The following is a 49,137-nucleotide window of genomic DNA, read 5'->3' on the forward strand; positions in this document are numbered from 1 at the left end:
GCTGTTGGCTTGCGCCGTGGTGACTTTGTTATGGGCTCGTTATTTGAAGCTGAAGTTGGGCGGTTATACTGGCGATGCGCTTGGGGCTCAACAGCAGCTGAGTGAACTGTTCATCTATTTGAGCGCTTTAGCCATGTTAAACACTGGAGTCTTAGCAGGATGAGTCGGGTTATATTTATCCGCCATAGCCAGCCTGATATTGCAGATAACTGCTGTTATGGGCAGTTAGACATGGCTGCAGAAGCTACGCAATTAGCGCTGGCGGTGGAAAGACTCGCCCCGTTATTAACCGCCTATCAAGTTGAAAAGATCCTCTCTAGTCCTTTGTTGCGCTGCCGCCAGTTGGCTGAAGCGCTTTATCCAGATGCGACTATTCACTTTTATCCAGAGCTGAAAGAAATCGATTTTGGCTGGTGGGAAGGTTGTAGTTGGCAGCAGATCCCTAGAGCAGAACTTGATGCTTGGGCGAGTGCCTTTCTCAATTACCGCCTAGGTGCGGTAGGCGAAACGGTTGCCGAATTTAATCAGCGAGTGACTGACTTTTGGCAGACTCTGCAACAACAGCTTAATGCCTCTGGCCAGCCGCAAACCTTGCTTTGTTTCACTCATGCAGGGGTTATTCGCTGTATTTTGGGCCACATACAAGCCTTAGATTTAGCAGAGTCGAGCCAGCTGCCGCTTAGCATGGGGTCGATAACGAGTATCAAACTTGCCACAGAGGGAGCTCAAATTGAATTTGTTAACCGTTAAGTCTTTTGCTCACTGCCGTTGGCTTATATTACTTGGCACTTATGGACTGATGAGTTTTCATGCTAGTGCGGCTGCGCAGGAACCTAGCAATGTATGCTGGCAGCAGGCTAACAGAGCTGAGCTTAACCGCTGCTTAGAGCTACAGTTGGCAGAACTTGAGCAACAGCAGCAAGCGCTACTGTTGCAACTAAAGCAACAAGCAGCAGAGTTGGAAACCATCAGTGAAGGGGCAGCAGATCTGGGCTTGGCTTTAACACAAGCCAGCGATGATTTTGTTCGCTTTCGCCAGAGTCAGTGCAACTGGGAGATGAAGATGATGGCCAGTGGTAGCGGGGCTGGTAGCCAATACTTGCTATGCAAAATTAAACTTACTGAAAACAGCTTAAGCCGTTTGCAACAATGGCTTAAGCCCTCCCATTAAACCGAGGCCGCCGCGGCTTATTGCTTAGGCCTGTGCGTATGCTTGCTGACAGCCTTTAATGGCCGGAGCTAGTATTTCTAAAGCTGTTTTATCACAAGGGTTTAGCTCTGCATTACTGTTTTGCAGTGGTGTTACTCGTTGCCCCCAACGAAGCACTGCAGCACCCCAAGTTAAGCCGGCACCAAAGGCCGCTAATAACACGTTGTCGCCAGGTTTAATACGGCCTTGTTCTAAGGCTTCACAAAGTGCTACTGGAACGGTAGCCGCTGAAGTATTGCCGTATTTTTCAATGTTGATCATGATGTTTTCGTATGGGGCTTCGATGCGTTTAGCCAGTGCATCAATGATCCGCAGGTTGGCCTGATGAGGCACAATGAAGTTAAGCTGTGAAGGGTTTACCTCTGCCTGCATTAATACATTGCTAGCGGCTTCACCCATGCCTTTCACCGCTCGTTTGAAGATTTCAGGCCCTTCAAATTGAAAGCTATACAGGGTATCTACACCGCAGAAGCGAGGGCGATCGGTGCCGAAATCGGCAATCGATAGGATCTCGCGTTTTTCGCTGTCGCAGCCCAACTTCGCGGCTAAGAATCCGACTTTTTCGGCATCGCTATTGGCTTCTAGAATCACCGCGCCAGCGCCATCACCAAACAAAACTGCGGTATCGCGTTTGGTCCAATCCAGTACTTGACTTAAGCGCTCTGCGCCGATCAACAAAATGCGTTTCATGGCGCCGCTTTGAATTAGCGCTGCCGCAGTTTGTATACCGTAAACAAAGCCACTGCAGGCGGCGTTCATATCAAATACCGCAGCTTGTTTGGCCTTTAATAGTTGTTGCACTCGGCTAGCTGTACTAGGCACTGTGGTACCGGGCGTACAAGTACACAAAATAATGGCATCCAATTGTTCTGCTTTTAGGCCTGCAGCGGCGAGAGCATGTAAACTCGCATTAGCAGCTAAATCGGCAAGATCAACATGGGAAATACAGCGCTCTTTAATGCCGGTGCGGCTACTAATCCACTCATCGGATGTGTCGAGAAAAGTGCTTAAATCATGGTTAGAGAGGCGGGCTGGGGGCATACATTTGCCCCAGCCGGTAATTTCGGCATTATACATAGGGTATCTTTTTCTCTGGCTCATGGTGCAATGTTTTGGATTATGCCTGATGCATCACAAATAGCAAAACAAGACGAAAAACTAGTCTTAAACTTGTGATTATTGTGGCTTTATTGAAGAAACTTTAATTAGCTGGTGTTTTAAAGGTTAACTTGTGTGATAATTAACCTTATTTGATGGACTAGACCTGAGAATAATGAGGTCGATTTATGTAACAGGGATGCGTAGTTTTTCTCTGGTTTACGTAAGCGAGGTCTATTATGACTAGTGATGTTCCCCATTTAGGCCCGTGCCTAGCAACGATAAATAAAACAAAAACGTTCAGTTTTACTGATAATACACGTTTTTTCGAACTAACCGTTGATTTATATGCAGATCCTTTAACTATGCTGGCTTTTGGTGGCGAGGTTGTCGGCGATATTGCGCCTAAAAAATATGTAGCAGTCAATGGAAAGGTTGACGATGTTAGCGGTTTTTTTAAGGACCAGTTTATTTGGAGCTTTGCCGATATTTGTGAGCTTAGCGGCTTAGAAGCAGCATCGCTAGATGAATGGTTGGTATTGGATGTCAATTAGCCGGTAGAGTCAAAAGGGACAAGGCCAAACACCTTGCCCCATGTCTTACAAATAGCGAGAGCGTAAGTGCTGTTGGAAATACGCTGGATTTAAGCTTTCACCGGTGGCTCTTTCGACTAGCTCATCTGTTTCATACAGGCTTGCCTGAGACCAAATATGTTGTTTTAGCCAAGCAAACACGCCACTGTAGTCACCTTTAGCCACCGCATCTGGCGTATCGGGTTTCGCTTTTACCAGCGCCGCATGGAACTGGGCAGCGTACATTGCTCCTAATGAATAGGAAGGGAAATAGCCAATTAAACCTGCTGGCCAATGTACATCTTGCATGCAGCCATTCTTATCATCACCTTTAGTCGATAGCCCCAAGTATTGCTGCATCTTTTGGTCCCATAACTCAGGAATGTCGGCGACTTTAATCTCTTGATTGATCAGGTCTCGCTCTAGTTGATAACGCAACATGATATGGGCTGGATAGGTCAGCTCGTCGGCATCTACCCGTATGTAGCCGGGCTTAACGCTAAGGTAATGCTGCTGCAGTTCGCTTAACGGCATGTGCTTAGCCTGTGTTAAGTGTTGTTTAATTAAGGGATGCAGCTGTTCAACAAAGGCTTGGCTGCGTCCGAGTTGCATTTCAAAGAACAAGCTTTGGCTTTCGTGGATCCCCATCGAGCGGGCTTGGCCCACCGGTAAATCAACTAAGTCGAGAGGCAGGTTTTGTTCATAACGGGCATGACCGGTTTCGTGAACTATTCCCATTAGTGAACGAGTAAAATCTTCTTCTTCATAGCGGGTGGTAATTCGAACATCGCTGGGCACGCCACCACAGAAGGGATGGGCGCTCACATCTAAGCGACCATGGTTGAAATCAAACTGTAGCTTTTGCATCACCGCTAGGCCCAGCTGTTTCTGTTGTTCGCTGAGGAAGTTCCCGTATTGGCTTAGTTTTGGCCAAGAGGCTTGTTTATCAACAACGTCTTGAATTAACTGCGGTAGCCAAGTTTGTAGTTCACCAAACACTAGGTCTAAGCGTTGCATTTGCATGCCCGGCTCGTAGAGATCCAGCATCGCATCGTAGCGACTTAAGCCACTTATATCGGCGCGGATTTGCGCTTCTTCTATGGCTAATTGCATCACTGCTTGTAAGTTCACTTGAAAGGCTTGCCAGTTATTGGCTTTACGCTGTTCTCGCCAGGCGTGCTCGCAGCGCGCCGTTGCTAGCGACTTGGCCTTGACCAAATCGGCGGGTAGGGCGGTGCTATTGCGCCAGCTGCGTTCCATTTCACGTAATGAGGCTTGTTGAACTGAGGTTAAGTTTTGCGATTTAGCTTGCTCTAGCCATTCTTCAAGCTGAGGCTGAGTTGATTTTTCATGGATGATCACCGCCAGTTCGGCCAGTGCTTCGGCACGTGCCTGATTGCCGCCATCGGGCATCATGGTGGCCTGATCCCAGCTAGTAATGGCATTTAAGTGGGACAGTTTTGCAAGCTGCTGAAAATGTTGGCTAAGTTGTTGATAAGCATTGGGCTTATTCATAATGGTTCCTTTTGCTGCTTAGTTTAGGCTAAGCGGCGAGCGTGGCGCTCGCGATTATCGAGTTTTTGCTGCTCATTTTTTTTAAGCAAAATATAGATGGCTCCGCTTCCGCCATGCATGGTTTGTGCACTGTGAATGGCTAGCACCGCATCTATTTGTGGTAACCATTGACTCACGTAGCTTTTTAATAACGCTGGTGGAGCACTATTATGGCCTTTGCCGGGAATAATCAAGGCACTGCGAATGTTGAGTTTCTGGCATTGCTTAATAAAGTTAACAATTTCATTTCTAGCCTGTTCTAGGCGAAACTTATGCAAATCTAGAGTGGCTTGAATGGGGTACTTACCTAAGCGTAGCTTCTTAAATACGCCTTGTTGTAAACCGGTCTTTTTAAATGACACGATGTCATCAGGATGAAGCAGTTTGACCTGATCGAGTGAGAGGTAATCTTGAGACGTAGCGCGATGTTGTTCTGCGGCTTGTTGTCTGGCCTGTTTGGCGGCCTCGTTTAGCGCTACATTAGCCGACATTACGGCGTCTTGTTTTAGCGGTTTTATTCCGGCAACTTCTTGCTGAAACAGATCAAATTCATCAGACATAAAAGAACTCCTGAACATCGAAGTTCCTTCTTTATAGATGACTGGCGCCAGCGGTGCAACCGCTGAAATAGCTTATTTGTGTGAGTCGTCGCTTTGACGGATTTTTTTAATAAAGTAGTAGCTGTAAAAAATCATAAGGGCGATGGTGCAAGTGATCACCCCAATCGACATTAAACCGATGCTGTTGCCAAATAGTAAATCTAACCAAAGGTCCATAATAGCTGCTCCGCTGTATGCCTTAGTTGAGCATAAAACCACCAGCAGAAAACGAATTGATATGGCTCAAAGATGTGTTGGATCGACTTCACGAATTACATAACCCAGCTGTGTAAGCTCGTTGAGTAAGCCTTTTTTGCCATAGAGGTGCATTGCTCCAACAACAACAAAACTGGTGCCGTCTAGTTGTGTGAGCTGGTTGATCCAGTGGCGATTGCGCCGGTATAACAGCGCTTCAGATAACCATTCTGCATCTTGTTGGAACATCGGATCATCTTTTAGCAGCGCAATCAGTTGTTGATTTTGACCTTCATTCCAATAACTCACCAACTGTTCGAATACTCGGGGAATATGTTCAAAGTCATCGATGGTTTGTTCAAGGAGAGGCGTTTGAATAGTGGCTAGCTGCTTGAGTGTGGTTAATTGCTCGGCGAAGCTTTCTAGCTGATAAATAGGGGTGTTGTTATGTTTGGCTTGGTCAATGAAATGCAAGTCTACACCAAGTTCAGTTTGATAACCTAAGGCCTGCATTTGCAGTTGGCTAAGCATGATTGCCACATACCAAGCCTGCAGGTTGTCAAACATGCTAGAGGAGAGCCCCAACTGTTGGCTGATTTTCGCCAGTTTTTGTTGGTAGTCAGGGCCCATGTCGTCAGCGAGTGAGCGGCCTGTTGGCTGCTGAGTGCTTTTTTGTAATAGCTTGCGGTCACTGGCGCTTAGGCTGCTAACATCGGTTTCGATCACTAATCGTTGGCTGCGTTCGAAAGCTTGAATAAAAGTGTCTGGGAGAGGGTAAAACTGCTCACTGCCGATATGAATAGAGCCAAATAAATAGAGTTGTTGTTGGTTTTTAGTCGCTAGCCAGAGTGAGGGTTCGGCGGCTAACTGACCGCTTGATAATACTAGCAGCAATGAGCTAAGACGGCGCATCCAAGGTTTCATAGTTAATCCATTGAGCAAGTTTATCATGCAACTTTACCATGTGAGCTCGATTCAACCAGCTTAAATTGTTAGTACCATATGGGAGTTTTGCTAAGTGCGATGCTTAGAATCTGAAACGCGCTATTTTTAGTTGCATATCATTCATCACGCTGGCGAGTTTGGCACCCGTGTCTGCCAGCTGTTGCACTCTTGAGGTATTGTCTTCAGAGACTTGGTTGATATTGTCCATGTTCTGGTCTATCTCGTTGGCTACGGCACCTAGTTGCTCAGAGGCGCTGGCAATCTGTTCGTTCATACTGGTGATGGTACTGACCGCCCGTTTTACACCCGATAGTGCTTCATCTACCAAGCTAATTTGGCCAACACTGTTTTGTGCGAAGCCAGCTGTTTCGCCTATTACCTTAACCGCATGATGGGAACCTTGTTGCAAGCCTGAAATTATCTCGGTGATTTGTTGGGTTGATTGTTGGGTGCGCTGAGCAAGCGAGCGGACTTCATCCGCTACCACAGCAAAACCGCGACCTTGTTCTCCTGCTCGGGCGGCCTCAATAGCTGCATTTAATGCCAATAGATTGGTTTGCTCGGCAATGCTGCCAATGACTTCAACCACGGTGCCAACTTGTTCACTGCGCTCACTCAAGGAGTCGATGACCTCCGTAACCTTGGTCACCTCATTGGCTAGTTTTTCAATTGTGTTAACCGCTTGCTGCACGGTATCGCGACCATTTTCGGCTAACTCATTGGCTTGTTCTGCAGCATTGGCGGCTTGCTGAGCATTTTCTGCTACCGAATTCAGCGTTGTAGACATTTCAGTAATGGCGGTGGCGGCTTGGGTGGTTTCTGTTTGCTGTTGTTCTACACCATGCTTGGTTTGATTAGATACCTCGATAATACTGGTGACGGCTTGTTGCGCTTGCGAGTTAGACAAGGAAACGTCGCTAATCAGCGTTTTTAATTGCCCGTTCATGTTATGCAAAGCGCCGCTGAGTAGACCTATTTCATCTTTGCTCTGACTCTGGATGGTTTGGCTTAGATCGCCTTGAGCAATAGCGCGTGAAAAACTTAGCGCGGTGTTAAGTTGGGTGATCATTTTTGACGACAGCCACAGAGCGAGGAGAATGCTGGTGATGACTGAAATGGCAATTAAAATGGAAAGGTTGATAATGGCTCGGTTTCTCTGTTGATTAATTTGTTGCATTGCCTGTTGCATGGACTGCTGCACTGTTGTTTCGGCGTTGTCGGCTTGGCTGATAAAGTGGCTAAAGGCTTGGTCAAATTGTTGGATTAATTGCTGAGTTTGCTGGGCTTGCCCTAGGTAGGTATCGAGCCGGTGTTGCGAGGTGGCAATGAAGGTTTTTAGCTGATTTAGCAGTTTGGCTTTGTCGACGGAGGGGCTGGCGCTGGCATTTGTGATAGCCTGTTCGGCTTGGTGAAAATTAGCCAATATACTTTCTGGAGTATTTTCATCATCACCTGACAACCGTTCTTCTAAAAACAGATGACCATTTGCCAGCAGGTAGCGCGCATCGCCGAGAAAATTAACATTTTTCAATAAGAACTGTTGCTTCGATTGCTCTTTCCAATCGACTAAGGTGGTTTGTAGCTGTTGGTAAAGTTGATCAAATTGTTGGTCTTCACTACTGCCAGCAGATGTGGAGTTGGAATAAGTCTGGTAACGCTGCTGCGCCACTTGAGTAAAGACCTCAATATCTTTGATGACTTCCTGCATCGCTTGTCTCACCTGAGCGTCGTCACTGGCGATGAAGTCACCTTCGTCGTTAGCTCCTCCTTCTAACAGCGCCTTCGCATACCAGTCCGCTTGTTCTAGAAGCGACCATACCTGTTCAACGTTTTTATCACTTTCGCCATTAATAATATCCTTGAACAGAAGGTGGGCTTCGGTGGCTAACAGTTTTATTTCCATTGTGGCATCGACTTGTGGGGCGAAAGTAATACCTGCATTTTTCCCTGACTCACCCACTTGGTTAATGTATTTAAGGCCAATCGCGCCACAACTAAGGATCAGCAAGGTGAGTAACAGCGAGAAGAACAGAAATTTGCCACGTAAGGATTGATGAGCCGCTACTTTTTCTGTGGCGGACTCAGTGGAGGGCATCGTCATAGTCATTCCTCATCTCTGCCTTAGCTTATATGGCAAACCTATTAGCAATTAAAGCCTTATTTTTTATCAGGTTATTGACTTAATTGCAGGACCGAAGGGGGTTTTTATAGTGTAGTATAAATGTTGCGAATATGTTGCGATAAGGCTGGCGTGATGAGTATTGGCTAGTGAGCTATATATCCCTAGCCATACTGGTTTAACTCTTCTTTAAAATGCCATCTAATAATGAGACAGGTAATACGCGGCGTAAATAGGCAAACAAATAAGTAGGAAAAGTCACATAGTAACGTGCTTTGGGGCGAGGTGACTCGATGGCGTGTAAAAGCGCTTTATAGACGGCGCTTGGAGGCAGTGTAAAACGGGTGCTGGGGCCTTCCTTATCCAAACGTTGTAAGGTTTTTTGGTAAGTACTATGGTGGCGAGACTGCTCGACCTTAATATGCTTTAAAAATGCCGCTTTGGCGTTTTTTCTAAAGGCGCTGGTAATGGGGCCGGGCTCGATTAGTGACACCTGTATTGGAGTATCGGCCAACTCTAAACGGAGTGTATCGGTATAGCCTTCAATAGCAAATTTGCTGGCGTTATAAGCGCCGCGATACTTCATTGCGACCAAACCCAATACTGAACTGTTTTGAATAATCCTTCCCTGTTGCTGCTGCAGCATATGTGCGAGGGCGATACGGCTTAAATGATGCCAGCCAAAAAAATTGCTGTCGAACTGTTGTCGTAGCGCTTGGGTAGGCAGATCTTCTAAAGCGCCGGGCTGACCATAGGCACCATTATTGAATAATACATCGATTTTCCCTTCAGCCAGCTTTAAGGCTTGTTGCCAGCCTTGTTCAATTGAACTCTCAGAGGCTAAATCCAGCTGAATCGCTGGCAGTCCAGTTTGTTGCAGTCTTTCTACATCGCTTAGTTGGCGACAAGAAGCGATTACTCGGTGGCCTCGTTGCTGCAGTTGGCAAGCACAATAGAGTCCAATACCGCTGCTACAGCCGGTAATCAGGATGGTTTTAAAGGAAGGGTTCAAGCGATGTCCTGTATTGTTTGTCAAAGGGCTTATTAAGCCCTTGATTTTCAATTTGTCTTAATAAGTGACTAATGTTGAATGAACTAGCGACCTAGTGCAAATTGATTACGCCTATTGGCTGTTTTTTATCTGGCTGCGAGGGTTACCGCCTTGTCTTGTTTTGGAAAGCGAGTTGCTAGTCGCGGTTTTTTGTCGTTAAGCAAAGCGATATTGAGTTGACTGGCGGCTTTGGGAACAAATTTACAGCCCAGGTTGGGAGAGAGCTTTTCGACGCCTTTTGGTATGCGTTTGGCGTTTAGCAGAAGAGCGACCAGTTGACTGATTATGCTTGAGTCTAAACTTAAAAATCGATTAGCGGGCATCAACATGATTAGTGAAAGCGGGCGCTCACTTCTGAGCTTTCATTATTCATGGATGCTCGCTTTGGCGCTAAGGCCTGGTAAGAGGTAGCTAATGTCATCTTTTGAGCTATTTTTGCCAAAAAGACTTAGCTGCTTCATGTTGCGCTTCTGCGCGTGTTACTCCAATGTCTTTTAATAGGTAGTCGGGCAAGCTGGCTAGAGTGCGCCGCGTTTTCCGTCTTATTATCAGTTCATCTAACTTATTTATTAGTTTGATTAACTTTAGTTGAATTAACTTGAAGGTAGTTGGTTTACATTGGCTTGTTTTTTCACAGATAGTATTCATGGCTGTTCTCCTTGTTGTGGCTTAAAAATTAACCCGTCTTGAGCTAGACTGACAAACGATGAAAATTGACATTGAGTTAAGGAAAACTTAAGTGAGCGAGCGCATGCCACCCTTACAAGGGCTTTACTATTTTTACATGGCTGCCGAATTGGGCAGTTTTAAAGCGGCTGCGGCTCGCTTGTATGTGAGTGCTGCGGCTATGAGCCAACAAATTCGCCAGTTGGAAGAGCGCATGGAGCTGCGCCTGTTTGAGCGGCAACATCGAAAAGTCGTTCTCACTGCCGAAGGTCAAATTCTTTATCACTACACTCAGCAGGGGTTTCGTCAGCTACAGGATGGCGTTCGCCAGCTTAGCCAAGATCCCGAGCCCAATAGTTTGTCTTTGTCGGTATTGCCATCTTTTGCGCAACATTGGCTAGTGCCGCGTTTGGGGGAGTTTAGTCAGCAGCACCCAGAGCTATCGGTGATGTTAATGCCTAAAGATAGCTTGGTTGATTTTCGCCAAGAGCGAGTTGACCTGTGTGTGCGCTACGGTAAAGGGCAGTACCCAGATTTACAGTCGATAAAGCTGATGGACGATCACCTTTATCCGGTGTGTCACCCACTTTACTTACAACAGCATCCTAGCTTGTCCTTGAATGACTTGAGTTCACATACCCTCATTGAAGATACAAGGCCTGACATGGATTGGCAGTATTGGTTGGAATTGGCCGGTTTTGACCATCGTAAGGCGAAAGCCAGCTTGAAATATCAGGGTACACATATGGTGATTGAGGGCGCTCTGGCAGTACAAGGTATCGCTTTGGTTCGCCACAGTTTGGCTTGGAGATATATTCAGCAAGGTTTGTTGATTAAATTGTCGAAGGTCGAGGTAAAACCACCATACAGTTACTATTTAGTGGCACCAGAGCCGTATTTTAACCGTGAGAAAATTAAACAGTTTAACGCTTGGATAAGCCAACAAGCGCTAGAGTTTTGGGCTGAAAGCGAATCGCAGCGCCAGCAAAGCCTGATTGTGAATGCGGGGCAACAGGTTGGTTGTGGCCCCAATTAAGGTGAACTTTGGGCCAGTTTATGCTCAGCAGTGATGTCGATGCGGGTCGCTTCCAAGCTTGCCCAAGTACTGCCATTGCGCACAATTTCAGCTTTAATTAATTGGTAATCTAGTTCGGGGGCAAGCCATAACCAAGTGCGTCGATTCTCGCCTTTTTTCTGTTCAACCTTTAGGGCGTCAAAGGTGCCCAAGCTGGTAGTAATTGCCTCTTCGGCAATTACATGAAAGCGATAGTTATCCACTTCATCAAGCATATTGTAATAGTAGTGGAGATCGGTAAGTCCTTTTTTTAAATCGTTTTGTAGTTGCACCGAAAAGCCCGCGGCATCGAGCAACTGGTGAACATTTTCTGGCGCCTCAAAATGGTGGTGTTGGCCGTCAACCTGAACCACCAAACCACCCTGTCTGTCGGGGTGGCCAACGGCGCTTAAACTGCTAAATAAGCTCTCTTGTTTATGCACAAACCCCAAGCTTTTTACGTTGTCCTGATAATAGGTAAAGCGCGAGGTATCATCGTATTTTAGCCCGCCAGCAAGCGCCGTAGCGGTACTTCTAATTTGATATATATCGTTACCTAAATCTAATAGTTGCCGATAGCCCTTTGCTAGCGGAACTCCTTTAAAATCAGCTTTGTACTCGGCTTCAAAAGGGAGGACTTTGGCGTAGCTAAGAGCGCTGAAGCCTAGACAAAAAATGGTAACAATTTTTAATAAGCGCATAAGACAGACTCATTTGATGACTATAAGATTATAGTCGTTAGCGGGGAAGGCCATGAAACAGTGTAGCGTTTCCAAGTGATAGCGTGCAAGTGAAGTCGTTGCTGGAAAGATTAGCTAAGGCCAACGCTTGTTTAGAAGGCGATATTTACATTAAGTGCTTTTATTTACTGATGTTTACTCCAATTCGGATTATTATTAGTAGCAATGAGCGTTAGCTTAAATGGATTTAATCGCAGAGGTTTTTTATGAAATGGAAGTTGCATTCGTTAGCTATTTTGCTCGGTCTTGTCCTTACGGCCTGCAGCGATAATGATTCATCCCTTGAATTTACTCCTGATCCACCACCTGAAGTTCCTGGTGAAGAAACTATTGAGTTTCGTGCTGGTGGGGTAGATGTACTCGCCCTTAAACAAGAGATAGCAGTAACCGCACTAGATGACTTGAACACTTCTCGCGCAATTGAGGTGATTAAGGGCATTCCCTATGCTTATGCCGAGCGCTTTGAGCATAGTCAACTGTTACCTATGACTAGCCTAGCAGCGCTAAACCAACCAGTTGATGCCACTAAGTTTGGTGATGTTTGTCCGCAGCTCGAAACCGAGCTGCCAAACTCTGAAGCCTGTTTAAATTTAAATATATGGCGTCCTGCAGGGACGTCTGCGTCTGATAACTTACCGGTTTATGTTTATATCCATGGCGGGTCGTTTGAGGCTGGCTCGGGTCAGGCCGCTGATATTATTCCCGATGTGGTGGTGGCCCAAAGTATTTTAGATACCAATAGAGGCGAGCGTAGCAGTCCTTTTATTGCCGTAACCTTTAACTATCGTCTTGGTTTGTTGGGAAGTTTATGGGTTGACGATAACGGCGATACCAAAGGAGGTAATTTTGGTATTGGCGATCAAAAACGCGCCCTACAATGGGTTAATCAGTACATTAAATTCTTTGGTGGTAACCCTGAAAATGTAACGGTATTTGGCCAAGGCGCTGGCGCTACCTCTATTAGTGTATTACAGCAAACACCCGATCCGGCTCTAGACACCTTAGGTGTGGACAACGTAGCAGGCGTTTACTTTCACAAAGCGATAATGCAGAGCTTGCCATTTGGCCTACCGTTTCGTAGTTACGAATTGGCCGAAAATAGCTCGGTTAGCGTGGAAGATGCTATTACTGAACTCTTCCCAGACAGAGAGCTTGCGCAGCTAACTATCGCTGAGCTGTTAGAGGTGCAGTCAAAAGTTAAATCAGAGTTTACCGGTCGTTTATTTGGCTTGCCAGATGGCTTGATTGAAGAGCTGGTAAGCGATGTGTTAGACGGCCTTGACGCTGGTGACGACTTGGCGGTGATAGGGGCGCGTTTGGCCCTGAAATATGGTGCCGACATCGCAAGCATTGAGCCACGAGCTAAAATGCTGGCGTTTGCTCCTTATCTCGAAAGCCATCGTGAGTGTATTCGTGAGGGTATTTTAGGTTGTAGAGAGTATGCTGACTACTTGGGTTACCATGTCAGCGAACAAGCTATTGATAGCGACTTAAAGGTGCCAGCAGTGGTAGGCTTTAATAGTGATGATTCTAATTCTTACACTGCTGCTTTTAAAATCCCCTTTGTGATTAACCTCGAAATCGCGGGCGTTAACTTACTGGATATTATTATGTCTTTACTGGATAGCGCGGTATTACCGGCTGGTATCGACAACTTCATTCCGTATAGTGACCAAAGCGTTAACATTCCGGTGTATGCGATTTTGTCGTCGATTATCCACTTGGATCATATTTCAGCCTTAGCGTTACAAGATTTTGCGCCGGTAGATGATGATACCAATCTAGCCGGCGTTACCGAGAATATGAGTAAGTTCAATGCATTAAATAATCAGTTGTTGTTTAAGTGTGCCGCTAGGGACTACGTGCAACGCAACGCTGCTAATGGTTTAGCGACGCTCTATCATTTTGACTACAAAGCGAGCTTTAATACCAACGTATTGGATGATTCGTTTTTTGGTACTTTAGGTAATTTAAGTTGTTTTGGTGGTAAACCATGTAACAAGGCTGAAGTGCCCTTTATTTTTAACCGCCTTTACAATGAGCGCGGCACCGAGATTGTGCCAAAGCAAAAAGATAAAGACTTAATGAAAACAGTATCTAGATTGTGGTTCAGTGAAGCCCTTTTCCAGAATTACAACTACAGCCAAACCACGGACAACGTATTAATGGTGCGTAATGTGACTGTAAATGGCGAAGAGCAAGGAGAAGTGGTTTCAGTTGATGACTGGGAAAGCATCGTGAACGTTGGAGAAGATCCCGAAGCCATGGCTGGGATTTGTGAAGCGATTTATTAGCCCTTGCTAGGGGCTGTGCTTACAGCTTAAAAATGCGTTTTTGAGTTTTATTTAAATAATTAGGCTGATGTTTAACAATTAGCAGGCAAATTTATCCATGGAGGATATATGGTGTTGTCATCATATTTACGAAAAAAAATGAACTTGGCGATGATGGCCAAAACGGTGGCAATTTGCCTGACGATGATGGCTTTATTGATGGCTGCACCGTTGAGGGCAGAACAAGATACTGAGGATGACACAAGCGCCGATATCTTTAAGCAATATGGTATTCCTAAGGAATTACCCAAATTTGGCTTAAGCTCTTTAAGCCAAGGTGACCATATTGTTGAACATGTGATGAAAGAAGTCACGGTGGGCGAAGACGTATCGACGTCCAGCTTCTTTTTAGTACAAAGTACTGATGGCAAAGGTAACATTGACTTAAGAATTAAGTATTTTGAGCGTGATATTGATGGCGAAGGGGATGAGCCAACGTTAAACGAAAGTAATTCTCTGGATTCCATCGAAAACTTAACCAAGACTGAGTATAAGCTACGTCAGTATGCCGAGAGTTTTGACCGTTCAACGGTGAAAGTTACCGAGGTTGATGAGCACATTGCTTTGGTGTCTTTTCAATACTCTAAATACGCCTTACCACAAGATATTGCCTACTTCCGCTTCATGCATGTGCAAATTAAGGTAGTTGATGGCTCACCAACCACCATGACTGTTACCAACACCGAGCCTTTTGAATATGGAAAGTACTTCGTAGATCATTATAAACAAGATCTTGTGTTTGATTATCTGGCCGATGGCCGAATTATCGTAGAAAGCAAAGCCATTACCGCTGTGGGGAGTTATAAAAATCAACCCGCTAAGTTAAATGTGGTGGTTACGCCGGTGGCTTTTTACGACGATGTTCTGGGGACCGTGGTACAGGACGAAGATAAACTAAATTATGTCTCTGACCCGCGTATTTTGGAAAAACGCGTTAAAGTTGACAGACTATTTCCTTTGATGGGGGATTTAGTGCGCCGCCAAGGTATTGACTTACCATTGCCTTACGGCATTTCCGTGGCTTATCGTAACCAGCAGATGAATTTTGGTTTTTCATCCTTTGATTTAGGTTTAGGCTCGCTGGGCATGGTGAATCTGGACAAAGATTTTGACCCCGATAAAAGCTTTGCTGATGTCAGCGCTGAAAGCGTAAGTTTGCGTGGTGATGTTTACATATTGCCCTTTTGGAACGTGTATGGCTTTCTAGGCAAAATTAATGTTACCGCAGAGATAGATGCCGATTACACCGCTAATACGATGAATGAGGTAAAGGATACCCTAAATAGCCGAGTGCCTGGTTTGGGTACCGGAGTATGTAATACTCTGGCAGAAAATGGTCTACCGTTTTGTGACCCGGGCCGCTTAAGAGTGCCATTGAACTTAGATTACGATGTTGTGGGCTTAGGCACCACTCTAGCCGTTGGTTATCGCGAGTATTTTGCTTCGGTGAATATGAGCTTTGCTAAAACTCGTTTAGAAGGTTTGAATGATTGGGGCGATACTTTGTTTGTGGCACAGCCGATGTTGGGTTATCAGTTTGTCGATTATCGCGCCCAGCTCTTAATTGGCGCCGAGTATCAAGCACTCGATTCAAAGATGACTGGCAGCTTAGGTAACGTAGATGCCTTGGATGGTGAATTTCTTTATGACATAGGGGTTAAACTTAATTCTTGGGCTTATTTAATCGGCTTTAATAAGCAACTTGGCAAGCACTACAATGTGACGGCGATTTATAACAAAGGCCCAACCCGTGATGCTTTCACACTTAACTTTGGTTACCGTTTTTAGGTCGGTAATTTAGCTTGAGAAGGGAGCGAGTCGCTCCCTTTTTTTGTTTAATGCGGTTATTTTTATTTCCTCTTTCTTATTTCATCCTCTCCCTTTAGCGTGTTCTACCTAAGCTAAGCCTTTGTTGGGCTGGTGGGCTAAGCATGTGTTCCGCTGTAGCATAAGGCTATTTAACTCGCTCCTAGCATCAAATTGTTTAGCATTAAGGATTAGGTGCTAAGTGTATTCAGCAACCGTTTAAAGCGCGGCTATTCAAATACCTTATTTACTCATTTACAGAGTGTTGTGGTGGCTAAATAGAGCAGAGCGGCGTATAGCGTCAGCCATAGAAGCCACTGTTATCTTGCAGTGGTGAATTTATATGAGCCGCTAGTTGAAGGGGCATAAAACTAATGCTGATGTAGAGGGGGGCTTTGAGGAAGTGTTAAGGGAAGGCTTAAAGCATTAACAAGGTAAGTGATAAAGCGGCTTAGCGAGTTTGATGTAAGCATAAAAAAACCGAAGCCCACAGAGACTTCGGTTTTTTAAGCTTGCTAGGTAATGGTTTTACCTAGCGAGTCTAGCGCTTAAGCTTTAGACTTTGTTGCTTTTTTAATAGCAGGTTTTTTAGCTACTTCTTTAGCTAGTGCGTCAGCACTGTCTGGACCTTCGGTGTAAGGGCGACCGTAGTAAGAATCAAGTAGAACTTGTTTAAGTTCGCTGATTAATGGGTAACGTGGGTTAGCACCAGTACATTGGTCGTCGAACGCGTCTACCGCTAATTCGTCAACTTTCGCTAGGAAGTCAGCTTCGTTTACGCCAGCATCTTTAATAGATAGTGGAATATTCAATGCTACTTTCAACTCTTCCAACCAAGTTAGTAGGGCATTTAGCTTCGCTTCAGTGTTACCTTCGCGGAAACCTAAGTGCTCAGCTACTTCCGCGTAACGAGCACGTGCTTTAGGACGGTCGTATTGAGAGAACGCAGTTTGTTTAGTTGGCGTGTTAGTTGCGTTGTAACGAATCACGTTGGTCAGTAACAAGGCGTTCGCTAGACCGTGTGGTACGTGGAACTCAGCACCTAGTTTGTGAGCCATTGAGTGACAAACACCTAGGAAAGAGTTGGCAAACGCTATACCAGCGATAGTTGCAGCATTGTGTACTTTTTCACGAGCAATTGGGTCAGCTTTACCATTCTCGTAAGAGCTTGGTAGGTACTCTTTTAGCATCTTAAGTGCTTGTAGAGCTTGACCGTCTGAGTATTCGTTAGCTAGTACAGAAACGTAAGCTTCCATAGCGTGAGTAACCGCATCGTAACCACCGAAAGCACATAGTGACTTAGGCATATCCATTACTAGGTTAGCATCAACAACAGCCATGTTTGGCGTTAGTTCGTAATCCGCTAGTGGGTATTTTTGACCAGTTTTGTCGTCAGTTACAACCGCGAAAGGCGTTACTTCAGAACCAGTACCAGAAGTAGTAGTAATACATACTAATTCAGCTTTTGAACCCATTTTAGGGAATTTGTAAATACGTTTACGGATGTCCATAAAGCGCATTGATAGGTCAGCGAAGTCAGTTTCTGGGTGCTCGTACATTACCCACATGATTTTCGCTGCATCCATTGGTGAACCACCACCAACCGCTAGAATTACGTCTGGCTGGTAGCTGTGACACGCTGCTGCACCTTTTTCTACGATAGAAAGAGTTGGGTCAGCTGCAACGTCATGGAATACTTCTACTTCCATGCCTTTGTCTTTAAGGATGGCGCGTAGGTCATCGATGTAACCGTTGTTGAACAAGAAGCTGTCGGTTACGATCATTGCACGTTTCTTGCCATCTAAGTCGTCCATTGCTACTGGAAGTGAGCCACGACGGAAGTAGATAGATTTTGGTAGTTTATGCCACAACATATTTTCAGCTCGCTTAGCAACAATTTTCTTATTGATTAGGTGCTTAGGACCTACGTTTTCAGAAATCGCGTTACCACCCCAAGAACCACAACCTAGAGTTAATGAAGGTGCTAATTCGAAGTTGTAAAGGTCACCAATACCACCGTGTGAAGAAGGCGTATTAATAAGAATACGAGCGGTCTTCATTTTGTCACCGAAGTAAGCAATGCGGTCTGCATTTGCATCTTGGTCAGTGTAAAGTACAGATGTGTGACCTACACCACCGATATCTAATACGATACCCGCTTGACGAACTGCGTCTTTAAAGTCTTTGGCTTTGTAAACACCTAGGGTTGGAGATAGTTTCTCGTGAGAGAACTCATCATCGTAAGAAGCTTCTAGACCTTCACCGATAAGGATCTTAGTGGCTTTAGGTACAGTTACGCCAGCAAGCTCAGCGATTTTGTATGCAGGTTGACCAACGATTTTTGCGTTTAGCGCGCCGTCAATCATTAGTACTTTACGTACTTTGTCTGCGTCAGCTTTGCTTAGTACCGCTGCGCCGTATTTAGCGAAGCGAGCGATAACTTCATCGTACTTAGACTCAACGATGATGGCGGCTTGCTCAGAAGCACAGATAACGCCGTTATCGAAGGTTTTAGACATAAGAATTGAAGAAACAGCACGTTTAACGTCAGCAGTTTCGTCGATAACTACAGGTGTATTACCCGCACCAACACCAATCGCAGGCTTACCAGAAGAGTAAGCAGCTTTAACCATGCCTGGACCACCAGTTGCAAGAATAAGAGCGATGTCGTCGTGCTTCATTAGTGCGTTTGATAGTTCTACAGAAGGTTGGTCAATCCAACCAATGATGTCTTTTGGTGCACCCGCAGCAACAGCCGCATCCAATACTAATTTAGCCGCGAAGTTAGTGGCGTTTTTAGCACGTGGGTGTGGAGAGAAAATACAACCGTTACGCGTTTTCAAGCTGATAAGCGCTTTAAAGATAGCAGTAGAAGTTGGGTTGGTGGTGGGTACGATAGCACAAACGATACCTACTGGTTCAGCGATAGTAATAGTACCGCCTTCGTCGTTGCGCTCGATAACGCCACAAGTCAAAGTATCTTTATATTTGTTGTAAATGAACTCAGAAGCGAAGTGGTTTTTGATCACTTTGTCTTCCATAATGCCCATGCCAGACTCTTCAGCCGCCATACGAGCTAGTTCAATACGTGCTGTAGAAGCAGCGAGTGACGCAGCGCGGAAAATTTTGTCCACTTGCTCTTGGCTGTATGAAGCAAATTCAGCTTGCGCTGCCTTTACTCGTGCAACCATTGCGTTTAACTCATCAATATTACCTACAGGCATCCTGTTCTCCTCATTTAAACTAAAACTAATTAGTAAACCTACACTGATTGTTCAACTGCCAAAGTATAGACTGCAAATCACCGAGCGACTGGTTTAGTAATTAACTTTCGCTGGCAATTATAGGTAGCCCTTTAGAGGTACAGCTTGATCCAGATCATGTGTTGCTAAGTTACAAATGTAAATAAATCACTAAAAAATATTACAACAATTTCTGTTATTCAGGGTGTCTCAGCAAAAACTGTAAATTATTTACTGAAAGTCTATATTGATTGTAAAATCAACACTGGTGATTCTGTGTAAAATATAACCATTTCTTTTGATGAAAATTTCACATCCTAGCTTAACCTAGTGAATTAACAATAAAAACCCGTTTTTTCGCAAGTATAAATGAGAACGAGATCTGATAAATAGCAACGGATTATTTGTTGTTTATTTGATTCAGGTGTAGCATCTTGCGCTGGAGTGTGCTTTTTTAGAATAATGTACTGATTTAATATTCATGTAAAGTGAATGGAAATTTCGTTGCTGTTGGTTTTTTGAGCAGCACGTTAATATGGAGATGAAAATGAAAACTGCTAAATCTTTAGCCGTCAGCCTTATCAGCGCAGCTGTACTAAGTTCTTTGGCTACCACTGCGTTTGCTGCCGACGTTCCAGCCGGAGTAAAACTTGCTGCTGTACAGGAGTTGGTGCGTGGTAATGGCGCAGAACCGGCCTCTTTAGACCCTCATAAAACTGAAGGTGTGCCAGAGTCAAACGTAATTCGTGAGTTACTAGAAGGTTTAGTCAACCAAGATGGCGATGGCAATTTAGTACCTGGTGTTGCTGAGTCATGGGAAACTAAAGACAACAAGACTTTTGTTTTTCACTTACGCAAAAATGCTAAGTGGTCAAATGGTGATCCTGTTACAGCCCACGATTTTGAATATAGCTTTAAACGCGCGGTTGACCCTAAAACTGCAGCCCCATATTCGTGGTACTTAGAAATGACCACCATGGTTAACGCCGCCGACATTATTGACGGAAAAAAACCAGCCTCAGAACTAGCGGTAACTGCGCTAGATGACTACACCCTCGAGATTAAATTAGAACAAGCGCTGCCTTATTTCGTGGCGATGACTTCACATACCACTTTAAAACCAGTGCACCGCGCTACTGTAGAAGAGTTTGGTGATAAGTGGACACTGCCAGAGCACTTTGTTGGTAATGGCGCGTATAAAGTGGCCGAGTGGGTTGTGAACGAAAAAATTGTGATGGAGCGTAACGAGCACTACTGGGATAACGCGCACACCGTTATTAACAAAGTAACTTACCTGCCCATCGAAAACCAAGTGACTGACATGAACCGTTTCTTGGCTGGCGAAATTGACATGACTTACGAAATGGCCAATGAGCACTTTAAGCGTATGCAAAATGAGCAGCCTGAGTCGTTAAAAGTGACGCCGTACTTATGTTCTTACTACTACGGTTTTAACAATAAAAAAGCGCCATTTGATGATGTTCGAGTGCGCAAAGCACTGTCTTACGCGATTGATCGTGATGCTGTGGCTAAGTACATCGTAGGTAAAGGTGAGCTACCCGCTTATAACTTCGCTCATCAGAAAGTCGCGGGCTTGCACTTTGATACACCTGAATACGCGACTTGGACGCAGAAAGAGCGCAACGCCAAAGCGGCTGAGTTGCTCGCCGAAGTGGGTTACGGCAAAGACAAACCTTTAGAATTCACTTTGCTTTACAATACCAGTGAAAACCACAAGAAAATCGCTATTGCGGTGGCATCAATGTGGAAAAAAACATTGGGTGTTAAAGTTAACTTAGAAAACCAAGAGTGGAAAACCTTCCTCGATAATCGCCGTAATGGTAATTACGATGTGACCCGCGCCGGTTGGTGTGGTGATTACAACGAAGCGTCTACCTTCTTGTCGTTGATGCAAAGCAACAACGGTAATAACGACCAATTCTACAATAGTCCAAAATACGATGGCTTCATGAATGCAGCGATGGCTGCGGTGGATGACGCGGTACGCGCTGACAATTATCGTCAAGCCGAAGCTCAGCTCGCTCAAGACATGCCGTTGGCTCCAATTTATCACTATGTGAATGCGCGTTTGGTTAAACCTACCGTAGGTGGTTATCCAATGAATAACGCCGAAGATAAAGTTTACTCTAAAGACCTTTACATCATCGCTGAATAGTTGATGGGTATTTGATAGGGCACCTTGCATGCAGGGTGCCTTATTTTGTTGTTGCTAAAATGTTTGCGTAACAACAATACAAAAGCTGGAAAATCGTATGATTAAGTTCATCTTAAAACGAATGTTAGAAGCCATACCAACGCTGTTGGTATTGATTACTATCACCTTTTTTATGATGCGTTTTGCCCCGGGAAGCCCTTTCTCTGGTGAGCGCTCACTACCGCCTGAAGTATTGGCTAATATTGAAGCCAAGTACGGTTTAGATAAGCCAGTCTTAGAGCAGTATTTCTCTTACTTGGGCAATTTGGTTCAAGGCGATCTAGGACCATCATTTAAATATAAAGATTACAGTGTGAATGAGTTGGTTGCTCAGGCCTTGCCGGTGTCTGCCAAAATTGGCTCGATCGCTTTCATCTTTACCATATTAATGGGGGTGTCGGTGGGGACATTGGCAGCCTTAAAACAAAATACTTGGATGGACTTTACCATTATGTCCACGGCCATGGCCGGGGTGGTGATGCCTTCCTTTGTGCTCGCGCCGACCTTGGTATTTATTTTTGCGATTAAGTTGCAATGGCTGCCAGCGGGCGGCTGGAACGGTGGGCATTGGCAATACATCATTTTGCCCATGTTGGGTATGTCGTTGTTATATGTTGCCTCATTTGCTCGGATTATGCGTGGCAGCATGATTGAAGTGCTTAGCTCCAATTTTATTCGCACCGCCAAAGCCAAAGGTCTTCCTTACCGCTATATCATTCTGCGCCATGCTTTACGTCCGGCCTTGTTGCCCGTGGTGTCGTATATGGGGCCAGCCTTTGTGGGCATTATTACTGGTTCGGTGGTGATTGAAACCATTTTTGGCTTACCTGGTTTTGGTAAGTTGTTTGTTAATGGTGCGCTTAACCGTGATTATTCTTTAGTACTGGGATTAACTATTTTGATCGGTACTTTCACTATTGTATTTAACGCGATCGTCGACATTCTCTATGCCTTCATCGATCCGAAAATCCGCTACTAGGAGGCTGCCATGTTAGATAATAAACAGAACAGCGAAGCCATTAGTGAATTCGCCGATAAATTAGAGATTGAAGGCCGTAGCTTGTGGCAGGACGCGCGTATGCGCTTTATGCGTAACCGTGCCGCGATGGTGAGCTTGGGCATTTTATTGGTCATTACCCTGTTAGTGGTTTTTGGTTCTCACTTAAGCGAATTTGCTTTTGACGATACCGACTGGGGTGCCATGCATCAGGGGCCTTCGATAGAAAGTGGCCACTACTTTGGCACTGACTCGCTAGGTCGCGATATGTTTGTTCGTACTTTATTAGGTGGGCAAATCTCGCTGATGGTCGGGGTGATGGGCGCTTTTGTAGCAGTACTAATTGGTACGCTTTACGGTGCAACCTCCGGATTTTTAGGCGGAACTGTTGACCGAGTGATGATGCGTTTGCTGGAGATTCTTTACGGCATTCCCTTTATGTTTTTCGTGATTTTGTTGGTCACTTTCTTTGGTCGCAATATTTTCTTGGTATTTGTCGCGATTGGTGCGGTGTCATGGTTAGACATGGCGCGGATTGTACGTGGTCAAACCTTGAGTTTGAAAAACAAAGAGTTCATTGAAGCGGCCGAAGTGTGTGGGGTATCTAAGTGGAAGATTATTACTCGCCACATCGTACCTAATGTACTGGGTATTGTGGCGGTTTATGCCACCTTGCTGATACCGCAAATGATCCTCACCGAATCGTTTTTAAGCTTCTTAGGCTTGGGTGTACAAGAGCCAATGACCTCTTGGGGCGCCTTACTTCAAGACGGTTCGCAAACTATGGAAATCGCCATTTGGCAGTTGCTTTATCCTGCGGCCTTCATGGTGGTGACCTTGTTTAGTTTTAACTATGTGGGCGACGGTTTACGTGATGCCTTAGATCCTAAAGATCGCTAGGCCAGGGGAAGAGTAATGAGTTTATTGAATGTTAAAGACCTTCGAGTGGAGTTTTCTACCCCAGAAGGCAGTGTTACCGCAGTCAATGATTTAACCTTCTCTCTGGAGGCAGGACAAACCCTCGGCATTGTAGGGGAGTCTGGCTCGGGTAAAAGTCAAACCGCCTTTGCGTTAATGGGCTTATTGGCTAAAAACGGCACCATTAGTGGTGAAGCCTTGTTTAATGGCCAACAGGTGTTAAACCTACCAGAGCAGCAACTCAATGCGATTCGTGCTGAAAAAATTGCGATGATTTTTCAGGACCCGATGACCTCACTCAACCCCTATATGAAAGTAGGGGAGCAGCTTAAAGAGGTATTGCGTCTACACAAAGGCATGAGCAATCAGCAAGCCCATATTGAGGCGGTAAAAATGCTGGATGCGGTGAAGATGCCTGAGGCTGAAAAACGCATGGCGATGTACCCTCACGAGTTTTCTGGTGGCATGCGCCAGCGGGTGATGATTGCTATGGCACTGTTGTGTCGCCCACAATTGTTGATTGCCGACGAACCCACTACCGCTTTAGATGTGACGGTTCAAGCTCAGATCATGGAGTTATTAAACGAACTTAAACGCGAATTTAATACCGCCATTATTATGATTACTCACGACTTAGGTGTGGTAGCGGGCTTATGTGACAAGGTATTAGTCATGTATGCCGGGCGTACCATGGAATATGGCACCGCCAAAGAAGTGTTTTATCAACCTAGCCATCCCTATACCGAGGGCTTGTTAAAAGCGATTCCTCGTTTAGATACAGAAGGCGAAATCTTACCGACTATTCCGGGTAATCCACCTAACTTGTTGAAGCTTCCTCAGGGTTGTCCTTTCCAAGACCGCTGCCACCGAGTTAGTGAGCGTTGCCGCCAAGAAACGCCAGCGCTTACTCAGTTTGCTGGGCAAAGGCAACGGGCTTGCCATGACAATTTCCATTTAGAAGGAGGCTTATAAGATGAGTGATAAAGCCTTATTACTAGACGTGGTGGACTTAAAGGTTCATTTTAAAATAAAAAATGCCAAGGCCTTGCCTTGGACTTCTCCCGCCACGCTAAAGGCGGTAGATGGTGTATCTCTGAAATTATATGAAGGAGAAACCCTTGGTGTAGTGGGCGAGTCAGGTTGTGGTAAATCTACCTTTGCCCGAGCTGTGATTGGTTTAGTGCCAGCCGAAGCCGGAAAGGTGGTTTGGTTAGGCCAGGATCTTACCGAATTAGACCAAAAGCAGTTGCGTGAAAAGCGCAAAGAAATCCAAATGATTTTCCAAGATCCTTTGGCTTCGCTGAACCCGAGAATGACCATTGGTGACATCATCGCTGAACCATTGCGCACCTTTTACCCCAAGCTAAGCAAAGTTGAAGTGAAACAAAAAGTGCAGAAAATGATGATGCGAGTGGGCTTATTACCCAACGTGATCAACCGTTATCCGCATGAGTTTTCAGGTGGTCAGTGTCAGCGTATCGGGATTGCCCGAGCACTGATTCTTGAGCCTAAGATGATCATCTGTGATGAGCCGGTATCGGCCTTAGATGTATCGATTCAGGCGCAGGTGGTTAACTTGCTTAAAGAGCTGCAAAGAGAAATGGGCTTGAGCCTGATTTTTATCGCTCATGATCTATCGGTGGTGAAGCATATTTCTGATCGCGTATTGGTGATGTATTTGGGGAACTCGGTGGAGCTGGGCACGGCCAAAGCCTTGTTTGACCAGCCCACCCATCCTTATACTAAGGCCTTGATGTCTGCAGTGCCAATTCCAGATCCCGATTTGGAACGCAATAAAACCATCGAACTATTGGAAGGGGATTTACCCTCGCCAATTAATCCTCCTTCTGGTTGTGTATTCCGCACGCGCTGCCCAATCGCCACCGAACAGTGTGCTAAAACCAAGCCGCAGTTGCTCGGTGATGAGCAGCATTCGGTGAGTTGTATCCATCGCAGTGTTGGCTAAGTCGCCCTCCCAGCTATCAAAGCCAGCGTTAATGCTGGCTTTTTTTTGAGTTTTTACTGTAGCTGGCCGCTTGTGGCTAGCATGCCTTTGTTGAAATCTCTGCATGACGGTGGGGCGTGGAGTCACTACTGCTTATAGCGACGATACTCAGTCTACAAACACTCTGGCGTGTTAACATTTCAGTAGCTTGTAGCTAACTTAAGTTTAAATTTTCTGATGTATATCAGTAACCTTGGGCCGCGTTATTGTGAGCTAGATTGGATTTGAAAAGCTTATCTATAAAAGCTTATTAAATTGTGAAATCAACAGCATAAAACAGGAGTATTCGGCGAGACACTAGGCTTAACAACCGTAATTAAAGGACTAGTCCATGCTTTATCTTGAGTTCATGTTTCTGTTACTGATGCTCTACATCGGTTCTCGCTTTGGCGGGATCGGCCTAGGGGTGGTGTCCGGTATTGGCCTCTGTGTTGAAGTATTTATCTTTAAGATGCCACCCACTTCGCCGCCCATTACCGTGATGTTAATTATTTTGGCCGTGGTGACCTGTGCTTCGATACTTGAGGCTGCCGGTGGCTTGAAATACATGTTACAAGTTGCCGAACGTTTACTGAGGAAAAACCCTAAACGCGTCACGCTGATTGGCCCTTTGGTTACTTATACCATGACCTTCATGTTGGGTACTGGCCATGCAGTTTACTCCATCATGCCAATTATTGGTGACGTGGCGCTGAAAAATGGCATTCGCCCCGAACGCCCCATGGCTGCCGCATCAGTGGCTTCGCAGGTGGGGATTACTGCCTCGCCCATTTCCGCCGCGGTGGTCTATTACCTTGCGCAAATTTCAGAGATTCGTCCCGATATTACTCTGTTATCGATTCTCATGGTGACGGTGCCCGCGACCTTATTTGGTACTTTACTGATGTCGCTTTATAGCATGCGTCGCGGTAAAGAGCTGGATGATGACCCGGAATACCAAGCGCGTTTGCAAGACCCGGTATCTCGCAAAAAAATCGAAAGCACCACCGCTACTTCCTTGGATGAAGTGTTACCCGCCAAAGCGCGTAATGCGGTATTGCTGTTTATTGGCGCGATTGTAAGTATTGTGATTATTGCCATGGTGCCGGAAATTCGCACCATTAGCGAAGGGGATAAACCTATCTCCATGGCCGTGATTATTCAAATGATGATGTTGGCCTTTGGCGGGATCATCTTACTGGCGACCAAAACCGAGCCGCGCTCTGTGCCTGAAGGGGTGGTATTTAAATCCGGCATGGTGGCGGCGATTGCTATTTTCGGTATTGCTTGGATGTCGGATACCTATTTTAAATATGCCATGCCGCAGTTTCGTAGTGGCATTGTAGAAATGGTAAATAACTATCCTTGGAGCTTTGCTTTCGCCTTGTTTATTGTGTCGGTGGTAGTGAACTCTCAGGCCGCCACGGCACGGATGATGTTGCCCGTGGGTTTGGGCTTGGGTTTAGAGCCAGCCTTATTAATTGGCCTTATGCCAGCAGTATACGGCTATTTCTTTATTCCTAATTATCCTTCAGATATTGCCACGGTTAACTTTGATACCTCAGGAACCACTAAAATTGGTAAGTGGTATTTTAACCACTCCTTTATGTCGGTGGGCTTAATCGCGGTGATTGGCGGTTGCTGTATGGGCTACATTCTGGGACAAATCATTATTGGCTAAGGCTGATCAGCCCCTGTGTTATTTAAGGCCAGCATTGCGCTGGCCTTGTTGTTTGTTGCGCCTTAACTGCGTTCGCAGTTAGTTACATAAAGTAAACCTTTACTTACGCTCAGGATGCTCTATTTGTTGGTGTTGGTTTAGCTGACTAAGCGGTGGCCTCTCCTTCATTTTGCAGTGCTTGAGTTAAGGCTTTTAGCGCTTATGGTGAAAGGGCTTGTTGTTGCAGCTGGGGCTCAGCAAGCCAGCTAAGGGGGTTAAACGCTGGCAAACTGGCTGACTCTTTGAATTTATTGATAGCCTATCGCGGGTTTGGTTAAGGCTTAGTGGTATGTTGTTATTGAAAAAATATAGAATCACATGAATATATAAAGGTTACTTATGAAGATAAAAGAAAAATTACACAGTCAGAAAGTCTACATCTGTAATGACGATAGTTTGTATATCGAGCAGAGTAAATATTTAGACATACTGTATGACTTTAATCACTCGCGTCCCTCTGAATATGAAAAACGTCAGCAGATAATGAAAGCCCTGTTTGCTGAAGTGGGCGAGAAGTGCTATATCGAACCTCCGCTACAGGCCAACTGGGGCATACACACCCACCTTGGCAATAATGTCTATGCCAATTTCAATTTAACTCTGGTAGACGATACACATATCTATATTGGTGACGATGTGATGATTGGTCCCAATGTGACTTTGGCTACGGCGGGGCATCCCATCGACCCAGAGCTAAGGAAAAAAAACGCTCAATTTAATATTCCGATAACGATTGGTAATAACGTATGGATTGGTGCTAATACAGTGGTTTTACCGGGGGTGACGATTGGTGATAATACGGTTATTGGAGCGGGCAGTGTCGTGACTAAAGACATACCTAGCAATGTGGTGGCCTTGGGTAATCCCTGTCGAATACGGCGGGAAATTAACCAGCGTGACAAGGAATTTTATTTTAGAAATAAACGTTTCTGAGTCAATACCACCCAAGCTTCGGCTGGTTTTCGGTGCTAAATTTGGCTTAAAGACCTTGGTTTTATTTTAGCTGTATTTAAGTCCGCTTAGGTCTAGCCATCATTTAATTTAAATATGAACGATTTTGAATATTCACCATGACTGGTTGGGGAATTCTTGGTGCTTTTGTCTAACAAATCCAATCAATTCGGACTCGTTGTGTGAGCTCTATAGCATCGTAAAATTGACAGATAACGTAATATTGATAAGTTGAATTTTGCCGAGGAGGGCAAGGGGTAATGCCCAAAGTAGATGCGTTTTCAAAACGCATATTAATTGACTGGCAAAGAAGCCAGACCAACTCAGCTAGTTTTAGTTTTTATCAGTGCGCAGAAGCTGAGCATTTAGTCAGTTGTGCCAGTGATTTTGCACAGCAGCAAGGTGTTCCCCTCTATCATATTAACTTTAATGATTTAAGCGCTTACTCTCCTTATCGCGCATTTTTTGCTTTGTTGGCTCACCAATTTACGCTTTCTGATTACAGCGCCGAAGAAATGGCCGCTTTGGCTAGTGACTTCGTTCCTCTGCAAAAAAACTTACAAGCCATGTTAGAGGGTAAGTCATACCAGCGCAGTGAATTAGTATTGGTAGACGACCTCTATTTCGAACAACAGGCTATTAAACAGGCCTTATTAAAATTAGTTGAATTGTTGTTTAACCAGCCAATGGTATTGGTGCTAACTAATTGGCAGTTTGCCTCGGTTTCCGCAATTAAAATGCTTAAAGCCTTGGTTGAAGATAACCTTGCGGTGCCTTTGTTAGTATTGGTAGCGGTGGATACTCAGCAGGCCTTAGTGAATCGCCAAGACGATGAAGCATGGGAAAGCTTTTTAGATTGGCTGGACGATACCACTTTGTTACATAAGGTGCCTCGTTGTCGCTCTTTGCCCAAGTTGGCTTGGCACTACCGCGACTGTGTGAGTTGTGCCGATACACTGGTGGCCGAAAATATTGCCTTCATGGCTTGGCCTGAGGCAGAACACGCCGCAAGGTTAATGCTTGAAAATAGTAATCTCAATAAAGACTTGAAAGTGAGTCTGCAATTGTCTTTGGCTGAGGCCTTATTGTATCAAGGTAAACTGAATGCGGCCTTGAGTGAGCTTGAGTTGCTGCAGGTTTTTCAAGCTACTTTAAATGATGTTTCAGCGAAGATCCGTCTATTAAATTTGTTTAGTTTCGTTTTGGTTCAACAGCAAAGTTTTGAAGAAGCGATGCAGTCCGCTCAGGCGGCGCTAGAGCTTGCCGAGGAAGCCGGTGACGGGCATTTATTGGCGCAGTCTTTTTTCGCCAATTTTTACGCCCACGACAAATCTTCTACACCGCTACAGTTAGACGAGTTTGCCCATTTAGATCAGATTTTACAGCAATACCAAATGAACTGTTCGCGTGTATATGCGCTGCGTAATTACTATACCTATTTGCGTTTTTACGAAGAATTAGACGCTGGAACCGCCTTAGATTTTACTCAAAAGGCAATTAATCTTTCGCGTGCGATTGGCCATCGCCAAGGGATTGCCGCCAGTTATCATAGTAAGGGCATTATTTACTCTTATGTGAGCCGTTATCATGCCACCTTCCGCTGTTTTGGTATAAGTTCAAGGATCCGCGAAGAGTTGGGTGAAGCCAACGAGCGGCTGAGAATGTATAACGGCACTGGCTATTTTAATACCCTATTAGAAGAGTACCCACAGGCTCAGCAACAATATTTGGCTGCCTATGAAATAGCCCGTCATACTGGAGACTACTCTGAATTAGTGGTTACCTTGTATAACTTTGCCTGGTTGTATTTTTGTACTCGCGATTACCAACAGGTGTGCGACATACTTGAACAGTTGGTGAGAATCTGCCGGATTAGGCAAATGACCCATTTTCCCTTCAGAAACCTTTACGACGTGTACAGCTTAAAGGGCTTTTGTCATAGTAAATTAGGTGAGCGGGCGAGGGCGCAGCAGTGTTGGGAGCGTATGCAAGGCCTGCCTTTTAACCCCTCTGCTACAGGTCAGTTTTTAAAAGCCTTACTGCAAGGCTCTCTGGCTGTTGCCGATGGCCAGTTGGCCGAGGCCGAAAGCATCTTTAAAGATGCCCCGGCTTTGTTAGGTGAGGTGGTGGATATGGATAGCCGACTACTGCCGCAGTGCAATACCGAGTTGTTAGAGGTATATAGCCGCCGTAAAAAGTGGCAGGCCTGTGAAAGCTTGTTAGATAATAGCTTACGTATCTGTGAAGCACTGCGTTTACCGCGTTTTATTGAGATTTTTAAACAGATCCAAACCCTTATCGAACAACGTCGCCCATTTTACGCTAAAGACATCGAACCTTATCCCTTGCATGCGATCCAGCTTAATTTAAATGAGCTGGTTCGCAGCGCTAAGCAAGACATTCAATTACGCCAATTGCAGCAACGCCTGCGTGAAATGCAGCTAATCAGTCGCATGCAGTCGTTGCCGGAGCGCTTTAACTCTACCCAAGAGCTAGCCGCAGAAAGCCTTAATTTAGTGTGTGCCAACTTTACTGTTCAAGTTGGTATGCTGCATCATTACACCGCTGATGGCTGGCAAGAATGGGCCTGTGTGGGAAAAACACTGCCTCAGCAGCAGATAGATGGCTATCTTGCTCACCTAAAAAGCAATCACAGTTTGTGGGTGGATAATACCTTTTGCTCTAAGGGAGAAGACGGTAAACGAGCTACCTATAATGCGGTGGTGAGCATTCCTATTTTTGTGGACGAACATCTTTATGGGGCTTTAACGCTATGCAGTTTTAACTGCAATCGCTATTTCGACCGCCAAGCGCAAGATACGCTTAATCTGATTTGCTCGCAGTTGGGTAGTCAGCTTCAGCAGTTGCAGCATCGTGAAAATTTATTGAAAATGTCGACGACTGACTCCTTAACTGGCTTGTTTAATCGCCAAGCTCTGTTGGCGCGCTTGGAGCAAGAGTTAGTTACCTATGAACAGCAAAGTGGTGGCTATCATTGCTCTTTGGCTTATATAGACTTAGACAACTTTAAAATTGTTAATGACCTGTTAGGACATGATGTTGGCGATAAAGTACTAGAGCACTTTGCCGCACTGCTGCAACAAACCATGCGTGCTGGCGACATTGTTGCGCGTTGGGGCGGCGATGAGTTTGTGGTGGTGTTCCCTAATACCAGTCATGGTCAAGCTAAAATTACCGCTGAACGTTTGCTAGAGCACTTGCAACACAAGCATTTTTTCAAACCGGAATTACGGCGTTGGGCTGAAAAGCCTGAGTTGGTAGACAGCCTGCCAGATCTTAGTTGCTCCATCGGCATAACCGATTGTGGTGGTGTGGCTTATAGCGAGCTCAACGAAGACTGGTTATTAAAACAAGCCGATCGTGCGCTATACCGCGCCAAAGCCGAAGGCAAAGGTAGAGTGAGTGTGATGAGCCTAAGTAAAGAATGTGAGCTGGACGAGTAAAGTTAAACTTGGTTTGATTTGCCTTCTTATAAGCTTTTGAAAAAAATGACTTTTTATTTTTTTTGAAGTGAGCGGTAAAAATACTGTCGTTTATTTTGTCCGTTTATTGCTGGGTGCTCATTGATGGCCAAGATAGATAATCTACACCTTGCTCAAGCCAGTCTTTGGCTCTTGGTTCCTGCTTATCAATTAGCTGGAGCAGTTCAATTAAACCTTTATGTGCACGTTCCACATTGAGTGTCCCATTGGCGACCTTAGTTAAGGTATGTTGCAAAAGAGTATCTAGATCAGCTGCTGCCTGTTGGTCATCCAATAGTTTGTTCATCATACCGCCTATTGTTTAGCTTAAAGCTACTTCTATTAGCAGCTGAGTATGAAGATGAAGTTCAGTCTTTTTGCAATAGTTAAACTAGGTGTTTTATGTTTGCTGATTCATCGCCTTAATTTTTAACGACTGCTCTCGCACTTTTGCTCCCATTTGCCAGGCTTTTTTATCACTATCGGAAACAAGCTCTAACTCAGGCACCGCTACCGGTTTGTTATCGGCATCTAGGGCTATGAACACCAAGTGGGCACTGGTACAGGTTTCATCTACGTAGGTCTCTCGGTTATAACGTTGCACAATCACTCGAATCACCATCGAGCTGTGGCCGGTGTAAACTACTTGGCTAACAAACTTTAAAATATCGCCGATATGAACCGGCAGGTTAAACTGGACCGTTTCTACCGAAGCTGTTACACAATGGTGGGCGTTGGTCGCATATCTTTTGGAGCAGATCCCGGCGATAGCATCCATGTGTTCCATAATCCGCCCCCCAAACATGTTTCCTGAAGGATTGGCATCGTTAGGATATACCTGCACGTAGCTCTCGATGGTTTCAGCCTTTTTTTTACTCATAATTTGCCCTTGTTGATTAAGGTTTGCTCTTGAAATGAGCCACTGTTACCAGCTTATTGAGGTTTTCTGTTATTGGTAAGCATCACCAATAATAATCGGAGTGCATTAATACAAGCTAGTCCTAACAATATAGAGTCAACTTGCATTTATTGTCGCGTTGCAGGCTTTTTTATTACCGATCTGGTTTATGCTAATTCCGCCGTGAATCGTTAGTTTTAGTGGCTTGTATGGCAATGTTGAGTTTATGTGGCACTATATAGTGGGTTTGGCTTTATGTTTGAATAATTATTGTGATATTTTGGGTATGGGTAATGCGTGTTGTTATCAAATGTAGGGCGTAATTATTCGATAATGAAGCAGCTCCCCAACTAGGGCTAGCGGTGTTTTGTTGTTGCCTTGCTTAGCTGAATAAGGTGTTTAGCCTATCTTAATTTAATGGAGAAATAATGAAGCGTTTTAGGTTTTGTAGGTTAATGACTTTGCTAGTGATTTTACCTGCATTATCAAAGGCCAGTGAAACCATAGTATGGTACTCCTTAGATTTTTCTCCGGCATTTATTGTTGAAGGCCAATACCAACATCAAGGATATTTAGACCTTGTCCAGAAAGAAATAGTGAAGGACTTACCTACTTACCATCATGTTTATAAACAGGGTAATTTCGCTAGAATCATCAAAGAAATGCAAACTAACGACAACGTATGTAGTGTTTCTTTGTTAAAAACCCCCGAACGTGAACAGTTCATTGCCTATTCCATCGCCCATAGCCTAATTTTGGCGAATAGCTTAATCGTTAAAAAAGCCAGTGTTGAAAAACTAATACCTTACCTTACTAGCAATAATACGGTTGACCTTGATTCACTGTTAGGTTCAAGAACTTTTGTTTTAGGTCTAGCTAAAGGGCGAAAATATGGAGCAGAGTTAGACGCCATCCTAAATAAGCATCGTGATAACGGGCTTATCTATCAGCGAGCTTCAGGAGAGCAGTCTAAGGGACTGATCAGAATGCTGCTTAGTGACAAAAGAGACATTGAAGGCATCTTAGGCTACCCAGATGAAGCACAATATGTTTTAAAACAATCTTACTTTGGTAACGAACAAGTGGTTTCTTATTTAGTTGAAGGGAGTCCGGCTTACATTTTGGGGTACGCGGGATGTTCTAAGAGTTCGCTGGGACAAACTGTGATAGGCCAAATAGAGTCTCTTATTAGAGAGAATAGGATGGGTAAATTTGCGGCTTTTTATCAACAGTGGCAAGCCCAAGCTAACAAGAGTGCTCACCAACAATTGCTGCAACACGTTTTTATCGACACGCCTGACGAAAGTTATCAGTAAAGGCTTAGTTTGAGTTTTGCGTCATTCGCTAAGGTGCGGCTCTAAGACTTTTTTGTCGGGTGGGTTTTAGCATCACAGATTGTTATTGTTCACTTGTCTTTATCAACACCACGTTTGTTCACAATAATGCTTAAGACCTAATCAAAATGATTGCCTGTGTTGTGGCTGCTTGTTAAGCTTTTACTTCTGAATGAGCAAGGATGAGCACAATGGAACTTAAGGGGCTCACTCACGGACAGCGCAGTCGTTTGGCATTTATTGATTTTAGCTTGGAGTATTTTGGCGAGGTGAGTCGGGCTGATTTAATCAGTCGATTTCAAACGGGTTTAGCGGCGGCCACCCGCGATTTAGCCTCATATAAGCAACTGGCACCCAATAATGCCTTGTTAGATCATAAAGCGCGCCGTTATTTACGCCGTGACCAATTTTCCCCGCTGTTTTCGCACAACCCAGAAGCGATTCTTACCGGGCTTTCGCAAGGCTTTGGTGATGGTTTGTCGTTTCCCATGGAGCCTAGCGAAAGCTGTTTTGATGCGGTGCGTTTAATTCATCCCAAGGCCGAGTATATAGCGGCGATCATGCGGGCTATTCATCACCGAGTAGCACTGCTGTGTCGTTACGTGTCGATTTCTTCGGGTGAAAGCCAGCGCGAGATAGTGCCGCATAGCCTAGTGAATAATGGCCACCGTTGGCACGTACGTGCTTATGACCGTGAAAGCGCCAGTTTTCGTGATTTTGTGGTCACCCGTTTCATCCATGTGGCGATACTCGATCAGCCAATCAATACCTTGGAGGCGCGCCAATATGACAAGCAATGGAATCACATTGTCGAGCTAAGCTTAATTGCTCATCCGGCTTTGGCTTATCCGCAAGCCATCGAGTTGGATTACGCCATGCAAGAAGGTCAATTGAAGTTAGAAGTGCGGGCTGCTTTGGCGGGCTATTTGTTGCGCCAATGGAATGTAGATTGTTCGCCCCAGCATCAACTTAATGGCGGAGAATATCAGCTGGCCTTGAGTAACGCTCAGGTACTAGAAGGAATCGAAGGTTTAGCCATTGCCCCTGGTTGGCAGAGTGTGGTCTAAGGAATTAGTTTGTTAGCTTGGCGCAAGTGGACTTGCGCCAAGGCCGTAGCGGCCTAGTTACTGTAGCAACTGTCCCAATCACCGTAGTTGGCATCTCCGGCCAATACTTGTATTTCTACCTTGCCTAAGCAAGCTTCAATGGTGGCTTGTGCTTGTTGTAGCACCTCATCTAGCTCTGCTTGCTCGCTTAAGTAGTTAATCGCTACATGGTATTGCTGGTTGAAGTAGGCAATAAACAGCTCCCAAGATTGTTGCTGTTGGCTACTGGCCAGCGCGGAATCCAGTTCATCAAACTTTTCTATGTCGGCGGAAAAGCGCAGTTCAGCGCAGCTTTGAGCATAGCGGCCAATCGCCATTTTTTTCAAATGACGGGCTTTATGATGGCGTTTAACTTCGGGTTTTGCCAAGTCTGGAACGGTAATTATTTGCATCGATTTGCCTTATCAGTAGGGCGGGCGGAAAAACTGCCGCACAATTAGGTTGGCGAGCTTATGTCAGCTTAAGCAAGGGCGCAAGAGAAACTGGTGTTGCCAGGCTTAAGCGTTGAAATATTCATCTGTATAGTATTGGTTACAGCGCTTGGGCGCCTATTCCCTCTGCTTGGGGAAAATTGCTATATGATAAAAAGGTACTGGCAAAGTAGCCTTTGTTAGTTGTAGTTGCTAGTACAGAACGACTTAACTGTAGCTAAGCGGAGCCCAGACCTCACTTCCCTTCTGGGTTTCGCTTTGTTTAGCATAGAGTAGTCGTGCTTTTGCTTCATAGTTTGAATTAAGCATTCACGTTCTCGCGTGACTCCAACCTAAGGCTAAGGCCTTAGGTTTTTTTTAGCCTTGGCTTAATCTTCGTGGTCAAACTGTTTAATCAATACCGAGGTATCGGCGCGCGAATAGCCGCGTTGTTGTAATTTAGCGTATTGCGCATCAACCTGCTTGGCCAGTGGCAGCTCTACGCCCAGTTTGTCGGCTTCATTAAAACAAATCGCCAAATCTTTTCTCATCCAATCGATGGCGAAGCCAAAATCAAACTGGTTATTGGCCATGGTTTTGGCGCGGTTATTAAGCTGCCAGCTTCCCGCAGCACCGTGTTGTAGTACTTCAATTACCTTGTCGATATCTAAATTAGCAGCCTTAGCTAAGCTAATACCTTCCGACAGACCTTGCAGTATGCCGGCTATACACAATTGGTTTACCATTTTGCAGCTTTGCCCATACCCCACCGGACCAAGTAGATTAATGGCCTTAGCGTAACATTGTAAAATAGGCTCAACCTTGTCTAAATCGCTTTGCTCTCCGCCTACCATTACTGTTAAACAGCCATTGACCGCGCCAGCTTCGCCTCCTGAAACGGGGGCATCTAAAAAGTGTAATTGGGCTTGTGCAGCGGCGCTGGCTAACTCGGTGGCTACCCCTGCCGAGGCAGTGGTATGGTCAACTAAAATACTGCCTGTTTTGGCGCCGGCAATAATGCCGTTGTCTCCTAGATAAACTTGTTTTAAGTCTTGATCGTTGCCCACACAACTAAGTATCACTTGAGCCTGAGCCGCGGCTTCCGCTGGAGTGGCTGCGCTGCTCCCGGCATATTGCTGTAACCAACGCTCGGCTACGGCTTGGGTACGGTTATATACCACCACTTGGTAACCCTGTTGGCTTAAGTGTCCTGCCATTGGAAAGCCCATGGTGCCTAAGCCTATAAATGCGACCACTGGAGATGTTGAAGCCATGCTGAATGTCCTTGTTATTTTGAGACGGCAATCTTGCCTGATTAGTCGTTTGATAGTTGCACCTAACTGGCTCTATTTCAACACCTTGACTTAATCCTCCAGAGTTTTTCGAGTACCGTTCATCGATATGCTGTGGGCTTACGTATTTAATTGGAGTAGCTGTCGTAACGATTAGTAATGATGGGAATAAGCCTTAAATGAATATCTTTGTATTGGATGAAAATATTGAACATTGCGCCCACTATCACTGTGATCAGCATGTGGTAAAGATGATCCTAGAGAGCGTACAAATGCTTTGCACTGCGCTGAACAAAAAGGGTTTTATTACCCCTTACAAATCTACGCACTTAAAGCATCCCTGTGTGCTGTGGGTAGAGCAATCTTATGATAATTTTTTATGGTTGCAGCAACTATGTGTAGCGCTAAATCAGGAATACCGTTACCGCTATGCCAAGTCGAGCGACCATAAGTCGATGGCGGTATTAGCCCAATTGAGCGGCATGCACTATCCGGCGCTTGGCTTAACTGAATTTGCCCAAGCCATGCCAGAACAATACAAACAAGCGGGGCAGCCAGTACAGGCCTACCGAGATTTCTATCGCGCCGAAAAAATGGCCTTTGCTCGCTGGACTAAGCGCCCTATGCCCGAGTGGTTATAGTTAGGTGCAGCTTATTTTGCGCTTCAAGCACATAATTAAGCGATAAGGAGCTTAACTGTTTGGCCAGCTGCTTGGGCGATAATTGTACCGGCGATTGGCTTAAGCGTTCAGCTACGCCCGAAGGGTTATAGTTAGGCGACAAAGTATTGGCCGCCCAACTGAAAGTGGAGGGGGCGGCGCATTAGCTCTTACGTGGCCAAATATCGCCGTGGGCCGCTTGGTATTTCGCGCCCCAGGCGCACAATAAATCGAGGGCAGAGTTTAACTGTTCGGCCAGTTCGGTTGGCGTATACTCGACTCGCGGTGGCACTTCTGCATAAACGGTACGTTCTATCAATTTGTCTTTCTCTAAATCACGCAGTTGTTGAGTGAGGGTTTTTTGAGTGATTTTGGGGATCAAGCGTTTTAACTCACCAAAACGCAGGGTTTTACCGCGCAGCTGATACAAGATGATCACCTTCCATTTACCCCCAATCACTTCAATAGCGGTGGAGACGGGGCAGTCTTGATTAATCGGTTTAGTAGAAAGTTCACAATTATTTTCTAGGCTTGAAGCCGCTAAATTCGCCATTAGGCACCTCAGGGAAACTAAATATCTTGGGAGTGCCGTACTTGTAGTTAGGCACGAGCATACTTATAGTTTACAAAAGATACTATGTTTCGTTTGGATACAGAAGTTAAACTTCAATCTCATTGGTATTTTATTACGCCGAAGCAACATTGCTCGCGATTTGGTGTGGTGAATCAGTGCGATTGAGTATATGTAATTTTGTTACTAGCTATAGTGGTGATTAGGCCGTTTAGGCTGAATCGCCATATATAAGATTTATAAAATAAGGATAAACACATGTCGCTACCTAAACTGTTTTCGCCAATCAACTTAGGTGATATCGCATTAAAGCATCGCGTGGTAATGGCGCCGCTAACGCGTTCTCGTTCGGCTCAACCCGGTGATATTCCGCAAGCGCTAAACGTTGAATATTATCAACAGCGCGCCAGTGCTGGTTTGATCATCACCGAAGCGACTCAAATATCTCCGCAGGCTAAGGGGTATGCCTATACACCGGGAATTTATAGCGAACCGCAAATTGCCGGCTGGAAAGCGATTACTGAGGCCGTGCATGCTAAAGGCTCTAAAATAGTGGCGCAGTTATGGCACGTGGGTCGCATTTCCCATCGTGAGATACAGCAAAATGGCGAATTGCCAGTGGCGCCTTCGGCGATAGCCCCTGAAGGACAAGCCTTTACTGAAAAAGGCTTTTTAGACTTTGAGGCGCCGCGCGCTCTGAGCAGTGAAGAAATTCCGCAAATTGTTGAGCAATATCGTCAAGCAGCTAAAAATGCCAAGTTAGCCGGTTTTGACGGTGTTGAAGTGCATGCGGCCAATGGCTATTTGCTTGACCAGTTCTTAAAAGATGGCAGCAACCAGCGTGATGATAACTACGGTGGTTCTATTGAAAATCGTGCTCGGCTAACCTTAGAAGTGACTGCTGCGGTAGCCGAAGAGCTGGGTAGTGGCCGAGTGGGGATCCGTATCTCGCCTACCGGAACCTTTAACTCTATGTCAGAGAGCAATCCGCAGACGCTATTTAATTATTTAGCCGATAAGTTAAGTGAGATGAATTTGGCTTATTTGCATGTAGTGGAAAACTTTGGTGGAGCTTCGAGCGACCAAGACTTTAGCTTTACAGAGCTACGTAGTCACTATAAAGGCGCTTATATGGCCAACGGTGGTTACACTGCTGAAACTGCCGAGCAGGCCATCGCCGAAGGTAAAGCCGACGTGGTGTCATTTGGTTCGGCCTTTATTGCTAACCCGGATTTGCCTGAGCGCTTTCAACAAGGGGCAGCTTTAAATGAGCTGGATCAGAATACCTTGTATGGCGGTGGTGCACAGGGTTATACCGATTACCCTAGTTTGGCAGCAGAATAACTGAAAGTGTTATTTTTGCGTCATTCGCAAAAATAAAGCTGTGCTTATCACATTCCCTGTGATGTTTGGCCTCGCGTGCGAGGCCTTTTTTATGCTCACAGCAAAGTCGCTTAGCTTAAGGTAGGGCCATGTTGGTTCTGCACAAGCCATTGATAGGCAGCCCAACGCCGCGTAGTTATCAGCTTTATTGAATAGATAGATAAGCCTGCTTAAAGCCATTTAAAATAACAGGAAAGGCGTTTTGTTGCTGGTTGCTTTTTAGTATATAAGCCACCGACATGAGTTTACTGTTTTGCAAATCGTCGATCAGTTGTTGGTCTGCTACTATATTCACTTCACAAACTTTGTTATCACAGTTGGTGATCGGCAAATGCAGCGCAGTTTGTTGGTCAAATTTTAGGCCTAGGCCTTTTTTAGGATCGGCTTGTGGAGTGATCCTAATTTTTAAGATTGGTTGGGAGGGGTGATTAAAGTAGCTGACTCCGGCAATCACATCGGCGGCATCACCTTGTTGCTTCATCACCATTTGCGAAATGACGCAAGGCTTAGCCGTGGGGCATGTTACCGTCCATGCTTGATAGTCTTCCGCCCAAGCTGATAAACACAGTAGTAGCGGAGTTAACAGTAGCGGTATCTTCATAGCGTTTTAGTTCTCACTTTAAGTTAACAATAAGGGAGCCAAGGCTCCCTTATCTGTTTATGCTAAGGGCTTAGGCGGGTAATAAGCCTTTAGCTAACACTGGGCTGCGCTTACGCGTGTGCAATACTAAACCTAGCGCGATCAACACCATTAGCCAAGTACTGGGTTCAGGTACTTGAGGATTGGGGCCGGGCACAAATTCTACAATGGGAATTTGGCGCAATGACACGTTTCCACTGTCAACGAAGCTAAGGCCAGTAACAAAGGCACTGGTGTCTGTGGGATCCACTTCGTTGCTGGTTTCAATGCCGGTTACCCGAAAACGATCCACGCCGTCGATGCCAAAGTCATAGCTGATGCCTGCGGCAACCTCGGCTATTTGCACCCAATCAAAGCCGTCCCATAGCCAAATGAAGAACATGTCGTCATCAAAGCCAACTGGTAGCGTAACTGTGCGAATATTCGGGCCTTGATCGACAATATAGTCGTAACCCACCGCTACATCTGGGTCAATGAAGATGGTCTCGTTAAGGTCTACGTTGAACTCAAAGGCCCATCCGCCTTCAACCACGACTGGCATTAGTGGGTTTTCTGGGGTAGCCCCAGGTAGCGCACCTTCACGAATGGCGAAACGCCAAACGCCATCTTCACCAGTATTAGAGCTGGATACCAGATTTAACACCTCTTCACTGAACGAGCCGGGAAGCGCGAAGTAGTTTTCACCGTCACCAGCATCATAGCCGGCTTGGGCAGGGGTGCCACCTAAGCCGTTAACGCCATCAGAGGCATCACCTGTGGTCCATTCCAGTTTGTCGTAACGAAACTCCACGTCAAAGTTGCCAGCACCGGTGTCGGAGCGATCGATTAATACCGCTTGAAAGGTATTGGATTTACTATTGTCTTCATCGTAAAACCCAACGTTGTTCCAAGTTACTGCAACTACGCCTTCAGAGGGGCTACCTACATAGACTTCGCCGCAGCCCGTACAACTTGTATCCACATCTGCCCAATAGGGCGCAATGATGGGTTGGTTGGTTACCGGGAAGGGGACAGGGGTATAAGCACCTAAAGCAGACTCAAAGGTGAGGTTGCCGTTGTTGTTAATAAAAAATTGATTATAGCTATTACCAAAATAGTTAATCTCGAAGGGGAGATCGAGTTGGTTGGAAGAGCCATCATCATTGCGTGACATAGCAAGTTCACCATAGCCCGCATCACCACCAAAACCACTGAGCATGACGCTCGCTTGAACAGTGGCACTAGCACAGAGCAAACTTGCTGTGGTTAATAAAGCCAAAGTTGTTTTTTGCACGGTTTCATTCCTTAAGTTTTGTGACAAAAAGTTTAGTTAAGTCAGTCTGTTATACCTAGTTATTATGTGGGCCGTATAAGCATGAATTGGGCCTACAAAGTAAATTGTTGAGTTATCAGTTAGTTATGAATTTGGAACTCGCCTAAATAAACTAGATTGTAAAAATACCTGACATGGTTTGCTTATTTTTTAGTCGGTTTTTGTAAGCTTAATGATAATCTTTTTTATTTTTATCAATTGCTTGGATGAGTTAGCGCTAAGCTGGGGCGCTTGGGTAGCAATGAGTGTTGGCTTGAACTTGAAGCTATTAATAGAGGTTTGCGGTAATTCAGTTTGAGAGAGTGAGGTGTAAGGTTTGCGCCCTTGCATTCGCCTCGGTTTGAGTAGGCGAGTTGCGGGCAACTCGCTCTGTGCATCAGCACGTTAAAACTCAAGTAAAATGCTTTGGTTTAAATCCTGCTCTATGCAGTTGGCTTCTTCGCCAGCCCTATCCACAATCAGAAAGTCACTGCTGGCTTCTAGGCTAATCAAAGGATGGTGCCATACTCCAAAATGGTAGTTCACCCCTTGCTGGCCAGAGGCTAAAAAGGCTTGTATTTGCTGTTGTTGCAGTTCGCCCTTGGGGGCTACCACTACCACATAAGGATGCCCAGACAGCGGCATAAACAGTTGGCTGCCATAGGGATGATGCTCCATCATTGTAATTTCTAGCGGCAAAGTAAAAGCTTGGCCGCGAAAGATAGACACTATCGGCTTGGCATTACTGCCACTAAACTGTAACGCGGCCAAATCATGGAAACGGGTAGTGGTACCGTTGTTAATGGGAAAATGCGTAGCACCTTCTGTTTCCACAACGTCGCCAAAGGGCTTGAATGCCTCACGAGTCAGCGGCTGTAATGCAAGTTTCATCATAGTGGGTGCTTCCTATTGGTCTACTTTACCCCATAGGCGAACGCGACTAAGTCCACCGTCTGGGAAAATATTGATACGAATATGGCTGATTTTGCCTAGAGAATTTAACTGTGCAAAGTGGTGGTTATTATCGGCACTTAAGGACTGTGGTGGCAATAGTTCTTCCCAGAACATGCTTTGGCTGATCAGGCTTAGGTCATTGGGGTCGCTAATGTAAGCCGCTTGAATCGACATTTTATCGGGGTAGTTACCTTTAAAGTAGCTGGTAGCAACATCTACGCTGTCAACGCTGCCGGGTTGGCCTAGGGCAATAATACACCAGTCGTTACCGGGTTCACGGCGGCGGCGGGTTTCCCAACCATCCCCCATGTTTACGCCTTCGCCGGGTGCCAGTAAGTTGGCAGGGGTGCCGTAGTGGGAGTCGTTGTGTGCAACGGCTCGGCCGCCATTGACTAACGCAATTAAGTCAATGGTTTCATCGCCATGGTGGCTGGCTTTGGGTAAACCAAAGATACGCAAGCGGGCAATACCGCCGTCGGGGAACATATTCACTTTTACGTGGCTAACTACTTGTTCGCTGCTTGCTTCAAAGAAGTGGCTGTTATCGGCAGACAAGGCGCTAGCTGGCAATAGCGCTTGCCATTGTACGTCATCAGCAGGTAATTCTTGCTCGCAATAACAGACTTCAATGCTCACTGCAGGTGCGAAGTTGCCGGTGAAAAAGCTGGTATCGACTTGCAGCCCTTTTACTGTGCCGGGTACACCGAGTTTAACAATGCTCCAGTCGTGGCCACCATTTCGGCGACGGCGGCTTTCCCAGCCATCCATCCATTTGCCGTTGTCGTCGTAGCGATCGGGATAAAACTCGGCAGGCAGGTGGTTTAGCATGCGGTCGGCTTTAGCAAAAAAATCATCGCTGACGGCGACCACTTTACTGCCAATACGGTGATCGGCAAGGTTGGTAAATTGTTTAGTAAATGCAGGGGCATTTTCACTTATCGGGGCAATGATTACTTGGCTCATAATTATCCTTAATTGTATTGTACTAGCTGGAGCTGTGAGCTAGTTTTGTCTCGTTTGATTCATAATAACTAAGAATGAATCAATTGTTTCATGATCGGGTGCAATATTGTTACTGCTGGGTATTTTTTAGCGCTTAACTAACCTTGTTGTTCCAGTTCGGCAAGGGCCTGATAGTTATTACTCACCTGATTGCTATGTTGCTGCGCCGCTTCTGCTAGAAAGTCGTATACCTGATTGCTTAGGTGAGCCAATAGGCTCATTGGCGCGGCATAGCTGTCTAGGGCTGAGTGGTTACTCATGGGGCAAACAATCAATTGGCTCACTTGAGAGGCGTAACGTTGGCCGCTTTGGTCGGTAATCAGTAAACATTTAAGGCCTTGCAGTTGCTTTATTAAGGCCGAAAATACACTGGGCCGACGGCGAATACCTATGACGATGACTAAGTCATCGGCAGTGATTTGTTGAAGATCTTCGCCAATACTCTGTGCTGGTAAGGGTAGCAGGGTAATCTGGCCACGGCACTGCATTAATTGTTGGCGAAAGTGCATCGCTAGTGGGTAACTGTTGCGATAACCAATAATGTAAATCTGTTTGGCTTGGCTGATCTCTTTCACCAGTTGTTCGCTGTCGAGCTGTTCTAACTGGCGGTAAACCTGAGTAATGGCTGCTAAATCACTATGTTCAGAGCTATCGCTGGGGCCGGTGCTTAACAGTGGTTGACCCCATTCGCGCTCTTGACGCAACTCTTCACACACTTGTTGGTGATCTTGATAACCCAATTGGCGAAAGAAGCGGCTAACACTGGCTTTCGATACTTGGCAAGCACCGGCAATTTCGGCGGTTGATTGAATCAATACTTTGTCGGGGTGATGCTGTAAGTAGTCGGCAACAATCCGCGCCTTAGCCGAGAGTTGTGAGTAGCTGCTTACGATGCGCTGATCAAAGGCACAAACCGATTTGCTCATAGTGTTAGACGTCCTCATGGTTGGTCAGTTTTGCTTATAACACAGCCGAGATAAAGCTTTGTAGTTCTTCCGTTTGCGGTTGGGCAAATACTTGCTTGCTGTCACCGGTTTCCCACACTTTGCCTTGGTGCATAAATACTACGCGGTCACCCACGTCGCGGGCAAAGTTCATTTCGTGAGTCACTAGAATCAGCGTCATACCTTCGGCGGCTAGTTGCTCTAGTACCTTGAGCACTTCGCCCACTAACTCTGGGTCAAGGGCCGAGGTGATTTCATCACACAGTAGTACTTTGGGCGACATCGCCAAGGAGCGAGCAATTGCCACTCGTTGCTGTTGCCCGCCAGACATGCTGGTGGGGTATTGGTCGAATTTGTCGGCTAGGCCCACTTTGGCGAGTACTGCTTCGGCCAGTTGGCGACATTCTTGCGGACTTTTCTTTAATACCAGCTTGGGCGCCAGCATAATATTTTCACCAGCGGTCATGTGGGGGAATAGGTTAAAGTTTTGAAACACCATGCCTACGCTGCGGCTTAGTTGGCGCAGTTGTTTTTCGTCTTCGCTAACTGCTTGTTTGTCGACAATAATGGCGCCGCTTTGAAAGGGTTCTAGGCCATTAATGCAGCGCAGTAGGGTACTTTTACCCGAACCGCTGCGACCAATAATGGAGATCACTTCGCCAGCTTTAATTTTTAGGTCAACCCCTTTTAGTACATGGTGTTGCCCGTAATATTTGTGAATGTTTTCGATACTAACCAGTGACATTGAGTTTTTTCTCCAAATGCTTACTGTACAAAGACAGCGGGAAACAAAGTAAGAAGTACAAGGCCGCTACTAGGGCAAAGACTTTGAAAGGTTGAAAAGTGGCGTTGTTTAACATGGTGCCCGCTTTGGTGAGCTCGACAAAACCAATAATTGAGGTTAGCGCGGTGCCTTTCACTACTTGCACCGAGAAACCTACAGTAGGGGCAATGGCCACTTTTAAGGCTTGCGGTAAAATGACGTAGCGCATGCTTTGAAAGAAGCTCAAACCTAAGGTTTTTGCTGCTTCCCATTGCCCTTTGGGCAGAGATTCAATACAGCCACGCCAGATTTCGCATAAGAAGGCGCTGGTAAATAGAGTGAGGCCAATAATGGCGGCTAGCCAAGCGCTCACATCAATACCAATCAAAGATAAACCAAAGAAGGTAATAAACAGTTGCATCAGCAGTGGCGTGCCCTGAAACAACTCTACATAGCCTTTCACCAAGCCGGTTAATACCGGATTACGACTGAGTCGCATAAAGGTGAGTAACAGCGCCACTAGACCGCCGCTGGCAAAGGCGATAAGGGATAACAGAACCGTCCAGCGCGCTGCTAGTAGCAGGTTGCGCAGAATGTCCCAGTCGGTAAATTGCATCATCAGTAATGGCTCCTATAAGGACGGGTTCTTAAAGATACGGCGCGCTAATAACTCAAATAGCTGGCGCATTGCTACGGCCAATAATAAGTAAATCAAGGCAGTCACCATGTAGGACTCAAAGCTGAGAAAGTTGCGTGATTGAATGAAGTTGGCCGAGAAAGTCAGCTCTTCAACCGAAATTTGTGATACCACCGCCGAGCCGAGCATAACAATGATGCATTGGCTAACTAGGGCAGGGTAAATGCGTTGAAAAGCGGTGGGCAAAACCACTCTGCTAAAAATTTGCCAATGGCTCAGCCCAAGGGTGCGGCCAGCTTCCCATTGCCCTTTAGGTGTGGCTTGAATGCCTGCGCGAATAATTTCGGTGAGGTAGGCTCCAAGGTTAATCACCATGGCTAAACAACCTGCTTGCCAGGCACTGAGCTTAAAGCCTAAGGCCGGCAAGCCAAAAAAGATGAAGAATAGCTGTACAATAAACGGGGTATTGCGAATCACTTCCACGTAGCTACCAACTAGCCAACGTAACCAAGCCTTGTTACTAATTCGCCCGGCTGCACCTGCGGTGCCTAGCGCAATCCCTGCCACTGTGGAGTATAGGGTTAGCTCAACGGTGGTCAGTAAGCCTTTGCTTAGCTCGGGGATGTAAGGAATTAATCCGCTAAAGTCTAATTGGTAGCTCATGCCTTTTTATCCTTAAATTACAGCTCTTTAGGAAGTGAGGTTTTAAACCAAGCGAGAGACATTTTTTCTAATTCGCCGCTGTCTTTGGCTTTGGCGATGAGGCTGTTTACTTTCTCAAGTAGTGCCGGCTCGCCTTTTAATACGCCAACGTAACAAGGTGAGTTTTTCAACATGAACTTAGTTTCTGGTTTACGTTGAGGCACGCGTTTAGCGATTTCGGTGGCAACTAGGTTACCTGTAGCAATCAGCTCAACTTGGCCTGAAAGGTAGGCCGAAAGCGTGGTATTGTTGTCTTCAAAGCGTTTGATAGTGGTTGACTCATCCACCAATTTGCTCAGCTCAATATCTTCCACTGCACCGCGGGTTACTCCCACCGTTTTATCCTTTAAGTCATCGGCCTTGCTCACATCTAAGCCTTCTGCACCAAATACACCTAAGAAGAATGGCGCGTAAGCATTACTAAAATCGATAGCTTTTTCTCGCTCGGGGTTTTTACCTAAGCTAGAGATCACTAAATCTACTTTACGGGTTTGTAGGTAAGGAATGCGGTTGGCGCTGGTAACGGGAACCAACTCTAGCTTTACCCCTAGCTCGTCTGCTAGGTAGTTAGCCATATCAATGTCGTAACCCTGAGGTTGCAGGTCACTGCCTACCGAACCAAAAGGAGGAAAATCTTGCGGTACCGCCACTTTAAGTACGCCGCGCTCCATCAAGGTATCCAGTTGGTCGGCCTGAGTAATGGTGCTGGTTAATCCACAAATTGCAATGGCGGCTCCAGCCAGTAGATGTTTGATTTTGAACATAGCATTTCCTTAGCAAGTTAACATACGTGAAACAAATGAATCTTATGTTATGTATTCTGCAACAAATGCGCCTAAATGCTGTTTCTCGTTGATTAATTTCTAATTACAATATTTTTCAATGGCTTGTGTTTTATTTGTTGACCAGATAGGCAAGCCATCACGGGGCTTGCTAGCGTTTATTTTTAACCACCTTGGTGCTGGGGAGTTTCAAAGTGGTGCAACAAATGATTCATAATGACCATAAGAGGGGAAGTTTGTTTCAGTCAGTGGCTAAGGCTTAGCTGGTTTCTCATTTTGAACTCGGATTGCAAACTTGCCTCTTTGATATATTCAGTGCGTTTGACTGATCGATGAGTCAGTATTCCCAGCGCTATGATGAGGTTTGAACGTTACCGTATTGGTGCTGATTCATTGGTGAATGTCGAGTTTTAGTCGCATATTTTTATCGTTCGGTTTACTTGCCTCTGTCTGGCTATTGAGTTACTTTTATCCATGTAACTAATTTAAGTTACTATTTATAAAGTAATTGTTTTTGGTTACTTTTGGTGGTGGTGAGGTCTATGCAAACAGTTGCAGTATTAAGTGGTGACATTGTTGGCTCTAGTGGACTAGAGCCAGTGGCTTTTAGTGAGGCTTTGCAGGCTTTAACGGCTAGTTTGCAAGGCTTACAGCGGCGTTATGGCTGCCGTTATGAAGTCTTTCGTGGCGATGCTTTTCAGCTATTGCTTGAGCCAGCTGAGCTCGCCATTGATTGCGCTTTAGAGATCCGCTTAGCTTTAAAAGCAGCAGTGAATATGGATGCACGCATTGGTATAGGCATTGGCGCTATTGCTCCACTGGCTGAACAACTGGGCCGCTCCAATGGCGAGGCCTTTATTTTGTCGGGGCGGGGCTTAGATAGTCTGAAACGGCAATACATGGCGGTATTTAGCAATAAACCCTATTTACAGCAGCACTTTGAGTTGCTAACTAAGTTTGCCGATAAGCAGTTACAAGCCTTAAGCCAGAAACAAGCCGAGGCTTTGCTTTGTTATTGGCAACTCGCCGAGCCAAGCCATGCTGCACTGGCCGAAGTCTTAGGCAGTTCTCGGGTTAATGCCACAAAACTTCTTAACTTATCGCAGTATCAATTGCTGGAAGAGTATAAACTGTACTTCAAACAACTCATGGATGAGTCTTAGAATGGAAATGCAGTTTTTGTTGGCTACCTGGTTGGCTTATGTCTTACTAGAGTTTTTTATTTGGCCCCAGCATTGCCGCCAGCAAGTTGAGCAACAAAAATTTATCGCTACTTGTCTTTATTGGCGAGCTTTGTTGTTAAGCCTCGGTTTTACCCTGCTAGCGATATATTTTGTTGGCGCGAGCAGTCTGCTCTTTGGCTTGAGTCTGGTGCTATTGCTCGTTCTGATAGTGCTGCCAGCTTGGCAGGCCTACCTGCCGCCATCTACTTTTTATTACCTGTTTTTTCAGGCCTTACAGTTTGCCATTTTAGGTTTAGCGGTGGTGGCCCTTAGTGATGCTTGGCAAGGCCTCGGCTCGCTGTTTGGCATACTGATGCAGCCAAAGGTAATGTTGCTAGTGCTGGCGTATTTATTGATATTAAATCCTTGCTCCAGAGTGCTGGCCTTGGCTTTGCGCCCTTGGAATCCGGCGGTGCAACAGGCTGGGCTTTACTTACCCATGGCTGGCAAAGCCATTGGCATGGTTGAACGCAGCTTGATATTAAGCTGTGTATTGTTGGATCAAATCGCTGCCATCGGCTTTATTATTGCTGCCAAATCCATTTTTCGCTTTGGTGATTTAACCGGTCAATCAGAGCGCAAGCTAACCGAATATGTCTTGCTAGGCACTCTGCTTAGTGTGGCCATAAGTGTATTTATTGGTTTAGCTGCTCGGGCAGGCTTTGCTGTCTTAAGTTAAGCCCTTCCATCAATTTGAGAGAGCCCATGAATCACCCTTTATCCTTGCAGCTAAAACAAACTTTTGGCTTTGAGCAGTTTCGCCCCGGTCAAGCTCAGGTGGTTGATTGCTTATTAGCGCAGCGCTCCTGCTTGGCTATTTTTCCTACTGGCTCCGGTAAATCCTTGTGTTACCAATTTACCGCCTTGCAATTACCGCATTTAACCTTAGTGGTATCACCGTTGTTAGCCTTAATAAAAGATCAGCTTAACTTCTTGCAGCAAAAAGGCATCGCCGCAGCCAGTCTCGACTCTACCTTAAGCGCTGAGCAAAGCCGTCAGGTAATGGCTGAGGTGCGCAGTGGTAAAACTAAAATTTTAATGGTGTCGGTAGAGCGCTTTAAGAACGAGCGTTTTCGTCAGTTTATTCAAGGTGTG

At 45.5% G+C, this 49,137-nt stretch carries 46 protein-coding genes; 22 read left to right on the forward strand and 24 right to left on the reverse strand.

Annotated elements, in window-relative coordinates:
- Window positions 1-19 precede the first annotated feature (19 nt).
- Genes ACQY6Q_RS17700 through ACQY6Q_RS17710 form a run of 3 tightly spaced genes read left to right on the forward strand, consistent with a single transcriptional unit; the run spans window position 20 to window position 1,171 of the window.
- Complete coding sequence (locus ACQY6Q_RS17700) at window positions 20-163, forward strand: adenosylcobinamide-GDP ribazoletransferase (protein ID WP_427983538.1); 144 nt, start codon at window positions 20-22, stop codon at window positions 161-163.
- On the forward strand, window positions 160-750 hold the full coding sequence (locus tag ACQY6Q_RS17705) for a histidine phosphatase family protein (RefSeq protein ID WP_427983471.1): 591 nt from the start codon (window positions 160-162) through the stop codon (window positions 748-750). The genes ACQY6Q_RS17700 and ACQY6Q_RS17705 overlap by 4 nt, the downstream gene beginning before the upstream one ends.
- Window positions 731-1,171: a lysozyme inhibitor LprI family protein gene (locus tag ACQY6Q_RS17710; protein ID WP_427983473.1), complete on the forward strand. Its 441-nt coding sequence runs from the start codon at window positions 731-733 to the stop codon at window positions 1,169-1,171. Before ACQY6Q_RS17705 ends, ACQY6Q_RS17710 begins: the two co-directional genes overlap by 20 nt.
- A gap of 24 nt (window positions 1,172-1,195) precedes the next feature.
- On the opposite strand, the gene ACQY6Q_RS17715 is transcribed toward ACQY6Q_RS17710, so the two are convergent.
- Window positions 1,196-2,287, reverse strand: coding sequence for a ketoacyl-ACP synthase III (locus ACQY6Q_RS17715; protein WP_427983475.1), 1,092 nt, complete (start codon window positions 2,285-2,287; stop codon window positions 1,196-1,198).
- 260 nt (window positions 2,288-2,547) lie between these two features.
- Here ACQY6Q_RS17715 and ACQY6Q_RS17720 point away from each other — a divergent pair, with 260 nt between their 5' ends.
- Window positions 2,548-2,862, forward strand: a complete 315-nt coding sequence (locus ACQY6Q_RS17720) for a hypothetical protein (RefSeq protein WP_427983477.1) — start codon at window positions 2,548-2,550, stop codon at window positions 2,860-2,862.
- Window positions 2,863-2,907: 45 nt separating this feature from the next.
- Here ACQY6Q_RS17720 and ACQY6Q_RS17725 read toward each other — a convergent pair whose 3' ends face one another.
- The 7 genes from ACQY6Q_RS17725 to ACQY6Q_RS17755 all read right to left on the reverse strand — a co-directional run bounded on the left by ACQY6Q_RS17725 (window position 2,908) and on the right by ACQY6Q_RS17755 (window position 9,991).
- The gene (locus ACQY6Q_RS17725) at window positions 2,908-4,395 is read right to left on the reverse strand and encodes a carboxypeptidase M32 (RefSeq protein ID WP_427983479.1); all 1,488 of its coding nucleotides are present in this window, start codon (window positions 4,393-4,395) and stop codon (window positions 2,908-2,910) included.
- A gap of 23 nt (window positions 4,396-4,418) precedes the next feature.
- Window positions 4,419-4,994 carry a DNA endonuclease SmrA gene (gene smrA / locus ACQY6Q_RS17730; protein WP_427983481.1) on the reverse strand — a complete coding sequence of 192 codons (576 nt, stop codon included), beginning with the start codon at window positions 4,992-4,994 and terminating at the stop codon, window positions 4,419-4,421.
- 72 nt (window positions 4,995-5,066) lie between these two features.
- On the reverse strand, window positions 5,067-5,210 hold the full coding sequence (locus tag ACQY6Q_RS17735) for a DUF3149 domain-containing protein (RefSeq protein ID WP_083481716.1): 144 nt from the start codon (window positions 5,208-5,210) through the stop codon (window positions 5,067-5,069).
- A 66-nt stretch (window positions 5,211-5,276) separates the two neighbouring features.
- Entirely contained in the window at window positions 5,277-6,152 is an 876-nt protein-coding gene (locus ACQY6Q_RS17740; protein WP_427983483.1) for a TraB/GumN family protein, read from the reverse strand.
- A 103-nt stretch (window positions 6,153-6,255) separates the two neighbouring features.
- A complete protein-coding gene (locus tag ACQY6Q_RS17745) occupies window positions 6,256-8,274 on the reverse strand; it encodes a methyl-accepting chemotaxis protein (protein ID WP_427983484.1) in 2,019 nt (672 codons plus the stop codon).
- 196 nt (window positions 8,275-8,470) lie between these two features.
- Window positions 8,471-9,304: an SDR family oxidoreductase gene (locus ACQY6Q_RS17750; RefSeq protein ID WP_427983486.1), complete on the reverse strand. Its 834-nt coding sequence runs from the start codon at window positions 9,302-9,304 to the stop codon at window positions 8,471-8,473.
- Between the two features lie 468 nt (window positions 9,305-9,772).
- The gene (locus tag ACQY6Q_RS17755; RefSeq protein ID WP_427983488.1) at window positions 9,773-9,991 is read right to left on the reverse strand and encodes a DUF1127 domain-containing protein; all 219 of its coding nucleotides are present in this window, start codon (window positions 9,989-9,991) and stop codon (window positions 9,773-9,775) included.
- Window positions 9,992-10,082: 91 nt separating this feature from the next.
- On the opposite strand from ACQY6Q_RS17755, the gene ACQY6Q_RS17760 reads away from it, so the two are divergent.
- Window positions 10,083-11,045 (forward strand): LysR substrate-binding domain-containing protein, encoded by a 963-nt coding sequence (locus tag ACQY6Q_RS17760; RefSeq protein WP_427983489.1) that lies wholly within the window; start codon window positions 10,083-10,085, stop codon window positions 11,043-11,045.
- On the opposite strand, the gene ACQY6Q_RS17765 is transcribed toward ACQY6Q_RS17760, so the two are convergent.
- Entirely contained in the window at window positions 11,042-11,764 is a 723-nt protein-coding gene (locus tag ACQY6Q_RS17765) for a DUF3108 domain-containing protein (protein ID WP_427983491.1), read from the reverse strand. The genes ACQY6Q_RS17760 and ACQY6Q_RS17765 overlap by 4 nt on opposite strands.
- A gap of 245 nt (window positions 11,765-12,009) precedes the next feature.
- Between ACQY6Q_RS17765 and ACQY6Q_RS17770 the strand changes: the two genes are divergently transcribed.
- Together ACQY6Q_RS17770 and ACQY6Q_RS17775 are read left to right on the forward strand one after the other, a co-directional pair.
- Window positions 12,010-14,097, forward strand: coding sequence for a carboxylesterase family protein (locus ACQY6Q_RS17770; protein ID WP_427983493.1), 2,088 nt, complete (start codon window positions 12,010-12,012; stop codon window positions 14,095-14,097).
- A gap of 108 nt (window positions 14,098-14,205) precedes the next feature.
- Window positions 14,206-15,924, forward strand: a complete 1,719-nt coding sequence (locus ACQY6Q_RS17775; protein ID WP_427983494.1) for a hypothetical protein — start codon at window positions 14,206-14,208, stop codon at window positions 15,922-15,924.
- 566 nt (window positions 15,925-16,490) lie between these two features.
- On the opposite strand, the gene adhE is transcribed toward ACQY6Q_RS17775, so the two are convergent.
- Window positions 16,491-19,166: a bifunctional acetaldehyde-CoA/alcohol dehydrogenase gene (adhE, locus tag ACQY6Q_RS17780; protein ID WP_427983496.1), complete on the reverse strand. Its 2,676-nt coding sequence runs from the start codon at window positions 19,164-19,166 to the stop codon at window positions 16,491-16,493.
- A 565-nt stretch (window positions 19,167-19,731) separates the two neighbouring features.
- On the opposite strand from adhE, the gene ACQY6Q_RS17785 reads away from it, so the two are divergent.
- The 8 genes from ACQY6Q_RS17785 to ACQY6Q_RS17820 all read left to right on the forward strand — a co-directional run bounded on the left by ACQY6Q_RS17785 (window position 19,732) and on the right by ACQY6Q_RS17820 (window position 31,433).
- Complete coding sequence (locus ACQY6Q_RS17785) at window positions 19,732-21,360, forward strand: ABC transporter substrate-binding protein (RefSeq protein WP_427983498.1); 1,629 nt, start codon at window positions 19,732-19,734, stop codon at window positions 21,358-21,360.
- A gap of 97 nt (window positions 21,361-21,457) precedes the next feature.
- Window positions 21,458-22,378: an oligopeptide ABC transporter permease OppB gene (gene oppB, locus ACQY6Q_RS17790; RefSeq protein ID WP_055734764.1), complete on the forward strand. Its 921-nt coding sequence runs from the start codon at window positions 21,458-21,460 to the stop codon at window positions 22,376-22,378.
- Between the two features lie 9 nt (window positions 22,379-22,387).
- Window positions 22,388-23,296, forward strand: coding sequence for an oligopeptide ABC transporter permease OppC (gene oppC / locus ACQY6Q_RS17795; RefSeq protein WP_427983500.1), 909 nt, complete (start codon window positions 22,388-22,390; stop codon window positions 23,294-23,296).
- Between the two features lie 15 nt (window positions 23,297-23,311).
- Window positions 23,312-24,286: an oligopeptide ABC transporter ATP-binding protein OppD gene (gene oppD, locus ACQY6Q_RS17800; protein WP_427983502.1), complete on the forward strand. Its 975-nt coding sequence runs from the start codon at window positions 23,312-23,314 to the stop codon at window positions 24,284-24,286.
- 1 nt (window position 24,287) lies between these two features.
- Window positions 24,288-25,280 (forward strand): murein tripeptide/oligopeptide ABC transporter ATP binding protein OppF, encoded by a 993-nt coding sequence (oppF, locus tag ACQY6Q_RS17805; protein WP_427983504.1) that lies wholly within the window; start codon window positions 24,288-24,290, stop codon window positions 25,278-25,280.
- Between the two features lie 370 nt (window positions 25,281-25,650).
- The gene (locus ACQY6Q_RS17810) at window positions 25,651-26,979 is read left to right on the forward strand and encodes an anaerobic C4-dicarboxylate transporter (RefSeq protein ID WP_427983505.1); all 1,329 of its coding nucleotides are present in this window, start codon (window positions 25,651-25,653) and stop codon (window positions 26,977-26,979) included.
- Between the two features lie 378 nt (window positions 26,980-27,357).
- A complete protein-coding gene (locus ACQY6Q_RS17815) occupies window positions 27,358-27,951 on the forward strand; it encodes a sugar O-acetyltransferase (protein ID WP_427983507.1) in 594 nt (197 codons plus the stop codon).
- A gap of 278 nt (window positions 27,952-28,229) precedes the next feature.
- On the forward strand, window positions 28,230-31,433 hold the full coding sequence (locus ACQY6Q_RS17820; RefSeq protein ID WP_427983508.1) for a tetratricopeptide repeat-containing diguanylate cyclase: 3,204 nt from the start codon (window positions 28,230-28,232) through the stop codon (window positions 31,431-31,433).
- Window positions 31,434-31,536: 103 nt separating this feature from the next.
- Here the strand turns inward: ACQY6Q_RS17820 and ACQY6Q_RS17825 are convergent, their stop codons facing one another.
- Window positions 31,537-31,758, reverse strand: a complete 222-nt coding sequence (locus ACQY6Q_RS17825; RefSeq protein ID WP_427983509.1) for a hypothetical protein — start codon at window positions 31,756-31,758, stop codon at window positions 31,537-31,539.
- 93 nt (window positions 31,759-31,851) lie between these two features.
- Window positions 31,852-32,331, reverse strand: coding sequence for an acyl-CoA thioesterase (locus ACQY6Q_RS17830; RefSeq protein WP_427983510.1), 480 nt, complete (start codon window positions 32,329-32,331; stop codon window positions 31,852-31,854).
- Between the two features lie 446 nt (window positions 32,332-32,777).
- Here ACQY6Q_RS17830 and ACQY6Q_RS17835 point away from each other — a divergent pair, with 446 nt between their 5' ends.
- Both ACQY6Q_RS17835 and ACQY6Q_RS17840 read left to right on the forward strand, forming a co-directional pair.
- On the forward strand, window positions 32,778-33,665 hold the full coding sequence (locus ACQY6Q_RS17835) for a TIGR02285 family protein (RefSeq protein ID WP_427983511.1): 888 nt from the start codon (window positions 32,778-32,780) through the stop codon (window positions 33,663-33,665).
- A gap of 209 nt (window positions 33,666-33,874) precedes the next feature.
- Window positions 33,875-34,750 carry a WYL domain-containing protein gene (locus ACQY6Q_RS17840; protein WP_427983513.1) on the forward strand — a complete coding sequence of 292 codons (876 nt, stop codon included), beginning with the start codon at window positions 33,875-33,877 and terminating at the stop codon, window positions 34,748-34,750.
- A 53-nt stretch (window positions 34,751-34,803) separates the two neighbouring features.
- On the opposite strand, the gene ACQY6Q_RS17845 is transcribed toward ACQY6Q_RS17840, so the two are convergent.
- Together ACQY6Q_RS17845 and ACQY6Q_RS17850 are read right to left on the reverse strand one after the other, a co-directional pair.
- Window positions 34,804-35,181: a hypothetical protein gene (locus tag ACQY6Q_RS17845; protein WP_427983514.1), complete on the reverse strand. Its 378-nt coding sequence runs from the start codon at window positions 35,179-35,181 to the stop codon at window positions 34,804-34,806.
- Window positions 35,182-35,588: 407 nt separating this feature from the next.
- On the reverse strand, window positions 35,589-36,473 hold the full coding sequence (locus ACQY6Q_RS17850; RefSeq protein WP_427983516.1) for an NAD(P)-dependent oxidoreductase: 885 nt from the start codon (window positions 36,471-36,473) through the stop codon (window positions 35,589-35,591).
- 197 nt (window positions 36,474-36,670) lie between these two features.
- On the opposite strand from ACQY6Q_RS17850, the gene ACQY6Q_RS17855 reads away from it, so the two are divergent.
- Window positions 36,671-37,132 (forward strand): pyrimidine dimer DNA glycosylase/endonuclease V, encoded by a 462-nt coding sequence (locus ACQY6Q_RS17855; RefSeq protein ID WP_427983518.1) that lies wholly within the window; start codon window positions 36,671-36,673, stop codon window positions 37,130-37,132.
- A 181-nt stretch (window positions 37,133-37,313) separates the two neighbouring features.
- Here the strand turns inward: ACQY6Q_RS17855 and ACQY6Q_RS17860 are convergent, their stop codons facing one another.
- Window positions 37,314-37,703: a winged helix-turn-helix transcriptional regulator gene (locus ACQY6Q_RS17860; RefSeq protein ID WP_427983519.1), complete on the reverse strand. Its 390-nt coding sequence runs from the start codon at window positions 37,701-37,703 to the stop codon at window positions 37,314-37,316.
- 276 nt (window positions 37,704-37,979) lie between these two features.
- Here ACQY6Q_RS17860 and ACQY6Q_RS17865 point away from each other — a divergent pair, with 276 nt between their 5' ends.
- Complete coding sequence (locus ACQY6Q_RS17865) at window positions 37,980-39,065, forward strand: alkene reductase (protein ID WP_427983521.1); 1,086 nt, start codon at window positions 37,980-37,982, stop codon at window positions 39,063-39,065.
- A 184-nt stretch (window positions 39,066-39,249) separates the two neighbouring features.
- Here the strand turns inward: ACQY6Q_RS17865 and ACQY6Q_RS17870 are convergent, their stop codons facing one another.
- The 9 genes from ACQY6Q_RS17870 to ACQY6Q_RS17910 form a co-directional block, all read right to left on the reverse strand.
- Window positions 39,250-39,705: an invasion associated locus B family protein gene (locus tag ACQY6Q_RS17870; protein ID WP_427983523.1), complete on the reverse strand. Its 456-nt coding sequence runs from the start codon at window positions 39,703-39,705 to the stop codon at window positions 39,250-39,252.
- A 70-nt stretch (window positions 39,706-39,775) separates the two neighbouring features.
- Window positions 39,776-41,017 carry a nidogen-like domain-containing protein gene (locus ACQY6Q_RS17875; protein WP_427983525.1) on the reverse strand — a complete coding sequence of 414 codons (1,242 nt, stop codon included), beginning with the start codon at window positions 41,015-41,017 and terminating at the stop codon, window positions 39,776-39,778.
- Between the two features lie 423 nt (window positions 41,018-41,440).
- Window positions 41,441-41,929 carry an ureidoglycolate lyase gene (locus tag ACQY6Q_RS17880; protein ID WP_427983526.1) on the reverse strand — a complete coding sequence of 163 codons (489 nt, stop codon included), beginning with the start codon at window positions 41,927-41,929 and terminating at the stop codon, window positions 41,441-41,443.
- A gap of 12 nt (window positions 41,930-41,941) precedes the next feature.
- Window positions 41,942-42,952 (reverse strand): allantoicase, encoded by a 1,011-nt coding sequence (gene alc / locus ACQY6Q_RS17885; RefSeq protein WP_427983528.1) that lies wholly within the window; start codon window positions 42,950-42,952, stop codon window positions 41,942-41,944.
- A gap of 137 nt (window positions 42,953-43,089) precedes the next feature.
- Entirely contained in the window at window positions 43,090-43,917 is an 828-nt protein-coding gene (locus ACQY6Q_RS17890; protein ID WP_427983529.1) for a MurR/RpiR family transcriptional regulator, read from the reverse strand.
- A 34-nt stretch (window positions 43,918-43,951) separates the two neighbouring features.
- On the reverse strand, window positions 43,952-44,674 hold the full coding sequence (locus tag ACQY6Q_RS17895) for an amino acid ABC transporter ATP-binding protein (protein WP_427983539.1): 723 nt from the start codon (window positions 44,672-44,674) through the stop codon (window positions 43,952-43,954).
- Window positions 44,667-45,317, reverse strand: coding sequence for an amino acid ABC transporter permease (locus ACQY6Q_RS17900; RefSeq protein ID WP_427983530.1), 651 nt, complete (start codon window positions 45,315-45,317; stop codon window positions 44,667-44,669). The genes ACQY6Q_RS17895 and ACQY6Q_RS17900 overlap by 8 nt, the downstream gene beginning before the upstream one ends.
- A 12-nt stretch (window positions 45,318-45,329) precedes the next feature.
- Window positions 45,330-45,998, reverse strand: a complete 669-nt coding sequence (locus tag ACQY6Q_RS17905) for an amino acid ABC transporter permease (RefSeq protein WP_427983532.1) — start codon at window positions 45,996-45,998, stop codon at window positions 45,330-45,332.
- Window positions 45,999-46,015: 17 nt separating this feature from the next.
- Window positions 46,016-46,801, reverse strand: a complete 786-nt coding sequence (locus ACQY6Q_RS17910) for a transporter substrate-binding domain-containing protein (protein ID WP_427983534.1) — start codon at window positions 46,799-46,801, stop codon at window positions 46,016-46,018.
- A gap of 560 nt (window positions 46,802-47,361) precedes the next feature.
- On the opposite strand from ACQY6Q_RS17910, the gene ACQY6Q_RS17915 reads away from it, so the two are divergent.
- The 3 genes from ACQY6Q_RS17915 to ACQY6Q_RS17925 form a co-directional block, all read left to right on the forward strand.
- On the forward strand, window positions 47,362-47,982 hold the full coding sequence (locus tag ACQY6Q_RS17915; protein WP_427983535.1) for a hypothetical protein: 621 nt from the start codon (window positions 47,362-47,364) through the stop codon (window positions 47,980-47,982).
- A gap of 1 nt (window position 47,983) precedes the next feature.
- Window positions 47,984-48,721 (forward strand): hypothetical protein, encoded by a 738-nt coding sequence (locus tag ACQY6Q_RS17920; RefSeq protein WP_427983536.1) that lies wholly within the window; start codon window positions 47,984-47,986, stop codon window positions 48,719-48,721.
- Between the two features lie 26 nt (window positions 48,722-48,747).
- On the forward strand, window positions 48,748-49,137 hold a 390-nt coding region (locus ACQY6Q_RS17925; RefSeq protein WP_427983537.1), incomplete at its 3' end, for a DEAD/DEAH box helicase.

The sequence above is a fragment of the Agarivorans sp. genome, from assembly GCF_050295395.1.
In the GTDB taxonomy this organism is placed as follows: domain Bacteria; phylum Pseudomonadota; class Gammaproteobacteria; order Enterobacterales; family Celerinatantimonadaceae; genus Agarivorans.

Coding starts and splice junctions, on each gene's coding strand:
- ACQY6Q_RS17705 (WP_427983471.1), top strand. CDS start 160: ATGAGTCGGGTTATATTTATCCGCCATAGCCAGCCTGATATTGCAGAT.
- ACQY6Q_RS17715 (WP_427983475.1), bottom strand. CDS start 2,287: ATGTATAATGCCGAAATTACCGGCTGGGGCAAATGTATGCCCCCAGCC.
- ACQY6Q_RS17720 (WP_427983477.1), top strand. CDS start 2,548: ATGACTAGTGATGTTCCCCATTTAGGCCCGTGCCTAGCAACGATAAAT.
- ACQY6Q_RS17725 (WP_427983479.1), bottom strand. CDS start 4,395: ATGAATAAGCCCAATGCTTATCAACAACTTAGCCAACATTTTCAGCAG.
- smrA (WP_427983481.1), bottom strand. CDS start 4,994: ATGTCTGATGAATTTGATCTGTTTCAGCAAGAAGTTGCCGGAATAAAA.
- ACQY6Q_RS17735 (WP_083481716.1), bottom strand. CDS start 5,210: ATGGACCTTTGGTTAGATTTACTATTTGGCAACAGCATCGGTTTAATG.
- ACQY6Q_RS17740 (WP_427983483.1), bottom strand. CDS start 6,152: ATGAAACCTTGGATGCGCCGTCTTAGCTCATTGCTGCTAGTATTATCA.
- ACQY6Q_RS17745 (WP_427983484.1), bottom strand. CDS start 8,274: ATGACGATGCCCTCCACTGAGTCCGCCACAGAAAAAGTAGCGGCTCAT.
- ACQY6Q_RS17755 (WP_427983488.1), bottom strand. CDS start 9,991: ATGAATACTATCTGTGAAAAAACAAGCCAATGTAAACCAACTACCTTC.
- ACQY6Q_RS17765 (WP_427983491.1), bottom strand. CDS start 11,764: ATGCGCTTATTAAAAATTGTTACCATTTTTTGTCTAGGCTTCAGCGCT.
- ACQY6Q_RS17770 (WP_427983493.1), top strand. CDS start 12,010: ATGAAATGGAAGTTGCATTCGTTAGCTATTTTGCTCGGTCTTGTCCTT.
- ACQY6Q_RS17775 (WP_427983494.1), top strand. CDS start 14,206: ATGGTGTTGTCATCATATTTACGAAAAAAAATGAACTTGGCGATGATG.
- adhE (WP_427983496.1), bottom strand. CDS start 19,166: ATGCCTGTAGGTAATATTGATGAGTTAAACGCAATGGTTGCACGAGTA.
- ACQY6Q_RS17785 (WP_427983498.1), top strand. CDS start 19,732: ATGAAAACTGCTAAATCTTTAGCCGTCAGCCTTATCAGCGCAGCTGTA.
- oppB (WP_055734764.1), top strand. CDS start 21,458: ATGATTAAGTTCATCTTAAAACGAATGTTAGAAGCCATACCAACGCTG.
- oppC (WP_427983500.1), top strand. CDS start 22,388: ATGTTAGATAATAAACAGAACAGCGAAGCCATTAGTGAATTCGCCGAT.
- oppD (WP_427983502.1), top strand. CDS start 23,312: ATGAGTTTATTGAATGTTAAAGACCTTCGAGTGGAGTTTTCTACCCCA.
- oppF (WP_427983504.1), top strand. CDS start 24,288: ATGAGTGATAAAGCCTTATTACTAGACGTGGTGGACTTAAAGGTTCAT.
- ACQY6Q_RS17810 (WP_427983505.1), top strand. CDS start 25,651: ATGCTTTATCTTGAGTTCATGTTTCTGTTACTGATGCTCTACATCGGT.
- ACQY6Q_RS17815 (WP_427983507.1), top strand. CDS start 27,358: ATGAAGATAAAAGAAAAATTACACAGTCAGAAAGTCTACATCTGTAAT.
- ACQY6Q_RS17820 (WP_427983508.1), top strand. CDS start 28,230: ATGCCCAAAGTAGATGCGTTTTCAAAACGCATATTAATTGACTGGCAA.
- ACQY6Q_RS17825 (WP_427983509.1), bottom strand. CDS start 31,758: ATGAACAAACTATTGGATGACCAACAGGCAGCAGCTGATCTAGATACT.
- ACQY6Q_RS17830 (WP_427983510.1), bottom strand. CDS start 32,331: ATGAGTAAAAAAAAGGCTGAAACCATCGAGAGCTACGTGCAGGTATAT.
- ACQY6Q_RS17835 (WP_427983511.1), top strand. CDS start 32,778: ATGAAGCGTTTTAGGTTTTGTAGGTTAATGACTTTGCTAGTGATTTTA.
- ACQY6Q_RS17840 (WP_427983513.1), top strand. CDS start 33,875: ATGGAACTTAAGGGGCTCACTCACGGACAGCGCAGTCGTTTGGCATTT.
- ACQY6Q_RS17845 (WP_427983514.1), bottom strand. CDS start 35,181: ATGCAAATAATTACCGTTCCAGACTTGGCAAAACCCGAAGTTAAACGC.
- ACQY6Q_RS17850 (WP_427983516.1), bottom strand. CDS start 36,473: ATGGCTTCAACATCTCCAGTGGTCGCATTTATAGGCTTAGGCACCATG.
- ACQY6Q_RS17855 (WP_427983518.1), top strand. CDS start 36,671: ATGAATATCTTTGTATTGGATGAAAATATTGAACATTGCGCCCACTAT.
- ACQY6Q_RS17860 (WP_427983519.1), bottom strand. CDS start 37,703: ATGGCGAATTTAGCGGCTTCAAGCCTAGAAAATAATTGTGAACTTTCT.
- ACQY6Q_RS17865 (WP_427983521.1), top strand. CDS start 37,980: ATGTCGCTACCTAAACTGTTTTCGCCAATCAACTTAGGTGATATCGCA.
- ACQY6Q_RS17870 (WP_427983523.1), bottom strand. CDS start 39,705: ATGAAGATACCGCTACTGTTAACTCCGCTACTACTGTGTTTATCAGCT.
- ACQY6Q_RS17880 (WP_427983526.1), bottom strand. CDS start 41,929: ATGATGAAACTTGCATTACAGCCGCTGACTCGTGAGGCATTCAAGCCC.
- alc (WP_427983528.1), bottom strand. CDS start 42,952: ATGAGCCAAGTAATCATTGCCCCGATAAGTGAAAATGCCCCTGCATTT.
- ACQY6Q_RS17890 (WP_427983529.1), bottom strand. CDS start 43,917: ATGAGCAAATCGGTTTGTGCCTTTGATCAGCGCATCGTAAGCAGCTAC.
- ACQY6Q_RS17900 (WP_427983530.1), bottom strand. CDS start 45,317: ATGATGCAATTTACCGACTGGGACATTCTGCGCAACCTGCTACTAGCA.
- ACQY6Q_RS17905 (WP_427983532.1), bottom strand. CDS start 45,998: ATGAGCTACCAATTAGACTTTAGCGGATTAATTCCTTACATCCCCGAG.
- ACQY6Q_RS17910 (WP_427983534.1), bottom strand. CDS start 46,801: ATGTTCAAAATCAAACATCTACTGGCTGGAGCCGCCATTGCAATTTGT.
- ACQY6Q_RS17915 (WP_427983535.1), top strand. CDS start 47,362: ATGCAAACAGTTGCAGTATTAAGTGGTGACATTGTTGGCTCTAGTGGA.
- ACQY6Q_RS17920 (WP_427983536.1), top strand. CDS start 47,984: ATGGAAATGCAGTTTTTGTTGGCTACCTGGTTGGCTTATGTCTTACTA.